Annotated in this window: 48 protein-coding genes and 1 tRNA gene (1 of these 49 running past the window's edge); 15 read left to right on the top strand and 34 right to left on the bottom strand. The window is 62.3% G+C overall.

The genetic code is table 11. The features are described 5' to 3' along the window. Positions 1 to 121 carry the final stretch of a RidA family protein gene (locus tag VBO01S_RS10415; RefSeq protein ID WP_062473709.1) on the top strand. Its footprint begins 269 nt before the window's first position, so 121 of the gene's 390 nt are visible here — the last part of the coding sequence; its start codon lies beyond the left edge, outside the window; it ends in the stop codon at positions 119 to 121. 5 nt (positions 122 to 126) lie between these two features. Here the strand turns inward: VBO01S_RS10415 and VBO01S_RS10410 are convergent, their stop codons facing one another. Further along, a complete protein-coding gene (locus VBO01S_RS10410; protein ID WP_062473707.1) occupies positions 127 to 747 on the bottom strand; it encodes an ATP-dependent Clp protease proteolytic subunit in 621 nt (206 codons plus the stop codon). A 50-nt stretch (positions 748 to 797) separates the two neighbouring features. Between VBO01S_RS10410 and VBO01S_RS10405 the strand changes: the two genes are divergently transcribed. Together VBO01S_RS10405 and VBO01S_RS10400 are read left to right on the top strand one after the other, a co-directional pair. Next, complete coding sequence (locus VBO01S_RS10405) at positions 798 to 1598, top strand: sigma-70 family RNA polymerase sigma factor (RefSeq protein ID WP_255221092.1); 801 nt, start codon at positions 798 to 800, stop codon at positions 1596 to 1598. After that, the gene (locus tag VBO01S_RS10400; RefSeq protein WP_062473705.1) at positions 1595 to 2149 is read left to right on the top strand and encodes an AAA family ATPase; all 555 of its coding nucleotides are present in this window, start codon (positions 1595 to 1597) and stop codon (positions 2147 to 2149) included. The genes VBO01S_RS10405 and VBO01S_RS10400 overlap by 4 nt, the downstream gene beginning before the upstream one ends. A 3-nt stretch (positions 2150 to 2152) precedes the next feature. Here the strand turns inward: VBO01S_RS10400 and lolD are convergent, their stop codons facing one another. Next, a complete protein-coding gene (gene lolD, locus VBO01S_RS10395; protein WP_062473703.1) occupies positions 2153 to 2830 on the bottom strand; it encodes a lipoprotein-releasing ABC transporter ATP-binding protein LolD in 678 nt (225 codons plus the stop codon). Next, positions 2823 to 4079, bottom strand: coding sequence for a lipoprotein-releasing ABC transporter permease subunit (locus VBO01S_RS10390; protein WP_062473701.1), 1257 nt, complete (start codon positions 4077 to 4079; stop codon positions 2823 to 2825). The genes lolD and VBO01S_RS10390 overlap by 8 nt, the downstream gene beginning before the upstream one ends. Positions 4080 to 4202: 123 nt before the next feature. Here VBO01S_RS10390 and VBO01S_RS10385 point away from each other — a divergent pair, with 123 nt between their 5' ends. From VBO01S_RS10385 to VBO01S_RS10370, 4 genes are all read left to right on the top strand, one after another. After that, a complete protein-coding gene (locus VBO01S_RS10385; RefSeq protein WP_062473699.1) occupies positions 4203 to 5180 on the top strand; it encodes a hypothetical protein in 978 nt (325 codons plus the stop codon). Next, entirely contained in the window at positions 5177 to 6898 is a 1722-nt protein-coding gene (gene recJ / locus VBO01S_RS10380) for a single-stranded-DNA-specific exonuclease RecJ (RefSeq protein ID WP_062473697.1), read from the top strand. The genes VBO01S_RS10385 and recJ overlap by 4 nt, the downstream gene beginning before the upstream one ends. Positions 6899 to 6947: 49 nt before the next feature. Further along, a complete protein-coding gene (locus tag VBO01S_RS10375; RefSeq protein ID WP_062473695.1) occupies positions 6948 to 7541 on the top strand; it encodes a hypothetical protein in 594 nt (197 codons plus the stop codon). Positions 7542 to 7630: 89 nt separating this feature from the next. Then, positions 7631 to 7978, top strand: a complete 348-nt coding sequence (locus tag VBO01S_RS10370; protein ID WP_062473693.1) for a zinc ribbon domain-containing protein YjdM — start codon at positions 7631 to 7633, stop codon at positions 7976 to 7978. A gap of 141 nt (positions 7979 to 8119) precedes the next feature. On the opposite strand, the gene VBO01S_RS10365 is transcribed toward VBO01S_RS10370, so the two are convergent. Beyond that, the gene (locus VBO01S_RS10365; protein ID WP_062473691.1) at positions 8120 to 11269 is read right to left on the bottom strand and encodes an ATP-binding protein; all 3150 of its coding nucleotides are present in this window, start codon (positions 11267 to 11269) and stop codon (positions 8120 to 8122) included. A 141-nt stretch (positions 11270 to 11410) separates the two neighbouring features. Here VBO01S_RS10365 and VBO01S_RS10360 point away from each other — a divergent pair, with 141 nt between their 5' ends. Then, complete coding sequence (locus VBO01S_RS10360; protein ID WP_062473689.1) at positions 11411 to 11800, top strand: cupin domain-containing protein; 390 nt, start codon at positions 11411 to 11413, stop codon at positions 11798 to 11800. Beyond that, positions 11797 to 12612 carry a class I SAM-dependent methyltransferase gene (locus tag VBO01S_RS10355; RefSeq protein WP_062473687.1) on the top strand — a complete coding sequence of 272 codons (816 nt, stop codon included), beginning with the start codon at positions 11797 to 11799 and terminating at the stop codon, positions 12610 to 12612. The genes VBO01S_RS10360 and VBO01S_RS10355 overlap by 4 nt, the downstream gene beginning before the upstream one ends. Positions 12613 to 12717: 105 nt before the next feature. Here the strand turns inward: VBO01S_RS10355 and VBO01S_RS10350 are convergent. The 7 genes from VBO01S_RS10350 to VBO01S_RS10320 all read right to left on the bottom strand — a co-directional run bounded on the left by VBO01S_RS10350 (position 12718) and on the right by VBO01S_RS10320 (position 17984). Beyond that, positions 12718 to 12793 (bottom strand) — tRNA-Thr (locus VBO01S_RS10350). A 59-nt stretch (positions 12794 to 12852) separates the two neighbouring features. Further along, positions 12853 to 13431 carry a ClpXP protease specificity-enhancing factor gene (locus VBO01S_RS10345; protein ID WP_062473685.1) on the bottom strand — a complete coding sequence of 193 codons (579 nt, stop codon included), beginning with the start codon at positions 13429 to 13431 and terminating at the stop codon, positions 12853 to 12855. 41 nt (positions 13432 to 13472) lie between these two features. Continuing rightward, complete coding sequence (locus VBO01S_RS10340) at positions 13473 to 14084, bottom strand: glutathione S-transferase N-terminal domain-containing protein (RefSeq protein WP_062473683.1); 612 nt, start codon at positions 14082 to 14084, stop codon at positions 13473 to 13475. 95 nt (positions 14085 to 14179) lie between these two features. Next, entirely contained in the window at positions 14180 to 14956 is a 777-nt protein-coding gene (locus tag VBO01S_RS10335; RefSeq protein ID WP_062473681.1) for a cytochrome c1, read from the bottom strand. A gap of 37 nt (positions 14957 to 14993) precedes the next feature. Beyond that, on the bottom strand, positions 14994 to 16430 hold the full coding sequence (locus tag VBO01S_RS10330) for a cytochrome b (protein WP_062473679.1): 1437 nt from the start codon (positions 16428 to 16430) through the stop codon (positions 14994 to 14996). A 14-nt stretch (positions 16431 to 16444) separates the two neighbouring features. After that, the gene (gene petA / locus VBO01S_RS10325) at positions 16445 to 17062 is read right to left on the bottom strand and encodes a ubiquinol-cytochrome c reductase iron-sulfur subunit (RefSeq protein WP_062473677.1); all 618 of its coding nucleotides are present in this window, start codon (positions 17060 to 17062) and stop codon (positions 16445 to 16447) included. A 160-nt stretch (positions 17063 to 17222) separates the two neighbouring features. Beyond that, the gene (locus VBO01S_RS10320) at positions 17223 to 17984 is read right to left on the bottom strand and encodes a response regulator transcription factor (protein ID WP_255221091.1); all 762 of its coding nucleotides are present in this window, start codon (positions 17982 to 17984) and stop codon (positions 17223 to 17225) included. 921 nt (positions 17985 to 18905) lie between these two features. On the opposite strand from VBO01S_RS10320, the gene VBO01S_RS10315 reads away from it, so the two are divergent. Further along, a complete protein-coding gene (locus VBO01S_RS10315; RefSeq protein WP_062473675.1) occupies positions 18906 to 19523 on the top strand; it encodes a YjbF family lipoprotein in 618 nt (205 codons plus the stop codon). Further along, positions 19520 to 22576 (top strand): YjbH domain-containing protein, encoded by a 3057-nt coding sequence (locus tag VBO01S_RS10310; protein WP_082818082.1) that lies wholly within the window; start codon positions 19520 to 19522, stop codon positions 22574 to 22576. Before VBO01S_RS10315 ends, VBO01S_RS10310 begins: the two co-directional genes overlap by 4 nt. Before the next feature lie 100 nt (positions 22577 to 22676). On the opposite strand, the gene VBO01S_RS10305 is transcribed toward VBO01S_RS10310, so the two are convergent. Continuing rightward, positions 22677 to 24680, bottom strand: coding sequence for a polysaccharide biosynthesis protein (locus tag VBO01S_RS10305; protein ID WP_082818078.1), 2004 nt, complete (start codon positions 24678 to 24680; stop codon positions 22677 to 22679). Positions 24681 to 25130: 450 nt separating this feature from the next. On the opposite strand from VBO01S_RS10305, the gene VBO01S_RS10300 reads away from it, so the two are divergent. Both VBO01S_RS10300 and VBO01S_RS10295 read left to right on the top strand, forming a co-directional pair. Then, positions 25131 to 25565, top strand: a complete 435-nt coding sequence (locus VBO01S_RS10300) for a low molecular weight protein-tyrosine-phosphatase (RefSeq protein WP_062473671.1) — start codon at positions 25131 to 25133, stop codon at positions 25563 to 25565. After that, positions 25562 to 27814 carry a polysaccharide biosynthesis tyrosine autokinase gene (locus VBO01S_RS10295; RefSeq protein ID WP_062473669.1) on the top strand — a complete coding sequence of 751 codons (2253 nt, stop codon included), beginning with the start codon at positions 25562 to 25564 and terminating at the stop codon, positions 27812 to 27814. Before VBO01S_RS10300 ends, VBO01S_RS10295 begins: the two co-directional genes overlap by 4 nt. Positions 27815 to 28329: 515 nt before the next feature. Here VBO01S_RS10295 and VBO01S_RS32360 read toward each other — a convergent pair. From VBO01S_RS32360 to VBO01S_RS10240, 16 genes are all read right to left on the bottom strand, one after another. Beyond that, the gene (locus tag VBO01S_RS32360) at positions 28330 to 30225 is read right to left on the bottom strand and encodes a putative phage tail protein (protein ID WP_157627337.1); all 1896 of its coding nucleotides are present in this window, start codon (positions 30223 to 30225) and stop codon (positions 28330 to 28332) included. A 146-nt stretch (positions 30226 to 30371) separates the two neighbouring features. After that, positions 30372 to 30680 (bottom strand): VanZ family protein, encoded by a 309-nt coding sequence (locus VBO01S_RS31740; RefSeq protein WP_082818081.1) that lies wholly within the window; start codon positions 30678 to 30680, stop codon positions 30372 to 30374. Between the two features lie 59 nt (positions 30681 to 30739). Beyond that, positions 30740 to 31927, bottom strand: coding sequence for a DegT/DnrJ/EryC1/StrS family aminotransferase (locus VBO01S_RS10290; RefSeq protein ID WP_062473667.1), 1188 nt, complete (start codon positions 31925 to 31927; stop codon positions 30740 to 30742). A 6-nt stretch (positions 31928 to 31933) separates the two neighbouring features. Beyond that, on the bottom strand, positions 31934 to 32593 hold the full coding sequence (locus tag VBO01S_RS10285) for an acetyltransferase (protein WP_062473665.1): 660 nt from the start codon (positions 32591 to 32593) through the stop codon (positions 31934 to 31936). Beyond that, a complete protein-coding gene (locus VBO01S_RS10280) occupies positions 32590 to 33198 on the bottom strand; it encodes a sugar transferase (protein WP_062473663.1) in 609 nt (202 codons plus the stop codon). Before VBO01S_RS10280 ends, VBO01S_RS10285 begins: the two co-directional genes overlap by 4 nt. Before the next feature lie 3 nt (positions 33199 to 33201). Beyond that, on the bottom strand, positions 33202 to 34236 hold the full coding sequence (gene galE / locus VBO01S_RS10275; RefSeq protein ID WP_062473661.1) for a UDP-glucose 4-epimerase GalE: 1035 nt from the start codon (positions 34234 to 34236) through the stop codon (positions 33202 to 33204). Then, the gene (locus VBO01S_RS10270; RefSeq protein ID WP_218005392.1) at positions 34233 to 35396 is read right to left on the bottom strand and encodes a glycosyltransferase family 4 protein; all 1164 of its coding nucleotides are present in this window, start codon (positions 35394 to 35396) and stop codon (positions 34233 to 34235) included. Before VBO01S_RS10270 ends, galE begins: the two co-directional genes overlap by 4 nt. Before the next feature lie 26 nt (positions 35397 to 35422). Beyond that, a complete protein-coding gene (locus VBO01S_RS31735) occupies positions 35423 to 36307 on the bottom strand; it encodes a glycosyltransferase family 2 protein (protein WP_082818077.1) in 885 nt (294 codons plus the stop codon). A gap of 15 nt (positions 36308 to 36322) precedes the next feature. Then, positions 36323 to 37417: a glycosyltransferase gene (locus tag VBO01S_RS31730; RefSeq protein ID WP_082818076.1), complete on the bottom strand. Its 1095-nt coding sequence runs from the start codon at positions 37415 to 37417 to the stop codon at positions 36323 to 36325. Continuing rightward, a complete protein-coding gene (locus VBO01S_RS32355) occupies positions 37417 to 38643 on the bottom strand; it encodes a hypothetical protein (protein ID WP_157627336.1) in 1227 nt (408 codons plus the stop codon). Before VBO01S_RS32355 ends, VBO01S_RS31730 begins: the two co-directional genes overlap by 1 nt. Before the next feature lie 63 nt (positions 38644 to 38706). Beyond that, on the bottom strand, positions 38707 to 40062 hold the full coding sequence (locus VBO01S_RS10265; protein WP_082818074.1) for a lipopolysaccharide biosynthesis protein: 1356 nt from the start codon (positions 40060 to 40062) through the stop codon (positions 38707 to 38709). A gap of 111 nt (positions 40063 to 40173) precedes the next feature. Continuing rightward, on the bottom strand, positions 40174 to 41265 hold the full coding sequence (locus tag VBO01S_RS10260) for a DegT/DnrJ/EryC1/StrS family aminotransferase (RefSeq protein ID WP_062473659.1): 1092 nt from the start codon (positions 41263 to 41265) through the stop codon (positions 40174 to 40176). Continuing rightward, on the bottom strand, positions 41262 to 41852 hold the full coding sequence (locus tag VBO01S_RS10255; RefSeq protein WP_062473657.1) for an acyltransferase: 591 nt from the start codon (positions 41850 to 41852) through the stop codon (positions 41262 to 41264). Before VBO01S_RS10255 ends, VBO01S_RS10260 begins: the two co-directional genes overlap by 4 nt. Positions 41853 to 41869: 17 nt before the next feature. Beyond that, positions 41870 to 42817, bottom strand: a complete 948-nt coding sequence (locus VBO01S_RS10250; protein ID WP_062473655.1) for a Gfo/Idh/MocA family protein — start codon at positions 42815 to 42817, stop codon at positions 41870 to 41872. A gap of 24 nt (positions 42818 to 42841) precedes the next feature. Then, on the bottom strand, positions 42842 to 44143 hold the full coding sequence (tviB, locus tag VBO01S_RS10245) for a Vi polysaccharide biosynthesis UDP-N-acetylglucosamine C-6 dehydrogenase TviB (protein WP_062473653.1): 1302 nt from the start codon (positions 44141 to 44143) through the stop codon (positions 42842 to 42844). A 139-nt stretch (positions 44144 to 44282) separates the two neighbouring features. After that, positions 44283 to 45356, bottom strand: a complete 1074-nt coding sequence (locus VBO01S_RS10240; RefSeq protein WP_082818073.1) for a polysaccharide biosynthesis/export family protein — start codon at positions 45354 to 45356, stop codon at positions 44283 to 44285. A 751-nt stretch (positions 45357 to 46107) separates the two neighbouring features. Here VBO01S_RS10240 and mscL point away from each other — a divergent pair. Then, positions 46108 to 46539 (top strand): large conductance mechanosensitive channel protein MscL, encoded by a 432-nt coding sequence (gene mscL, locus VBO01S_RS10235; protein WP_062473649.1) that lies wholly within the window; start codon positions 46108 to 46110, stop codon positions 46537 to 46539. 22 nt (positions 46540 to 46561) lie between these two features. Here the strand turns inward: mscL and pdxA are convergent, their stop codons facing one another. Genes pdxA through VBO01S_RS10220 form a run of 3 tightly spaced genes read right to left on the bottom strand, consistent with a single transcriptional unit; the run spans position 46562 to position 49721 of the window. Further along, positions 46562 to 47602: a 4-hydroxythreonine-4-phosphate dehydrogenase PdxA gene (gene pdxA / locus VBO01S_RS10230; RefSeq protein ID WP_062473647.1), complete on the bottom strand. Its 1041-nt coding sequence runs from the start codon at positions 47600 to 47602 to the stop codon at positions 46562 to 46564. Then, positions 47599 to 48372: a Nif3-like dinuclear metal center hexameric protein gene (locus tag VBO01S_RS10225; protein ID WP_062473645.1), complete on the bottom strand. Its 774-nt coding sequence runs from the start codon at positions 48370 to 48372 to the stop codon at positions 47599 to 47601. Before VBO01S_RS10225 ends, pdxA begins: the two co-directional genes overlap by 4 nt. Then, positions 48369 to 49721, bottom strand: coding sequence for an MFS transporter (locus VBO01S_RS10220; RefSeq protein ID WP_062473643.1), 1353 nt, complete (start codon positions 49719 to 49721; stop codon positions 48369 to 48371). The genes VBO01S_RS10225 and VBO01S_RS10220 overlap by 4 nt, the downstream gene beginning before the upstream one ends. Before the next feature lie 291 nt (positions 49722 to 50012). Between VBO01S_RS10220 and VBO01S_RS10215 the strand changes: the two genes are divergently transcribed. Continuing rightward, positions 50013 to 51173: a S1C family serine protease gene (locus VBO01S_RS10215; protein ID WP_062473641.1), complete on the top strand. Its 1161-nt coding sequence runs from the start codon at positions 50013 to 50015 to the stop codon at positions 51171 to 51173. 166 nt (positions 51174 to 51339) lie between these two features. Here the strand turns inward: VBO01S_RS10215 and VBO01S_RS10210 are convergent, their stop codons facing one another. From VBO01S_RS10210 to VBO01S_RS10200, 3 genes are all read right to left on the bottom strand, one after another. Continuing rightward, on the bottom strand, positions 51340 to 52692 hold the full coding sequence (locus tag VBO01S_RS10210) for an HlyD family type I secretion periplasmic adaptor subunit (RefSeq protein WP_255221090.1): 1353 nt from the start codon (positions 52690 to 52692) through the stop codon (positions 51340 to 51342). Beyond that, on the bottom strand, positions 52689 to 54401 hold the full coding sequence (locus VBO01S_RS10205; RefSeq protein WP_062473637.1) for a type I secretion system permease/ATPase: 1713 nt from the start codon (positions 54399 to 54401) through the stop codon (positions 52689 to 52691). The genes VBO01S_RS10210 and VBO01S_RS10205 overlap by 4 nt, the downstream gene beginning before the upstream one ends. A gap of 52 nt (positions 54402 to 54453) precedes the next feature. Continuing rightward, positions 54454 to 57671 (bottom strand): beta strand repeat-containing protein (locus VBO01S_RS10200; protein ID WP_169805040.1); only part of this gene is annotated, 3218 nt, incomplete at its 5' end.

Below are 57671 nucleotides of genomic sequence, written 5' to 3'. Positions count from 1 at the left end.
CAACCGCGTCTACATGAGCTACTTCGGTGAAAACAAGCCGGCGCGCTCGACCACCGAGGCACGCCTCATGGTCGATGCGAAAGTCGAGATCGACGTCGTCGCCTACAAGCCGAAGGCCTGATCAGGTCAGCTCGGTCGCAACTCGGTCTTGCGCTGCACGATGCGCGAGACCAGCCCGTACTCCACGGCCTCCGTGGCCGACAGCCAGCGGTCGCGCTCGATGTCGGCCAGCACCACATCGATGGGCTTGCCGGTTTCGCGCGCGATCTCGTGCGCGATGCGCTGGCGGGCCTTGATGATTTCCTGCGCCTGGATCGCGATGTCGGTCGCCTGCCCGCCCGCGCCGCCGCTGGGCTGGTGGATCAGAAAGCGCGTGTTGGGCAGGCACACGCGGCGCTCGCGCGGCGCCGCCAAAAACAGGTGCGTGGCCGCGCTGCCCACCCAGCCGGTGCCGATCATGTGCACCGGTGCGCTGATGAAGCGCACCACGTCATGGATGGCGTCGCCCGACTCCAGGTGCCCGCCGGGCGAGCTCACGAGGATGTCGATGGGTTTCTCGCCGCTGTCGGCATCGAGCGCGATGAGCCGGCGCGTGACGTCGGCGGCCACGCTGTCGGTGATGCTGCCGAAGATCAGCAGCGTGCGCGACTTGAACGCCTTTTCCTCGAGGTAGGAATTGCGCGGCTCGGCCGTCGCCGCGGGCGGCGTGTCGTCGTCGGTTTCCAGTGTTGAAAACATGGGCTGCATGAAGAAAGCTCCTGTGGTTGAACTGTCTTGACGAACAAGCCCACAGTTTCGTGACATTGCGCCTGCTGTGGCAAGCTGCGCCGATGCTCGACGAACGCTATCTCTCGCAATTGCCTGCGCTGCGAAGCCGGCTGGTTCGCACCGCGGCGCGGCTGCTGGGCACGCACGCCGAGGCCGAGGACGTGGTGCAGGACACCTACCTGCGCGCGCTCGAAGCCGGCGATGCCGCGCCTCCCGCGTCGACCCAGGCGTGGCTGACCACGGTGATGCGCCACCTGGCCATCGACCGGCTGCGGCGCGAGGACTGGATGCGGCGCTGGCTGCGCGATGCGGGCGAGGCGCATGCCCCCGAAGCGCCGTCGGCGCAGGCCGATGCGATGCAGGCCGAGTCGGTCGAACGTGCGCTGCGGCTGCTCGCTTCGACGCTGTCGCCCGCTGACGGTGCCGCGCTGCTGTTGCACGAGGTCTTCGAGGCCAGCTTCAAGGAGATCGCACGGGCCAGCGGCAAGACCGAGGCGGCCTGCCGGCAGCAGGTGCATCGCGCGCTGTTGCGGCTGCGGCAGGACAGGCCGGCCGACGAAGAGCGCGAGCGCCCCGCATCGGCCGCGCATTTCCAGGCGTACCGGCAGGCGCTCCTGCAGTGCGAAGCCGCGCCGCTGCTGGCCCTGCTGCGCGCACCACCGACGCGCGCCGTCTCTGCGTCGGCTCCAGCGACCACGGCATCGACGCCGCGCACCGTCTGCCAGCTCGTGCACCTCGGCGGCCAGCTCGGCCTCGTGCTCACGCTGGGCGGCAAGGTGCTGTGCGTGCTGCCCCTGGAGGCGGCGCAGCCCGAAGAGGTCGCGCAGTGAGCCGGGTCGTCATCGTCTCCGGGCCGCCGGGCTCGGGGAAGACCTCGGTGTCGGCGCTGCTGGCCAAGGCCGATCCGCGCGGCCTGCACCTGCCCTCCGACCTGTTCTACGACTTTCCGGCGCACCCCGTGCCGCCCTACCGCGCCGGTGCCGACGCGCAGAACACGGCCGTGATCCGGGCCGTGTGCCGCGCAGCCGCATCGTTCGCGGCGGACGGCTACCGGGTGTGCCTGGACGGCGTGTTCGGTCCGTGGTTTCTGCCGCTGGTCGCGCGCGAATTCGAGGCAACGGGCACGCAGGTCGCGTACGCGCTGCTCGAGGTCGATCTCGAGGAAGCGCTGGCGCGCGTGCGGCAGCGTTCGGGGCCGGAGATGGACACGATGGTGCGCACGATGCACTCCGCGTTCCAGCAACCCGCGCCCGGGCTCGACGGCCACCGCATCGCGACGATGGCGCGCACGCCCGAAGCGATCGCGCAGGCCATCGCGCACCAGCTCGCCAGCGACGCGCTGCGCCTCGACCTGCGGTCGTGGGCGCTCGCCGACCGCTGAGGCTCAGCCCGCCAGCCGCCCCGCCACCAGCTGCAGCACGCGGTCGCAACGCTTGGCCAGGTCCTGGTCGTGTGTGACCATCACGAAGGCCGTGCGGTGCCGGTGCGCGAGGTCGAGCATCAGCGCGAACACGGCGTCGGCCGTGCTGCGGTCGAGGTTGCCGGTGGGCTCGTCGGCCAGCACGCAGGCCGGCTTCGTGACCAGCGCACGCGCAATGGCCACACGCTGGCGCTCGCCGCCTGACAGCTCGGCCGGCCGGTGGTGCAGGCGTTCGCCCAGGCCCACGCTGGCGAGGATCTTGGCCGCGGCCTGCGACGCTTCGCCGGCCTCGACGCGGCGGATCTTCAGCGGCATCGCGACGTTGTCGAGCGCGCTGAACTCGGGCAGCAGGTGATGGAACTGGTAGACGAAGCCCAGGTGATGGTTGCGCAAGCGGCCCTGCTCGGCGGGGTCGGCATGCGCGATGTCCTTGCCGAGCAGTTCGACCTTGCCCGCGGTGGGTGCGTCGAGCCCGCCCATCAGGTGCAGCAGCGTGCTCTTGCCGGAGCCGGACGCGCCGACGATGGCCAGCGTTTCGCCGGCATGCACGTCTAGGTCGACACCGTGCAGCACGGTGAGGTCGATGCGGCCTTCGTGAAAACGCTTGGTGAGGCCGCGGGCCTTCAGGACGACATCACTCATAGCGCAGGGCCTCGGCAGGATTGACGCGGCTGGCGCGCCAGCTCGGATACAGCGTGGCCAGGAAGGCCAGGATGAGGGAAATGATCGCGATCGGCATGATGTCGCTTTGCTGCGGATCGCTCGGCATCTTGCTGATCAGGTAGATGTCCTTGGGCAGGAAGCTGGCGTGGAAGAGCTGCTCCAGGAAGGGCACGATCACGTCGATGTTGTAGGCAATGCCCAGGCCCAGCAGCAGGCCGCCCACGGTGCCGATCACGCCCACCATGGCGCCCTGCACCACGAAGATGGCCATGATGCTGCGCGGCGAGCTGCCCAGCGTGCGCAGGATGGCGATGTCGGCGCGCTTGTCGGTCACGGTCATCACCAGCGTCGAGACGAGGTTGAAGGCCGCCACCGCGACGATCAGCGTGAGGATGATGAACATCATGCGTTTCTCGACCTGCACGGCCGCGAACCAGGTCTTGTTCTGGCGCGTCCAGTCGCGGATGAGGAACTGGCCCGGCAGCGTGACGGCGAGCTGGTCGGCCACCTCGCGCGCCTCGTGCAGGTCTTTCAGCTTGAGGCGGATGCCGGTCGGGCCTTCGAGGCGGAACACCTTGGCCGCGTCTTTCTCGTGCACCATCGCCAGCGCCGAGTCGTACTCGTAGTGGCCCGAGTCGAACACGCCGACCACGGTGAACTGCTTCAGGCGCGGCACCACGCCGGCCGGCGTGACCTGGCCGCCCGGCGCCACCAGCGTGACCTGGTCGCCGGGCTGCACGAACATCGAGCGCGCCAGCTCGATGCCCAGCACGATGCCGAACTCGCCCGGCACCAGCTTGTCGAAGGTGCCGCCCTTGGCGATGCCGCCGGTGTCGGTGACCTCAGGCTCGAGCGCGGGGTCGATGCCGCGCACGATCGCGCCCTTCATGTCTTCGCCGCGCGCGATCAGCGCCTGCGTGTTGATGAACGGCGCCGCGCCGATCACCTCGGGGTTCTTGCGGGCGTCGGCCATGATGGCGTCGATGTCCTGCAGGGCCTGGCCGTCGCGCGAGAAGATCTCGATGTGCGACACCACGCTGAGCATGCGGTCGCGCACTTCCTTCTGGAAACCATTCATCACGCTGAGCACGATGATCAGCGCCGCCACGCCCAGCGCGATGCCGAGCATCGACACGCCGGAGATGAAGGAGATGAAGCCGTTGCGTCGCGTGGCACGGCCTGCGCGCGTGTAGCGCCAGCCGAGCTGCAGTTCGTAGGGGAATCGCATCAGCGGCCTCGCCCCGTGGCCTCAAGGGGCATGGGCGCACCCGCGGGGGGCGGCAAATACTCGGGGTGAGGAGCGAGGGGGTAGGTCATACGGTGGAATTGTGGCATCCCGGACAATAGGGAAATGGCCGAACCCCTCCCACGTCATCTGTTGATTCCCTTTGCCGGCCGCGGTTCCCCGGCTTGCCGCGCGGCGCTTGCGACCCTGCGGCTGCCGAACCTCGAAACCCTGCTGCTGCGCCTGACGCTCGCCGACACCGACACGCAGGACGACAGCACCCGCTCCCCGCCGCACGAACGCGCCCTGGCGCGCGCGCTCGGCCTGCCCCCCGCCGACGACGGCTGCATTCCCTGGGCCGCGCTCGAAGCCCGCAAGACCGGCCTGGCCGCGCCCGGCGACCACGAGGCCTGGGGCCAGGTGACGCTGTGCAACTGGCAGGTCGGCATCGACGACGTGGCGCTGGGCGACCCGAGCGCCATCGAGATCGACGCCGCCGAGTCGATGGCCCTGCTGACCGTTGCTGACCCGTTCTTCGAGGAAGACGGCATCGCGCTGTACCCCTCCGACACACCGGGCCGCTGGCTCGCCCGCGCGCCCATCTTCGACGGGCTGGCCACGGCCTCCATCGACCGCGCGGTGGGGTACCCCATTTCGCAATGGTCGCCGCTGGGCGATGTCTCGCGGCCGCTGCGCCGGCTGCAGAACGAGATGCAGATGCTGCTGTACACGCAGCGCGTGAACGACGAGCGCACCGCGCGCGGCGTGCCGCCGATCAATTCGTTCTGGCTCAGCGGCACCGGCGTCCTGAAGGACGGCGCCCTGCCCTCGCCACCCCTGTCGCGCACGCCGGTCGTCGAACTCGCGCTGCGCGATGCCGCGTTGCGCGACGACGGCCTGGCCTGGGCTGCTGCCTGGCAGGCCTTGGATGCGGGCGCCGTCGCCGGCCTGCTCGCTGAGCTGACGCGCGGCGCCGACGTGGCGCTCTCGCTGTGCGGCGACCGGGGCGCACAGCTTTTCACCGTGCAGCCGCGCGGCCTCGCCCGCTGGGCCAAGGGCCTGTTCGACCGCAACCGCGCCACCCAGGTGCTGGAGTCCCTATGAAGATCATTGCCCGGGACATCCCGCCGCGCACCGTCTGGGCGCTGGAACAGGCCGGCGTGCACCCGCTGCTGGCGCGCCTCTTTGCCGCGCGTGGCGTGCGCGGCAAGGACGAGCTCGACGACGGCCTCGCGCGCCTGCTGCCGCCCGACACGCTGCGCGGCACGCGCGAAGCCGCCGTGCTGCTGGCCGATGCCATCGCGCAGGACAAGCGCCTGTGCATCGTGGCCGACTACGACTGCGACGGCGCCACCGCCTGCGCGGTCGGCGTGCGCGGCCTGCGCCTGCTGGGCGGCAAGCACGTGAGCTACCTCGTGCCCGACCGCGTGGTGGACGGCTACGGCCTGACGCCGCCCATCGCCGAGCGCGTGGCCGCTGCCGGCGCCGACATGCTGATCACCGTCGACAACGGCATCGCCAGCGTCGAGGGCGTGGCCGCCGCCAAGGCGCGCGGCCTGCAGGTGCTGGTGACCGACCATCACCTGCCCGGCCCCGAGCTGCCCCTGGCCGACGTGATGGTCAACCCGAACCAGCCCGGCTGCGAGTTCGAAAGCAAGAGCATCGCCGGCGTCGGCGTGATGTTCTACGTGCTGCTCGCGCTGCGCTCCGAACTGCGCACGCGCGGCGTGTTCGACACCGCCACCCAGCCCAAGCTCGATGCGCTGTTGCCGCTGGTGGCGCTGGGCACCGTGGCCGACGTGGTGAAGCTCGACGCCAACAACCGCCGCCTCGTGGCGCAGGGCCTGCGCCGCATCCGCGCGGGCGCAATGCCGGCCGGCGTGGCGGCGCTGTTCAAGGCGGCGGGGCGCACCGCCTCGGCCGCGACCACCTTCGATTTCGGCTTTGCGCTCGGCCCACGCATCAACGCGGCCGGCCGGCTGGCCGACATGACGCTGGGCATCGAATGCCTGCTGACCGACGACGCCGGCCGCGCCGACGAACTCGCGCGCATGCTCGACGGCATCAACCGCGAGCGGCGCGACATCGAGGGCGGCATGCGCGACCAGGCGCTGCTGCTGGCCGAGTCGCTGTTCGCGGCCGACGGCGAAGGCGTGGAAGCGCCGCCGCCGGCCATCAGCGTGTTCGGCGCGGACTTTCACGAAGGCGTGGTGGGCATCGTGGCCTCGCGCATCAAGGACCGCTTCCATCGCCCGACCTTCGTGTTCGCGGCCAGCGCGGCGCCGGGCAAGGAGCAGGAGCTGAAGGGCTCGGGCCGCTCGATCCCGGGCTTTCACCTGCGCGACGCACTCGACCTCGTGGCCAAGCGCCACCCCGGCGTGCTGCTGCGCTTCGGCGGCCACGCGATGGCCGCGGGCTGCACCGTGGCGCGCGAGCACTTTCCCGTCTTCGAGCGCGCCCTGGCCCAGGTCGCCGGCGAATGGCTGGCCGAGGCCGCGCTCACGCGCCAGATCGAGACCGACGGGCCCATCGCGCGCGAGTACATGCGCATCGACCTGGTCGACACGCTGCACCGCGAGGTCTGGGGCCAGGGCTTTGCGCCGCCCACCTTCAGCGAAGAGGTCGAGGTGGTGTCGCAGCGGCTGGTGGGCGAGAAGCACCTGGCGCTCAAGCTCAAGCACCAGGGCCAGCCCATCGACGCGATCTGGTTCAGCCACACCGAGCCGCTGCCGCCGCGCGTGAAGCTGGCGTTCCGGCTGGATGCGGACGAGTGGCAAGGGGTGCGACGGTTGCGCTTTCTGGTCGAAGGCGCGGAGGTGTGACGCAGGCGGCCTAGACTGGAGGCCCATCCATTCGACCGGGCACTCTCGCATGCAGCAAGAAGCCATCTCGGCCCACGACATCTTTCCGCACATCCGCGTCGTGATGGGCATGGTCATCGGACTGGGCGTCACCCGGCTGTTGTCGGGCGTCGCGCGCATCGTGCAGCACCCGACGCAGTACCGGCTCTACGCCGTGCACCTGGCCTGGGTCGCCTCGGTGCTGCTGGCCCTGGTGCATTTCTGGTGGTGGGAGTTCGGCCTGTACCAGATCGACAGCTGGACCTTCGGCACCTACGCCTTCATCGTCAGCTACGCGATCCTGCTGTTCCTGCTGTGCGCGCTGCTCTTTCCCGACAGCATGCAGGACTACGCGAGCTACCGCGACTACTTCTACGCCCGCCGCGCGTGGTTCTTCGGCTTGCTGGCCGCCACCTACCTGCTCGACGTGGTCGACACGCTGATCAAGGGCGAGGCGCACTTCGCCCGCTTTGCGATGGAGTACCTCATCCGCACGCCCATCCTCGTGGGCCTGTGCATCGCGGCGGCCCGCTCCGCCAACCCACGCTTTCACACGGCCTTCGTCGCGGGCACGCTGGCTTACCAGCTGTCGTGGATCTTCCGGCTCTTCGACACCTTGGATTGAGCCGCTGCGGCCAACAGGAACAGGACCTGCGTCCATGAGGGCAGGCTAGTATCCACGTCCTTCAACCGATACGGACCCTACCTACCGCCGTGAGCACCCTGCCCCCTTGCCCCCAATGCCATTCGGAATTCACCTACGAAGATGGCCTCAACCTTGTCTGCCCCGAATGCGCTCACGAATGGTCCGCCTCGGGCGAAGCCGCCGAAAGCGCGGCCGATGAGGGGCGGGTCATCAAGGATTCGGTCGGCAACGTGCTGAGCGACGGCGACACCGTCACCGTCATCAAGGACCTCAAGGTCAAGGGCTCGTCGCTGGTCGTGAAGGTCGGCACCAAGGCGAAGAACATCCGCCTGATCGATGGCGATCACGACATCGATTGCAAGATCGATGGCATTGGCGCGATGAAGCTGAAGTCGGAATTCGTGCGCAAGGCGTGAGACCGGCCTGGCTCAGGCGGCGCAGCGTCTCTCTGATGTTTGCGCCCCCGCTGAAAGGCACCTGACAGCGGTATTGAGGGGCGTCGCCGGGCCATCTGCCAGGGCATCCGCCGCTCGTCACGCCGGTGCCGCGCGGACTTCCTAGCTGGCCAACTCCCGGCAGCGCGCGGCGTCCAGCGCATGGCCGCAGGCGTGGAACTCCCGCGCCGCCGCGGCGAAGCCTTCGCGCGCAGCAGCGACACGGCCCGAGGCCCGTTCGATGTGGGCCTGCGCCTCGTGCAGCGACGCGTACCAGGCCGGCAGCTTCATCACCACGTTGGCCAGGTATTCGGATTGCTGTTGGTGGCTGGCCGCCAGGTCCAGTTCGTGCGCTCTCGCGGCCGCGATGGTGGCCGGGATGGCGAAGGTGATGCGGCAGCCGGGGCAGCTTTCCAACGGGCCGCGCACGTTGGCCTCGGCCTCCTCCAGCACGCCCAGCGCGGCGTCGGGCTGCGTGGCCATTGCGATGCGGGTGCCGTAGATACGGTCCAGCAGGTGGAAGCCGACGTCGGACTGGCGCGCGACGTCGAGCGCTTCGTCGAGCAGGCCGCGCGCCCGGTCCATCTGCCCGCGGTAGATCGCCAGTTCCGAGCGGCGCTGCAGCGACAGTGCTTCGCCCGTCGCGCCGCCGATCGCGCGGTGCATGCGCCCGCCGGCCACGAGGTCCTGCTCGGCGGCGTCGAGCTGGCCGCTGAGCAGCCAGGCCTCGCCGCGCAGCGTGACCGCGAACGCATGCCCGCGCGCCGCGCCCAGCCGCTGCGCTTCCGTGGCCAGCGCATCGGCGAATGCGATGACCTCGGCGTACGGCCGCGAGCCGTACAGGAAGCGCTGCGTGATGCACAGATGGCCGTCGAACACGCGCACCGCCAGCTGCGGCAGGTGGCTCGTCTCCTTGAGGTCGGCCCACACGCTGCCGTGCAGGTCGCCGCGCGCGTGCGCCGCCGCCGCCTGCGACCAGGAGGCGATCACGAGCGTGCCTTCGTCACCGGTCTCCAAGGCGATCCGGCGCACTTCGGCCGACCGGCGCGTGCCTTCGGCGGGGTCCCCGAAGCCCAGGGCCGCCGCGCCGCTGTACGCCAGCGCTTCGGCGAGGCGCCCCGCCACCGTGGTGGGGTGCACATCCTTCAGGTACTGCAGGGCTCCGGGCGGGTCGCTCATCTTCACTTGCGCCAGGGCCCGCTTGGCGCGCAGTTCGTGGGACAGCGCCTCCGGAGCAACGGCGGCGGCCGCATCGTAGGCGGCCAACGTGCCGGGCCGGCCCAGCGCGTCCAGGGACTCCGCACGCAGCGCCAAAGCTTCCGGCTGCGCCGCCCGGTGCGCGAGCAGCGGCTCGACATGGCGCAACACGTCCTCGTAGGCGCCGAGGCGAAAGGCCTGGCGCGCAGCCGCCAGCGCACACGGCATCGCCCGCTCGGCATCGCCCGCGGCAAGCCAGTGATGGCCCACCAGGCCCGGTGCCGCACCGCCCTGCGCGAGCCGCGCCGCCACGTCGCGATGCCACAGCACACGCCGGTGCGGCGGGATGCCTTCGACCAGCGCGTCCCGCACGAGTGCGTGGCGGAAGCGGTAGCGGCCATCGGCCACCACCAGCACGCCCGCGGCCAGCGCCTGGTCGAGCCGCGCCAACGCGTCGTGGCCTTCGTCGGCGGCCAGGGCCACGGCCGTGGCCACGTCGAAATCTTCGGCCGACAGCGCCAACCGGCGCACGGCCTCCGTCGTGCCGGGGTCCAGGTCGCACAGGCGTTCGGCCAGGGCCGACGACAGGCTGCGGGACATCACCGCCGTGGCGCCGTCTGAGGTGGCCGCACCGCGCGCGAGCTCGACCACCGCAAACGGCAGGCCTTCGGCACGACGGGCGATGGCGGTGGCGGCCTCGCCTGTCATCGGTGCGTCGGCCGAACGGGCCGCGAGCAGCGCCGCTTCTTCCTCGGACAGCGGTCCCAGTTCAAGGGCTTCCAGCTGGCCGGCACGCTGCAGGCGCGAGGTGTTCCGATCCAGCAGCGGCGGCAGCGCGTGCCGGCATGCGAGCAGCACGAACACCGGGGGGCCGCTCGCCGCCAGTTGCGTCAGCGCCTGGGCGCTCGCATCGTCCGCCGCGTGCGCATCGTCGACGATGAGCAGCACCGGCTTTTGCGCGGCGGTGGCCAGCAGCAGCCGGCGCACGGCGCCCACCATCTGGTGGCGCCCGAGCGGCAGGGCCAGCGGCTTCACGTCGCCCGGGGTGGTCATCTGCGCCAGCACGGCCTGGGCGTGCGCACCGATGGCCTGCGCCGCGTCGGGCAGTTCGCCAAGCAAGGGCTCCACCAGGTCGGCCGCGATGCCGTAGGGCCGGGTCCAGTCGCCGGCCTGCAACGAGCGCACCTGCCAGCCCAGGCCCCGCGCTTCTTCGGCGACGCGGCGGCAGAACGCGGTCTTGCCCATGCCCGCCGGCGCGCGCACCACCGCGCCCCCCGGCCGGCCCGCGAGGCTGGCGCGCAGCCACCCCAGGACGCGCACCAGCTCCATGGCACGGCCGACGAAACGCGGCGCGGCGCCTTCCAGGCCCGCCACGCATTCGCGGTACAGCGCCTCGGCCGACGGGCCGGGGCGCATGCCCAGGGTCTGCTGCAGATGGTCGCGCAGGTGGCCGTACCAGCGCAGCGCCGAAGAGCGTCGCCCGGCCGCCAGTTCCTCGCGCATCAGCTGGACATGGGCCGCCTCGTCGGTGGGGTCTTCGCGCACCAGCCGTTCCAGGTCGCCGGTCTGGCGCAGCAGCCGCAGGAACTTGTCGCGCAACCGCTGGCGCGGCGCCTCGGTCCAGGCTTCGTAGCGGGCGTCCGGCAGGAGGTCGCCACCGTAGAGCTGTGCGGCCGCCTTGCAGGCCTGCGGATCGCCGCTGCGCAGGGCCTCGTCCGCTGCGCGTTCGAACTGCTCGGCGTCGCACGCCACCGCATGGTCGGGCAGCAGGAAGACCCGGCCGCCTCGCAGCACCAGGGCGTCGGGCTGGCCGATGAACTGGCGCGCGTGGTGTGCGGCCTTGCGCAGGTTGGCGCTGCCCGCGTCGGGGTCCAGGTGCGGCCACAGGGCCTCCACCACCTGCTCGTTCGCCAAGCTACGTCCGGGCTGCAGCGCCAGCAGCTGCAGCAGCTCGGCGGCGCGCCGGGTCAGCGGCACTGGTGGAATCTGCGGGTCGTCGCCGGCCACGCTCAGGTGGAACGGGCCCAGCAGCCGGATGGACACGGCTTCGGACGACGGAGTCGGTGGGGGCGACATCGCGATTCCTTTCCACCGGCACGGGCCGGGAACGTTTCAGGAACGCCAAGCGTGGAGCATCAGTATGCCGTCTATCGAATCTGGCGGGTGCAACGAATAGACGCATCACCCTCGCGCCCGCGGACCCTCAAGGAGTACCTCATGCATATCGCAAAAGACGCAGTCGACGTGAAGATGGAAATTCCCGGTGCCCTGATCCGGCAGCGTCTGAATTTCGGCGACGCGACCGGCTACAGCAAGATCAGCGGCGAGTACTTCACGCTATCGGCGGGCGTCGACACGACGCCGCTCTTCCAGGGCCTGAACAACCACAACTCCTGCCAGTGCCCGCACTGGGGGTTCGTGCTCAAGGGCCAGATCACCACCACCGACGACGCCGGGGAGCAGGAGACCGTCCAGACCAACGACCTGTTCTATTGGCCGCCTGGCCACAACGTCAAGGTCGACGCCGACGCGGAGATCGTGATGTTCAGCCCGCAACACGAGCACACGCACGTGATCGACCACATGATCGAGAAGGTGAAGTCATGAACCCGAACAAGGCCCTCTGGGAGAAAGGCGACTTCACCCGCATCGCCGAGAGCATGCGCGAGAGCGGTGAAGACGTCGTGCGGCACGCGCACATCACGCCCGGCATGAAGGTGCTGGACCTCGGCTGCGGCGACGGCAACACCGCCATCCCGGCCGCCAAGCTCGGCGCGCAGGTGCTGGGCGTGGACATCGCCGCCAACCTGGTCGCCGCGGGCAACCGGCGGGCGGCCCAGGCCGGGCTGTCGGCCAGCTGCCGGTTCGAGGAAGGGGACGCCTGCGAGCTGCGGCTGGAGAACAAGTCCTTCGACCTCGTCATCAGCATGTTCGGCGCCATGTTCGCGCCCAAGCCCTTCGACGTGGCACGGGAGATGGTGCGAGTCACGCGCCCGGGCGGCCGCATCCTCATGGGCAACTGGATCCCGAACGACCCCACGCTGGTGGCGCAGATCCTGAAGATCAGCTCGTCGTATGCGCCCCCGCCGCCCGAGGGTTTCGTGAGCCCGATGGGCTGGGGCTCGACCCCGAACATCATCGAGCGCTTTGGCGCGGCGGGCGTTGCTTCGGAGGCCATCAGCTGGGAACGCGACAGCTACATCTTCGACTTCAAGGGTTCACCGGCAGAGTTCGTCGACACCTTTCGGCAGTTCTACGGCCCGACCATGAACGCATTCGACGCGGCAGCCCAGGCGGGGCGCACCGACGACCTGCGTGCGGAACTGGTGACGCTGTTCCAGAGCCAGAACCAGAGCCAGTACCCCAACACCTGCCTGATCGCCGCGACGTTCCTGCGGGTGACGGTGGAGGTGGGCTGATCCGCGGCGTTCCGTCGGCTTCTGCGGCCGGTCCGGACCGCCGGACAGGTCGACGGAGACAAAGAAAAAGCCCGGCAACGCAGGACGTTGTCGGGCTTTTTTGATTGGTGCCGCTTGTCGGAATCGAACTGACGACCTTCCGCTTACAAGGCGGGTGCTCTACCAATTGAGCTAAAGCGGCTGAAAGAAAGCAGTGCTGGCGACGATTCTAAGCGGCCGGCTTTGGAGCCGACCGCGTCGTCACTTGACGCGCTTGAGCGACGGCCGGGCGCCGCCACCGGCCGGCGGGCGCGGTGGCTCGTCGGTCGGGTCGGAAGGCGCCGAGCCGGCGTCGACCGTCTCGTCGCCCTCTTCGCCCGTCACCAGGTGGAACACCTTGCTGGCGTCGCCCTCGGTGCCGCGCGAGGCATCGCGCAGCGGCATGCGCGGCGCGCTGTTCGGCGAAGCCGCGGCCGTGGTGGCGTCATCGCCATCGTCGGACGTGGTGGCGGTCGGCACGGGGGCCGGGAACGCCATGCCCTGTCCGTTCTCACGGGCGTAGATCGCGATCACGCGGCCGACCGGCACGCTGATCTCGCGCGCCGTGCCGGCGAAGCGGGCCTTGAACTCGATGAAGTCATTGCCCAGCTTCAGCGAGCTGGTCGCGTCGAAGCTGATGTTCAGCACGATCTCGCCGTTCTTCACGTACTCGCGCGGCACCTGGACGGTGTCGTCGACCAGCACCGCGACATAGGGCGTGAACCCGTTGTCGGTGCACCACTCGTACAGCGCCCGGATGAGGTACGGGCGGGTGGAAGAGGACTCGAGCGCGTTGATCATGAAAGGCGGCGAAAAACGAAGGAAGCAAGCACGCAGCTTACTTACTTTCGCATGACCTTTTCGGAAGGCGTCAGTGCTTCGATGTAGGCCGGGCGCGAGAAGATGCGCTCGGCGTACTTCAGCAGCGGTGCCGCGTTCTTGCTCAGGTCGATGCCGTAGTAGTCGAGGCGCCAGAGCAGCGGTGCGATGGCCACGTCGAGCATCGAGAAGTTGTCGCCCAGCATGTACTTGTTCTTGAGGAACACGGGCGCGAGTTGCGTGAGGCGGTCGCGGATGTGCGAGCGGGCCTTTTCGAGCGCCTTCTCGTTGCCCTTGGCGGTGCGGTTCTCGAGCGTGGCGACGTGCACGAACAGTTCCTTCTCGAAGTTGAGCAGGAACAGGCGCACGCGGGCGCGGTCAACCGGGTCGCCGGGCATCAGCTGCGGATGCGGGAAGCGCTCGTCGATGTACTCGTTGATGATGTTCGACTCGTACAGGATCAGGTCGCGCTCGACCAGGATCGGCACCTGGCCGTACGGATTCATCACGCTGATGTCTTCGGGCTTGTTATAGAGATCGACGTCGCGGATCTCGAAGTCCATGCCCTTTTCGAACAACACGAAGCGGCAGCGGTGGGAGAAGGGGCAGGTCGTTCCTGAATACAAGACCATCATGGCGAGAGACTCCTAAAAATCAAAAAGAGTGGGTCGCCTGGGCAACCCACTCTGTGGGACCGGACGCACGAGGCGCCCGGTCGGCGTGAACGGAATTACTTGACGTCTTTCCAGTACGAGGCGTTCAGTCGCCATACGAAAACCACCGACATGGCCAGGAACAGCAGCACCCAGACGCCGATGCGCACGCGGGTGTTCTGTGCCGGCTCGGCCATCCACTGCAGGTAGCCGACGAGGTCGCCCACTGCGCTGTCGAACTGCACCGGGGTCAGCGTGCCGGGGGTCACTTGCTCCCACTTGCCCGTGAACACGTCGGTGGCATGACCATGCTGCTCGACCTTGGCGTGCACCGGCAGGCGCTCGCCCTGCAGTTCCCACAGCGGGTTCGGCATGGCGACGCTCGGGAACAGCAGGTTGTTCCAGCCGGTGGCCTTGGTGTCGTCGCGGTAGAAGCTGCGCAGGAAGGTGTACAGGTAGTCGGGGCCCGTGCCGCCGTGGCCGGCGCGCGAACGTGCGACCAGCGTCAGGTCGGGCGGCGTGGTGCCGAACCATTCCTTGGCCTGGCGCGCGTCGATGTTGGCCTTCATGGTTTCACCGACCTTGTCGGTCGTGAACAGAAGGTTGTCCTTGATCTGCTGCTCGCTGATGCCGATGTCCTGCAGGCGGTTGTAGCGCATGAAGGCGGCCGAGTGGCAGTTCAGGCAGTAGTTGACGAACAGCTTGGCGCCGTTCTGCAGGGCCGCCACGTCGGTGGTCTTGTTGGGCGACTTGTCCCACGCCAGACCGCCCGATTCGGCGGATGCGGCCGCGGAGAAGGTCAGGCCCAGTGCCAGACCCATGACAGCGAGCCAGCCGGAAATTCTTTTCTTCATCGTGTTTCTCTCAAGCTCTCTTGCACTTGCGCGCGCATCAATGGGCGGCGAAGACCACGCGCTCGGGCACGGTCTTGAATTCGCCCTTGCGGCTCCACCACGGCATCAGCAGGAAGAAGCCGAAGTAGAAGAGCGTGCCGATCTGCGAGATGGTCTGGGCGATGTCCAGGGCGAACGAGCCGATGACCAGGTTGCCCCAGACGCCGGGCGCCTGGATGCCCAAGTAGCCCAGGATCAGGAAGAAGAACACGAACACGCCGTAGACATACTTGTGCCAGCTCGGACGGTAGCGGATCGACTTGACTTCGCTGTGGTCGAGCCACGGCAGGAAGAACAGGATGATGACCGAGCCGCCCATGATGACCACGCCCCAGAACTTGGCGTCGAAGGTCTTGAGCAGGAAGATCACGACGGCGGCCACGACCACGGCGGCAACCTTGAGGCCCATGCCCGACTTGCCCTTGATGAAGTTCCAGACGGCGGCGGCCGCGATGATCAGCGCGAACACGTTGACCATGTCGTCGGTGGTGGCGCGCAGCATCGAATAGAACGGCGTGAAGTACCAGACCGGAGCGATGTGGTTCGGCGTCTTCAGCGAGTCGGCTGGGATGAAGTTGTTGTACTCCAGGAAGTACCCACCGGCTTCAGGCGCGAAGAAGATCACTGCCGAGAAGATCGTGAGGAACACCACCACGCCGAAGATGTCGTGCACCGTGTAGTACGGGTGCGACGGGATGCCGTCGAGCGGATGGCCGTCGGGACCGCGCTTGGCCTTGATCTCGATGCCGTCGGGGTTGTTCGAACCCACTTCGTGCAGCGCGATCAGGTGGGCCACCACGAGGCCGAGCAGCACCAGCGGCACGGCGATGACGTGGAAGCTGAAGAAGCGGTTCAGCGTGGCGTCGCTCACGACGTAGTCGCCGCGGATCAGCAGGGCCAGGTCAGGACCGATGAAGGGGATGGCAGCGAACAGGTTCACGATCACCTGGGCGCCCCAGTAGGACATCTGGCCCCAGGGCAGCAGGTAGCCCATGAAGGCTTCGGCCATCAGGCACAGGAAGATCGCGCAGCCGAACACCCAGATCAGCTCGCGCGGCTTGCGGTAGCTGCCGTACATGAGGCCGCGGAACATGTGCAGGTACACCACGATGAAGAACGCCGAGGCGCCCGTCGAGTGGATGTAGCGGATGAGCCAGCCCCAGGGCACGTCGCGCATGATGTACTCGACCGATGCGAACGCCTGGTTCGCGTCGGGCTTGTAGTGCATGACGAGGAAGATGCCGGTCACGATCTGGATCACGAGGACCAGCATCGCGAGCGAGCCGAAGATGTACCAGAAGTTGAAATTCTTCGGTGCGTAGTACTTGCCCCACTGGTCGTTCCAGAGCTTGGTCAGCGGGAAACGGTTGTCGACCCAGTTGAGCAGCTTCTCGCCGGCGGGGGCGTTGGGGGAAACTTCGTGAAATTCAGCCATGTTCGTGGTCTCCCTCAGGCCTTCTTGCTGTCGTCGCCGATGAGCAGGCGCGTGTCGGACAGGTACATGTGCGGAGGCACAGGGAGGTTGTCAGGAGCGGGCTTGTTCTTGAAGACGCGACCGGCGAGGTCGAACGTGGAACCGTGGCAGGGGCAGAGGAAGCCGCCCTCCCAGTCGTTCGGCAGCGAGGGTTGCGGGCCGGCCTGCAGGCGGTCGACCGGCGAGCAGCCGAGGTGGGTGCAGATGCCGACCACGACCAGCACATCGGGCTTGATCGAACGATGGCCGTTCTGTGCGTACTTGGGCGTGAATTCGTCGGGGTGCCGCTTGGAGAGCGGGTCGGCGAGCTGGCCATCGAGCTTGGCGAGTTCGGCGACCTGGTCAGGGCTGCGCTTGAGGATCCAGACCGGCTTGCCGCGCCATTCGACGGTGATCTTTTCGCCGACCTTGAGGGCCGAGATGTCCACTTCGACCGCGGCGCCCGCGGCCTTGGCCTTTTCGGACGGCTGGAATGTGCTCACAAAAGGGATTGCGGTGGCCACGCCGCCCGCTACGCCGGCACAGCTGGATGCGATCAACCACGTCCGCTTGCTTGTGTCGATCCGGGGCGAGCCGGAGGTCATGTCACTCATGGGGATCCTCTAAGTCTTCTTCGCTGGAGCAGGGGCTGACCTTCGCCGCAGCAAGGTCAACCCGAGATTGTAGCGGGGCGCAAAAGGGTTTTTCAATGATTGCCGCGCGTGCGCACGGCGCCGCAGCACGTGCGCGACAGCACGCGACGGCCCTCGGCGCTCAGCTCAGCAGCCCGTACTGGGTTGCCTGCCGAACGGCCTGGGTGCGCGACTTGACGGCCAGCTTGCGGTAGATCCGCTTGGCGTGGAACTCGACCGTGTTGATCGAGAGGCAGATCGCTTCGGCAATCTGCCGATTGCTCCAGCCTTGCGCGATCAGGCGCAGCACATTGAGCTCCCGAGGTGACAGCAGCCCGGGAGCAGGCATCGGGGGCGAGACCGTGTCGCCGTCGCGCAGCGCGGACTCGACACCCTCCGGTTTCGCGGACGCCGCAATCAGGCCGAGAACACGACGCGCGACGCGTGCGTCCATCGGCGAACCGCCGCGCTCGATCGAGCGCAGCAAGAAAGAGAGCTCGACATCGTCGGCGCTCGTCAGCAGGTAGCCGGATGCTCCTGACGAAATCGCGGCTTCAACCAGCAGGCGGTCGTCGTCCTTCGACATGGCGATGGCGTCGATCTGCGGATATGCACGCCGCAGGTGCGACAGGAGCGCGACACCGCCATCATCAGTCAAGTGCATGTCGACCAGCACCAGGTCGTAGGGCAACGCGGCCAGCAGACGGATCGCTTCCGCTTGCGTGGAGGCGATCACGACGCGGCGACCCGGGGCCAGATCGCAAAGAAGGCGTCGCATGCGATCGGCCAGGGCCAGGTCGCCCTCGACGATCAGGGCACCGAAGAAGGCACAGCCCAGGGCGGCGTAGCGCCCGGCGAGTGCTGGCGCCGAATGTGCGCTGCAGGCGGACAGGTGATTCATCATGAGCAGACGCCTCCGATCACGCCGTCGGCCACGGGCCCGCACACTCGCACACCCTTCGCTATCCCACCTTCAGACAATCGAACCACGCATATCCCCTTGTTGTGCCCCGCGGCCTACCTTGAATGTCAACTTTCGTTTCGGGGTACTGCAGGAACGATGCCTGAGAGTCGGCCATGCGACCCATCACAACAATGGCTCGGCCAGTGCGTTGATTTCATTGAAGAAATGCGGAGGCAACGCCGGTTGCCCCGCGGACAGAGGTACGCGCCAGTCGCCGTCGTTACGGTCGTCGCAGGCGGAACGTTACGTAGCATTGAGATACACATGCCCCCCGTCACACTCACCCGCGAAAATCGAGGCAATACACGGTTACAAGGATGCCGTGGCAAACGCCTCATCCTCCAGGCCAAATTAGTTGCGGCACACTTCTGATGCTGCTAACCTCAAGTCAAGAGCATAAAAACCCTTTGAGAGGATCACTGTGAAGACGAACAAACTGGTTGCTACCGTCGCCCTTGCCACCCTGGCAATCTCGTCGGCTTTTGCCCAAACGCAGGTTACCCCTGCACCCGCAAGCAACAATCGCGCATTTACACCGGGCCCCGCTGGCGCTCCGAGTGCAACCGCTGCTGGCCTTGGCGGCCTGACCCCCGTTCAATGGGGCGCTGTTGCAGGCACCGGCGCACTGATGCTGACCCTCGGCAGCAGCAACAACGGCAACGGCGGCGGCGGCTTCTTCGTCCCTGGCACCGGCACCACCGGCACGGGCACCACCGGCACGCGTTAATGCTGGTTGCCCTCCTGAAAGGAGGGCATTCGCTGAAAAGTCCGCGCGTTGCTTCCGCCACGCGACTCTTAGAACGTTGCCTTTTGGCAACGTTTTTCTTGGGCGTTGGCGGTTGCTCCTCCGGAACTTCAGCCATGCTGGATTCAGCTCGCCTGTTGTATCGCGGCGAGTCTGCAGCAACCCAGCCCAATTTCAATCCCAGCTATCGGTACCTGCGGGCCACCGTCGATGGGCGCGTCCTGTATATGGTGCTCGGCTATATCGATCAGCGCGCCGACGGGCCCGTCGAGGTTTGGTACAGCGGCACGGGCGAAGTCGTCCGACTTCTGAATGGTCAACTGGTCGGCACGACCGGGCTGTCCATCGACTGGCGCGACGTTCGACTTGCCAACCCACCCGCCTGGCAAGCCCACGCCGCCAACACCCCGCAGGCCTACTCGCGCGAACGCGACCTGATGCCAGGCTATCGCTTCGGCATCCGCGACGATATCGCGCGCACATCGATCGCGCCGCCCACCGACAGCGCGCTCGCCGGCGCGCGCGCGAGCGCCTTGCGTTGGTATGAAGAGCGCAGCGTCTCCCGTCCTGCGGCAGCCTCCATTCCTCCCGCGCGTTTCGGCGTTTCATTTGCTTCTGGTGCCCCTCAGGTCGTGTATTCGGAGCAATGTATTTCCCGCGACCTCTGCATGAGCTTCGAACAGTGGACACCCCCCGCACCAGCAGCCGGCACCGCGGCGCGCGCTGGTACATGAGCCCCCTCCTCCTGCGAGCCATCAGCCCCCCGCATTGGCCCCGTCGAACGGCCCTTGCCTGCGCGCTGATGGCAAGTCTCGGCGCCGCGGCGGAGCCATCACAGAACGCGGCGACCGTTGAACCTGCAAGCGATGCCGAAGTGCGACCCGGCGAACGACTGAGCACCTGGCTGCTGCGTCAACCAGAAGGCACTGCAACGCCCGGGCTGGCGTGGCGCGTGCCGCAGGAGCGGCTTGCACAGCAGTTTCTGAAGAACACCCTGCTCGTGCGCCTCGAGGCGGCCAGCAGGCGCGCACCGCGGTCCGAGCAACTCGATCGGCTGAAGCTCATCACGTGGCTGCAGAACCTGCCGGTCACCGGCCGCGTGGCGCTTGGCATCGTGGACCCCCGCTGGCTGCAGGCACACCCGGATCAAGACCCGGTACTGTCGGCCGGCCAGCAACTCGTTGTGCCCTCCCCGCAATTGAAAACCATCGCGGTTGTCCGCCCCAATGGCGAGTTGTGCCACGTAGCACACGAAGCCGGACGGACCGCCTGGGACTACGTCATCGCCTGCGCGCCCAACAGTACCCACGACTGGGCATGGGTTGCGCAACCCGACGGCCGAACATCGCGCGTGGGCATCGCCCCCTGGAACGGCCACCCCTCCGATGAGCCGGCGCCCGGTGCATGGATCTGGGCAGCGCCGCGCGGCATGACCGAACTGGTCGACGCATCGGAAGGCATCATCAAGTTCCTGGCGACCCAAGGCCCGTCGCCGCAGACAGCAGCGCTGGGCGCCACCACCGCCGCGCTTGCAGCAGCCAAGCCGGCCGCAGCAATCAATACGTCCATCCCGGTGTCAGTTCCGCCGGAAAGCGTCATCTCCGTGCGCCCCGACGCATCGGCCCCGCAATACAAAGCACCTCGCACAAGCAGCAACGACTGGGGCGAAACCGGCCTGCTCCAGACGCCGACGGCACGCATGGGCGAGGCCGGTGATTTCCGCACGTCGATCAGCCACGTGTCGCCCTATACGCGACTGAACGTGATGTTCCAGCCGCTGGACTGGATGGAGGCCGGCTTTCGTTACACCTCCATCAGCAACCGTGCGTACGCCGCCAGCACCACTGGCCAGAGCAACAAGGACAAGAGCATCGACGTGAAGCTGCGACTGCTGCGCGAATCCGCGTATGTGCCTCAGGTTGCATTGGGCTTTCGCGACCTTGGCGGCACCGGCCTCTTTTCGGCCGAATACCTGGTCGCCAACAAGCGCTACGGCGATCTCGACTTCAGCCTCGGCATCGGCTGGGGATACCTGGGCAACAGCGGCAACATCCGCAACCCCTTGCTGGCACTGAGCAATCGCTTCAGAACGCGTACGGTGAGTTCCGCAACGGGCGGTGAAGCGAACTTCAAGGCTTTCTTCCGAGGTCCAGCCTCCTTGTTCGGCGGCGTCGAATGGCGCACGCCCTGGGATCCCCTGACCGTCAAGCTCGAGTACGAAGGCAACAACTACAAGAACGAGCCCCAGCAGAACAACCAGGTTCAGCGCTCACCCTTCAACATCGGACTGGAATATCGCTACTCACCCGGCGTGGCCTTCACCGCGGGCCTGGAGCGCGGCAACAAAGTAATGGTGGGCCTGACCCTGTCCACCAACATGGCGAGCATGCGGGCCAGCAAGCCCGCAGATCCGCCGCCGCCCCGCTTCACGCCGGAGGCGCCGGCCAATCCACCCGGATGGGCCGCCACCGCTGCGGAGATTCAGGCACGCACCGAATGGACCGTGCAGCGCATTGCGGCGCAAGGCGACAGCGCGCACGTATGGATCACCGAAAGCCACACGGTGTACCGCGAGGCCCGTGTGCAGCAGGTCATTGCCGTCATGCATCGCGATGCCCCGGCATCGATCAAGCACTTCATCCTTCACTACAACGAGCGTGGACTGGCACTGCACACGCAGGTTGTCGATCGCAGCGAGTGGGTGACGGTGCATTACCAGGCGCAGACGCCCGCAGAACTGCGCGCCACGGACCAGCGTGACTACGCCCCGCCGCGCGGCCGGACCGAAGATGGGCTCTATGTGCCGGCGTCGCCGCAGCGCACCCCCACCGACCCAACAGCCACCGCCACCGCATCGCCCAGCGACACGCCGGCCATGACTCCTTGGGAGCGGCGCACAGAAAGACTCACCTTCGGCCTGACCCCGAGCTTCTCGCAGATCCTCGGCGGCCCCGATGCCTTCCTGCTCTACCAACTCGGCGTTTCGGCCACTGCGGAATACCGTTTCACACCGAGCACCTGGGTCAACGCCGCGCTGAACTGGCGCCTGATCGACAACTTCGACAAGTTCACCTACACGGCGCCCAGCAACCTTCCCCGCGTGCGAACCTACCAGCGCGAGTACGCAACGACCAAGCGGTTGACCATGCCGGTGTTTCAGCTGACCCACGTGGGCCGGCTGAACGAAGACCAGTACTACAGCGTCTACGGCGGCGCGCTCGAGTCGATGTTTGCCGGCGTCGGCGCCGAGTGGCTCTACCGCCCGTGGCGCAGCAAGTTCGCTTTTGGCATCGACGTCAACCATGTGCGTCAGCGAGACTTCGCTCAGGATTTGGGCCTGCGCGATTACAAGGTCAACACCGGCCACGCCACGCTCTATTGGGACACCGGTTGGAACGGCGTGCAGGCCAGGATCAGCGCTGGTCAATATCTTGCAGGCGACCGTGGCGTCACGCTCGACATCAGCCGTCGCTTCGACAACGGCGTGACGATCGGCGCCTGGGCGACCAAGACCAACGTCTCTGCGGCACAGTTCGGCGAAGGCAGTTTCGACAAGGGCATCTACGTCTCCATCCCCTTCGACGCACTGTTGCCGCGCTCGAGCAAGTTCACTGCGAACTTTGCTTGGGCGCCACTGATACGTGACGGCGGCGCCAAACTGGGGCGGATCAATCCGCTGTTCGAGATGACGTCGATACGGGATCCGAAGGCCTTCAGCTTCTCGCCGCCCGATGACAAAGCACCCAAGGCAGGGGACAACATCCTCGACTTCAAGCGGGCGCAATAGGCGCCACAGGCTGAAAACAAAAGAGCCCCGACCCGGGGCTCTTGGTTTCAGCATCACCCCAGTGAGTCGGGGCGGGAAAAAATGAAGCAGTTCTATCGAATCAGATTGCCACGGCAATCCGATTCGGCGCGGATGGCTGGTTGGCCTCACCCACCTGCGCAGCACCGACTGCCGCCGCGATCGGCAGAGCACGGTCACGCACACGGTGACGCTCCATATGCACCCAGTCCACCACCTCCGCGTGGGGTCGATAACCGGGAAGCATCTGCGTCAGCGTCCGCTTCAGCATCGGCACATCGCTGCTCTCGAGTGCCGTATTCAGCGTCTCGAACTGGCGCCAGAGCTCGCTCCAAGGCAGGCAGGGCTCGTGCGCCTTCATGACACGAGGATGCGCTGTAGGCATCGCACTGTCACCAATCAGGAGCTCTTCGTAGAGCTTCTCGCCGGGCCGCAATCCGGTCACCTGGAGTTCGATATCGCCATCCGGCGAATGCTCGTCACGAACCGTACGCCCCGAAAGCTCCACCAGCCGACGAGCGAGGTCAATGATCCTCACCGGCTCCCCCATGTCGAGCACGAAGACGTCACCGCCTTGCGCCATCGCACCCGCCTGAATCACCAACTGGGCAGCCTCGGGAATGGTCATGAAATAGCGCGTGATGTCCGCATGCGTCAGCGTGATCGGGCCACCCGCCTCGATCTGCTTTCGAAACAACGGCACCACAGAACCGCTCGAGCCCAGCACGTTCCCGAAGCGGACCATCGAGAAGCAGGTGTCCGAACTCTGCTGCGCCAGCCCCTGCAACGCCATTTCGGCGACGCGCTTGCTGGCCCCCATGATGTTCGTCGGCCGCACTGCCTTGTCGGTGCTGATGAGGACAAAGTTGGGAACCTTGCACTCCATGGCGATCCGCGCGGTCGTGAGAGTGCCCATCGCGTTGTTTCGCACACCCTCTGCCGGGTTGTGCTCGACGAGCGGCACATGCTTGTATGCCGCCGCGTGGTAGACCGTGTCAGGGCGCCAGGCGCGCATCACTTCACGCAGCCGTGCCGCATCGCACACCGAAGCGAGCAGCGGGATGACACGTACGGTCGGTGCCAGTTGCTCCAACTCCTGGTGGATGCCATAGAGCGCGTACTCGCTCAGCTCCACGAGCAGCAGCGTGGAAGGCGACAGCTGAACAATCTGCCGGCACAGCTCACTGCCGATGGAGCCACCGGCACCCGTCACCAGCACCACTTGGCCTTGGATGTGCTTGTGCAGCAGGTCTGCCACCGGCTCGACTGGATCCCGTCCTAGCAGGTCCTCGATGTCGACTTCGACCAGATCATTGACCTGGACCTTGCCGTTGGCCAGATCAAGCAGCCCCGGCAGCATGCGTACATGCAGATGCAAAGGCAACAATTGGTTCAGAATTTCGACGCGGCGCCCGCGACTGGCCGAAGGCAACGCCAAGAGAACATCCGTGATGCCCCAGCTGGCGGCGTTGTTGGTGAGCCAATCCGAGGACTGAATGCGCAGACCGTTGATCGTGTTGCCTTGAAGATGTGAGTCATCGTCAACGAAAGCGCGGACGACCATGTCCCGACTTTGAGCCAACGCCGCAGCCAGTTGCAAACCCGCGCTACCGGCACCGTAGATCACAACCTGAGGCAATTGCTTACGTTGCAGAGCGCTCATGTAGAGACCACCTAGCCAATAGCGCGCAAACATGCGCGAGCCGGCGATGGCCAAGAACAAGAGCAATGGCACCAGCAAACCGACCGTGCGCGGCACTCCTCGCACGCCGACCACCGAGAAGATCAACGCATAGCCGAGGCCAAACAATACGCACGCGCGCACGATGGCCATGACTGCAGCCGTGCCTGCATATCGAAAGATGGCTCGGTAGAGCCCAAACACCACAAAGACGGGGAGCGCAAGGGCTACAGCGACCGCGACGGCTGACCACTGAACGCCACGCGGCGTCACCCATTGCTCGAAACGAAAGCTGAATGCCAACCAGACACACAGGACGCAGAGCATTGCATCGACCCCTAGAGCCAGCATGCGCTTCAAAGGGCGCGGCAAGGCAAGCAAGGGCGCAGCCAGACGATTGATCACACTGAAAACTCCTGCGGCGTTGGAGTGCGCCGCGCTGCAACAATTGTCCGTGAAGGGTACCCACCCCTCCCCCCCAATTCAGGGGATTCGCGACACTCATAATGTCATTTTTTGTATCTTTTGCATCGATATGACTTTGGTCATAGACGCGCTGATCAGCACCATGGTCAGTTGTGCCGTTGGCAACCATGACCGATTCGGGCCCAGAACGCCCACGGCTTGGACACATCCGCGAGGCTGTGGCCGCCAATGCCCTGACTACAATGCCACGGGCGTGCCCGACCATCCTTCGGCCCTCTAGTTAGATGGTGCGATCCAATCGCTCAACGAAGAACAAATGGCGAGGACATTTCCGTATGACATGTGATTCATGCGGGAAATGAAGCACACGACACGCACTACGTTGAGTCTGACAACAGGGGCACAAGCCTTCGCAGGGAGCCAAGTCTCATGAAATCTGTTCTAGTCGTATGCATTGGCAACATCTGTCGTAGCCCGATGGGAGAAGCACTGATTGCTGCAGCGTTGCCGCAGATTCAAGTCACCTCAGCGGGAACTGGAGCCTTGGTTGGGCACCAAGCAGATCCGATCGCACGCAAACTCATGGCCGAACGCGGCATCGACATCGAGGCCCACCGGGCCCGCCAACTTACAGCGCAGATGTGCCAGGAAGCTGACCTCATTCTTGCAATGGACGAAGCCCAGCGGATTCACATCGGGCAGCGCCATCCGTTGACCCGGGGCAAGCTGTTTCGCCTGGGCGAAGTCGCGCGCGTTGACATTCCCGACCCGTATCGCATGGGCCGCCCGGCCTTCGAGCACGCCCTGCAACTCATCGCTGCCGGCGCCCAAGCTTGGGCCGAACGCATCCGCAAACTCTCATGACTCCATCTGCTTCCACTTCGCCCCTCTCCGCAGCACTCGCTCGCGACGATAACGACGATGCGATTAATCTGTCCGAGTACCTGGACATCCTGCTCGATCGCAAATGGCTGGTTGCAGGTGTCACCGCTGTTGCCCTCGCGATCGGCACGGCTTACGCGCTCCTGGCCACCCCCATCTACCAATCCAACCTGCTGATTCAGGTTGAAGACTCTGCTCCCGACGCCAAGAATTTTCTTGGCGACACAGCGAATCTTTTCGATGTGAAGACGCCGGCTACGGGCGAAATCCAGATCATCCGTTCACGGATGGTCATCGGGGGCGCGGTCGAGGCAAAGCAGTTGTACATCGATGCGCAACCACGCTATCTACCGATCATCGGCGAATGGCTTTCGAGGCGCGCGAAGGAACTATCGAACCCCGGTTTTTTGGGCATGGGTGGATATGTTTCTGGCACCGAAGTTATCGACATTGCCAAGTTCAACGTGCCCCCCACGCTCGAAGAGCAGAAGCCTTTCACAATTACGGCGCTGGCTGCTGATCAATACACACTGACTCATCCCGATCTTGCCGAATCGCTAACCGGCACTGTAGGCAAGGTACTTAGTCGGCAACTGCCCGACGGCGCTATCACATTGGTCGTTTCTCGGCTTGATGGTAAGCCTGGCGCCGAATTTCTGGTTTCGCGTGCTTCACTACTCGCCACTACCGAAGATCTTCAGAAACGTCTTCAGCTCGCCGAACAGGGCAAGCAATCGAATGTAATCAGCGCTTCGCTCGAAGACAGCGATCGCGATCGCCTCCAGCGCACACTCAATGAGATCGGTGCCCAATACGTGCGCCAGAACGTAGAGCGCAAGGCAGCCGAAGCCGAAAAAACCATTGAATTCCTTGATCGGCAGCTGCCCGAATTCAAGCAGCAACTTGAAGACTCGGAAGATGCTTACGCACGGTTCCGCAATCAGAATGGCACCGTAGCCTTTGATGAAGAGGCCAAGGCAGCACTGACCATGTCAGTGCAATTGCAGACCAAGCTGTTGGAGTCACAGCAACTGCGACGTGAGTTACTGTCGCGGTTCACCGAAAGCAATCCGAAAGTCCGCATGATCGACGGTCAGATTGCGGCCGTTCGCCACGAGATCGAGGGCCTCGAAACGCGCGTCAGTGCGATGCCTGCCATCCAGCGCGATGCCCTACGGCTCGAACGTGATGTTCGCGTCAACGGCGAACTCTACAAGTCGATGCTCAACAGTTCGCTACAGCTGCGCCTTGTGAAGGAAGGAAAGATCGGCAACGTGCGGCTGCTCGACACTGCCGTCGAACCCAGAAGAGCAGTCAAGCCCCAAAAGCCGCTGGTCGTCGCACTGTCTCTGGTGCTGGGGCTGTTGACCGGTGTTGCACTTGCCATCCTCCGCAGCAAGCTCTCGAGCGGCATCCGCAATCCTCAGGAAATCGAGGATCGTCTTGGCCTGAACGTCTATTCCGTCGTACCGCTGGCACTCGAGCAGGAAACGATCTTGGAGCACATTGCAGGTGGCGCGAAGGGCGTTCAATTGCTAGCGGTGACCTCCCCCGAAAGCCTTGCCATCGAGAGCCTGCGCAATCTGCGTGTTTCCCTGCAATTGACGTTGATGGAGAGCGGTAACAACCGCGTGCTCATCACCGGTGCAACACCAGGTGTGGGCAAGAGTTTCGTCTCCGGGAATTTCGCCGTCATCATGGCGCAAGCCGGCAAACGCGTGCTGCTGATTGATGCCGACCTTCGCAAGGGTCACCTTCAAAAGGCCTTTGGGCTGCCACGCAAGGGTGGGTTGGCGGAGGTGCTAGCAGGAGACTTGACGCCCGAGCAGGCAATCCATGTTCAAGTGATTCCGAACCTTGACGTCCTGACGACTGGTGCCTATCCGTTCAATCCCGCGAATATGATGCTGTCGTCCGCGCTAGGTGAGCTGCTGAACGATTTCTCAGAACGCTACGATCTGGTGGTGATCGACAGCCCGCCGGTGCTGGTGGCCGCCGATGCGGCCGCGGTTGCCGCACATGCGGGCGCCGTGCTGCTGGTCGCGCGTGACAACCTCACCCAACTGGGTGAGCTCAGCGAGAGCATCAAGCGGCTTGCGCACGCAGGTCAGCAAGTCAATGGCGTGGTCTTCAACGGTATGGACCTCTCGCGTCGGCACTATGGCAGTTACGGCTACAAGTACGGTGGCTATCGGTACACCGAATACAAGTACAAGGAAGAAGCGGCTTAGAGCCTCCAGGAACTGATCTCGAAGGGCCTATCGCATGCCCCTTGAGCTTGTACCTTTCCCTGAACTAGCGACAATCAGACATCATGGTCGCGCTGCCAGCGAAGCGGCCGGTCTCCGCTGACGTAGGTTGCAAGCGAGCTTGCCGAGCTACATGCTGGAGACCGTGGTCACTACCAGCAAGGAAAGGAGACTGGCCATGCAAGAGATTAGCAAGATCCATGTGGGCTTGGACGTTCACATGAGGCTCCGAAAGGATGATCCACGACTTTTAGAGCGAGGCAGGCCCGCGACGGATCGATGAAGTGCCGGTAACCAATCCGCGGATATGAGCATGATTCATCGTCGCTTGCGCGCTCGGGTCGCATCACCCGATCGATCTCACATGCGAAGAGCTTGAATTCCCTCGTTGACGGCAGCGACCATATGAGCCATTTCGATTGCAGTATGAGAATCGAGCCGTTTCTTCTGATCTCTGCTTGAGGTAGCGAGCGTTTGCGGCGGGCCACGTAATACCATCAAGCTGACGCGTGGTAGAGCGGTCGGTGATAGACGATCCCATTCACACGGACTACCTCGTAGAGCGCCGGCTGCAACGGCAGCGCCGCTGAAGACCCAGAAGGGCCCACCTGGCCAGTGGTCTGTGACAGCTTCGCCGCCACCATTCCCGCGTTGGGAGTGTTGCGCATGTTTCCAGACGTCGCTTGGTGTTGCGCGGCAAAAGGAGCGAAATTCGACACGGGGTTGCGACTCACATCGAACGTGTTGCCCACGATAGCGTTGGAAAAGGCAGCCGGGATGGAAGCATCAAAATAGTATCCGTCCTGAAACCCCACCATTACGCAGCCCAAACCCGCGACGCTGCCGATCGACTGATTCATCCGGATGGACGGCCCCACACTGTCAGTGGCCTTTAGAACATTTGCAGCAACGACCAGGTGACGAGCATGGACAAACTCCATCGACGACGCACGCGACGTAAAGGAATTCGCCGCGGCAATAGCGTCAAATGCTCCAGCGGCAGCCCCTGATGCATATCCGGCGACAGCACTGTTGCGCCGGTTCCCAAAGCACAAAAAACTCTCGCTGATATTGGTGTGGTGATAGGGACGAGTTAAGTTATTCGCAACCCCATTGACATAGCCGCCGACGTGAACATTGCCCGAAGAGCTCACGCTCTTGCAGTTGACGGATTCTTCGAAGTAGCAAATGGGCCCGGACACGTAGTTGTCCCGCGTCACAAGGTTGCCTCCATACGCGGACGCCATGGCGTACATGCCGTTATTAGTCATCGAATCGGGGTTGGAGACAGTCCAAGTCGAATCGACAGTGTTGCCGGTGAACATCGTCAAGCTGTCGCCATTTGCTTGCGACTTCAGCCCCCGCTTGCCCACGTTTCGAAAGCGGCATCGATCCACCCACGCATCGTGCTTGAACGCTCCGACGTTCTGAATTACCACCGCATCGGCATCTTCGACAATCGGCACCCCCTCGGAGCCCACAGTGTGGATGTTCTCGAACAAAGTGCCGCTGTGGACATGCATCATTCCCAGGTGCCTATCGCCAGTAGCGTAAATGGCACGAACCGCGCCTTGCCCGTTTCCCACGCTGCCGTTGCCAAGTGCTGTGATATCCGAGTACGAGCCGCCTTCTACGACCGCGTCGAAGCAGTTCACCATGTTGACGAATCGAGTCGTTGATGCGCTGGTGTTGTGCTGCCGAGTCCCCGATGTTCGCGTAAAGATGACCGAATCGTAGCCGGTGATATGCAGCGCGACGGCTCGCGTCCTGCCCTGGGCTGAGCCCGCGTCGAAAGTAACATCTACAAAGCGTGCTATTTGTCCAGCAGAACCAATGCAGGTCAGACCAGGCGCACCCGAGAAATTAAAAACCAGCCTCGCATTTCCCATCAACCAGATTGAGCCGATCCGCTTCAACCCGCTGGTTAATGTGTATGTCGCACCATCGGCCAATAGCAAGGCACCTGAGATAGTAAGCGCAGCATTGAAAGCTGCGGCATCGTTCGGACCACCGTTCGCACCGAACATCTCAGGACGAAGCGGGCCCGTGAAATCGCGCTTCCAACGGCGCCCCGTCGCGTCCACGATGATCGTGCCGCCGTTGTCAGCTGAGGAAACGTCGGAGGGATCGACGTAGAACGAGCCAGCGATTCCACGGCCCGTGACCCGCACACCTGACGCCCCCCCTGTGTAGTCGCGCAGGGCCCTAAAGTCATGCATCGGCTGCATGCTGTCGAGAACGGTTTGAGCAGTGACGCTGTCATACCCGGCCTGCGTCGCTTCCTTTGCCCTACTGGTCGACTCTCGCTGCATGAGCTCCGAACTGACACGCGCCGAAACACTGCTGTCTGTTGGAGCAAGCAACCCGCCGATTAATACGTTCCTTCGCAGCATCCAAAATCCTTCACTCGGCGTTGCCGAGCCTACAGGGGCCATTTTTCACCGCATCAGCGCCATCGCCGGTACCACGCTCACCCGCCGCGCCGGCCGTACGTATACCGGAGGCCGGCTTTCCTTCGCCTATAGGGCGACCATGATGTCTAGCATGAACGCTCGGGCGCCAGTCCCTGCACCAGTGAGGCAAAAACCGCACCGATCAGTAGTCCCACGCCATCTGCCCACAAGTCACTCCATTCGGCATAGCGAGTAGGTGTCAATGACTGCAACACCTCAATCAAGGCTCCATAGCTAAAGAGTCCCAATAGTCCAATCAGGGCATTCGTAGGTCGCGCCCAATGTGCAAGAAACGCTAGCACAGCAAAGCCTAGTGCGTGATTGCTTTTATCCCAGCCAGTGCTCGGTACTGAAATAGATGCAGGAAACAAACTGATCACCAGAAGCGTCAGCATGGCGATCGCCAGCAGCCAACGCCATAAGGTCACATGGACCGCAAGGCAGCCCCAACTCCTCACGCAGACGCCCCTGCCAACACTTGTGCGATCACCTGACAACTTGTGTTCATCTCGATCGAAGTCAGAGTCGGGTGAACCAAGAACATCAGGCTGGTATCTCCCAACTCGCGCGCGACCGACAATCGATCAGCCGGCCGCCACCCAGTGTCATCAAATGCACGCTCTAGATACACCTCGGAACACGAGCCTTGGTAGCAAGGCACGCCCTGCGCTTGAATGGTTTCGACAATTCGATCTCGGCTCCAACCAACAGCCAACTTCTTGGGCTGCACATAGACATAGCATTTGTAGTGCGCATGAACACTGCCAACCGCTTCGTGGTCCGTAAAAACAGGCACACGAGCCGCAGCATGAGGTCGCGCAGCTTCCCACACGGCCTGCGCATGACGCGTGCGCGCGGCAGTCCAATCAGTCATGCGACGTAATTGAATGCGGCCGATGACGGCCTGCAACTCCAGCATTCGCCAGTTGGTGCCAAAACTCTCGTGCACCCAGCGAAAGCCCGGCGGATGTTCTCGCTCGTATACGGCTTCGTAGCTCTTTCCATGGTCCTTGTATTGCCACATGGCGCGCCACAACTCTTCGTCATCGGTGGTTACCATGCCGCCTTCACCGCCCGTAGTCATGATCTTGTCTTGGCAGAAGGACCACGCGCCCGCATGACCAATTGATCCGACTGACCTACCCTTATAGCGGGCACCGTGCGCCTGCGCACAGTCTTCAATGACCTTGAAGCCGTGCCTGGCGGCGAGCGCCATGATCGGATCCATGTCGCAGGGCCACCCACCGAGGTGCACGCAGATCACAGCCTTAGTCCGCGGTGTTATCACGCGCTCGATGGTCTCTGCCGACAAATTGCCGCTCTCGATATCGACGTCCGCGAACACAGGCGTTGCCCCAGCATTCACGACGCACGAGACGCTGGCGATGAAAGTGCGCGGCGTGACGATCACTTCGTCACCAGGGCCGATGTCCATGCATTTGAGAATTAAATCTAATGCTAACGTCCCATTGGCCAATGCGACGGCGCGCACGGTACCGACCCAATCCGCAAATTCCTTTTCGAATTCGCGGCATTCCGAGCCAGTCCAGTAGTTGACTTTGTTGGACAACAATACGCGTTGCACAGCTGCAGCCTCTTCAGAGGTAAAGCTAGGCCACGGGGAAAAAGGAGTGTTCAACACAATAGATCAACCTCTCAGAAGTGCTTTAGCGGGATTACCGACAACGGTAGTACCCGGCGGAACGTCACGGACGACCACGGCTCCCATGCCGATTACCGAGTTTCGACCAATTCGAAGGGGCTTGCCTGGCCTACCCTGCTTGATAACGGCGCCAGCACCAATGTAGACATGCTCTTCAATCAGTACGTTGCCATTGCATTTTACGCCCGGTGCGAAAGTGACAAAATCCCCAATCACACAGTCATGCTCGATGTAGCTAAAAAGATTGGCGTGGAAATACCGGCCTATTCGAATGTTAGAAGTTAGAACGACGAAAGGACTAAGAACGGCTCCCTCACCCAAAATCACATCATCCATGAGAACACTGTTTTCCGCCCTCACCGTCCATGGCTTCACTCCATCGAAAGCACAACGCGCTGCAAGTTTCTCGCGAACTGCACTGTCAGCGATGGCTAATACGACATGACGCTCAGTAGCGTCCTTCTGCAGAAACTCGGTATAACTAAGCACCTGATGGCCATTCACTAAGCGGATTTCAGGCCGATCATCCACAAAAACCAGCCGATCTAACGAAATTCCTCTCTGTTGCAGTTCTTTTCGAGCAAGCGGAAGAATGCCGCGCCCGCAGCCACTCGCTCCGTAAACACCATACAGCGAAGACATCATGGCTCTCTCCTCGTAACGTTCGAACCCGTAAAACGAGGCATCGTAGCTTCGCCAGCGGCATTGATGCCATCACGTGCCAGAACTTTTCGCACTGTTAACCACAGAATTTTCATATCAAGCCACAGCGTCCGGTTGTCGACATACCAGACATCGAGTTTGAATTTCTCCTCCCAACTCAATGCATTGCGCCCGTTAACTTGCGCCCAACCTGTAACGCCCGGCCTCACATCATGTCGACGCGCCTGCTCTGGCGTGTAAAGAGCCAGATACTCTACTAGCAATGGGCGAGGTCCTACTAGACTCAAATCACCTCTAATTACATTCCATAAGCCCGGAAGCTCATCCAAACTGCTAGATCGAAGAAAAGCACCAAAAGGGGTAAGGCGCTGAGAATCTGGCAGCAGACGGCCGGACGAGTCACGATCATCCGTCATCGTTTTGAACTTTACAATCTCAATTATCTCCCCCTTAAGTCCAGGACGAGCTTGCCGAAACAAAACTGGGCCGCCAATTTTTCTTCGTATTTGCACCGCAACTATCAACATTGGGATCGCAAACAACAAAACGGCAAGCGCAGCCAGCAAAAAATCAATTAGTCGCTTCATCGATTAAAACTGCGCACAACTTCCGTATCCATGGGGGTTATTAGATTGCCAGCGCCAAGCATCCGCAACCATTTCCAAAAGACTGCATTCCGCCTTCCAATCCAACTCTCGCAGAGCCTTATCAGGATTCGACCAACACTCCGCTATATCCCCATCCCGACGGCCAACCACTTCAAACGCTATATCCTTCCCACTTACCTTCTCAAATGCGCGAATAATTTGAAGAACGCTATATCCATGCCCCGTTCCGAGATTCCAAATATTTAATCCCGAACGATTGCCAATATGGGCGAGCGCTTTTAAATGACCAACCGCCAAATCTTGGACATGAATATAATCCCTTATACCCGTTCCATCGGGCGTGGGATAGTCATTACCAAAAACGCGAACAACATCAAGCTTCCCCACCGCCACCTGAGCAATGTAAGGCAATAAATTATTCGGAATTCCATTTGGATCCTCCCCAATTAATCCACTCGGGTGCGCTCCTATAGGATTGAAATATCGCAGAACCCCGATTTTCCAGTCTTTACTAGACCTTGCCAAATCGGAAAGAATCTTTTCGGAAATCATTTTCGAATTTCCATATGGATTCGTTGGCACCCCGAGGGGCGACTCCTCCGAGATCGGCATACTTGACAAGTTCCCATACACCGTTGCAGAAGAGCTAAATATCAATTTAAAAACACCGGCCCTACCCATGGAGTCACATAGCTGCAAAGTTCCATTCACATTATTTTTATAGTAAGCCAGTGGATCTTCGATGCTCTCACCCACAGACTTCAGTCCCGCAAAATGCAAAACGGCGTCGATGCGGTGCTCAGAAAATATTTTTCCTAAGAGATTGCCGTCGAGAACATCACCTTCCACAAAGCGAAGCCTGCATCCCGCAATAGCCTCTACTCTTTTCAGCGACTCCACGGAGCTATTACTTAAATTATCCAGAACAAAAGCATCGTAGCCGGCCTGCAAAAGCGCCAATGTGGTATGCGACCCTATGTAGCCTGCACCACCGGTAATAAGAACTTTTCTTTTCATCGCACTGACTTTCGGTCAAAGCTGAGGAGTGATTTATAAAAACCCACCATTCGCCCCCAATGATCAAAACGCTCAAAGCGTTCCTGAACTCTCGCACGCGCTCGCTCCCCCATTTTTTTTAAATTGGGGCGAGACATAGACAGAGATTCTTGCATTGCAACATTCAGAGCTTGAGAATCTTTTGCAGGAACCAACCAACCATTGAGTCCTGGCTCAACAATCTCATTGCAACCATTAATATCAGTTGCGATTACGGGAAGAGACATCGCTCCGGCCTGCAAAACCACGTTCGGAAACCCTTCTCGATAACTTGGAAGAACGAGGAGATCAGAGATAAATAATGCTGGGCGGATATCTTCTAAAAAACCAAGCAAGTGAATACGCGGATGAAATTTAATCTCATTCAAAATTCGACCCTCAACAGGAGCAGTCTTATCTAGCGCTCCCACCACGATCAATCGAGCGTTTGGCGGCAAATTCCTAAAAGCAGAAATCAGCTCCCCAATTCCCTTATCCCTATTCAATCGCCCAACAAAACAAAAAACCCTACTGGATTCCGGAATTTTTAATTCCCGGCGAAGCCTCTCCCCCCTCGCAGAGACATCCAACCCCAAGGGGGAAAAATATTCAGTGTCGACTCCAGCTATATTGCCGTACCCTATCACATTCAGGGGCTTAGTTGTTATTCCAAACCTCTCCAGATCTCGTTTTACTCCGTATCCTTCTGGCACGATGTGCGTCGCGCAGGCGCATATCAGACGGTCTACATAAATCAATAACGACCTCTTTAATCCGTACGCCGTCGGGAAAATAAGCCCAGTAAAGGTATGAACACGCCGAGGGGTTCTGCATATCCAACCTGCCAGCATAGAGACCAAGCCCGCCTTGGGAGTATATGAGTGAATTAAGCTAGGGCGAATCCTAAAAATTAACGCTGCCATTCGAAAAATGGAGACAACATCTCGTACAGGATTAATTCCTCTCACCATAGGAACCAGGTAAACGGTCAAATTCTCCTCAGCCGCCACCTCATTCCGCCCGGCTTCTTGACCGCTCACCAGTTCTATATTAAAAAATCTGGAAAGATATTCAGGCTGGCCTTTAAGAATAGTGAGCATTGTTTCGGGAACCGTCGTAACAATTAGAATTTTACCAATCACGGCATTGCCCTCGTTTACACCCGCATTCAAAGACCAGCGACGGGAAAGCTCAGGACACGACGAATCTCTTCTTCAAATTCGGCCAGCATCTGCTTGTCGAGAATCGGTTTATTTCGACGACTCACCATTAAGTCGAGTCTATTGACAAATTTCAATAAGCGAACCGCAGCCGATTTTCCGAAGGATTTAACAAATAGAGCATTAAGCTCTATCGCTGTAAAATACTTGGGCCCGAACTTTTTATAAAGCTCCCTTTGACTCGAATAGGCGGCCAACAATTTTTCGATTGTTGCACTGTTTTCTTCTCGGTAATAATACAGCGGCTCATTGATGATCGAGATTTTAAAATCATCCATAGAAAAAGTGCGCAACCACAACTCGTAATCCTCAGTTCGTCTGAGATTTACATCATAGGGATTTCGTAAAAACCATGCGCGCCTTCCCAACATCGCGGCGTGCACAATTTGATTTCTACCAAGCAGCAAATTTTTTCCGCTAATAGAGGGGGATTTGTCTCCGACACGAAATCCCGCCGGGAAGTTGCTATTTGTTATTGAGCATACGCCTGAAGTAACGAGATCAAAGTTTGGATTTTCGACCAAAAATCTTAACTGCTTCTCAAGGCGCTGAGGAGACATTAAATCATCCGCATCCATTCGAGCCAAATAATCAAATTTGGCCTCTTTGGAAATTTGATTTAGCCGGAATGGAAGGCCTCTATTTAAACCATCGGAAATAATTCGAATTCGCGAATCGCGGATGCCATTTATTATTTCCAACGACCTGTCAGTTGACCCATCGTCAACCAAAATCAGTTCCCAATTTTTATGTGTCTGAGAAAACACTGAACGCACTGCATCTGCAATATATGCCTCCGCGTTGAAAATTGGAATTCCAATAGAAACAAACATTAGTAGCTCACAAGTTTAAATGGAATCCAATGAAAGTATTTTTCTTATTTTTGCCCCAAAATCACAATGCAGGGAGGCATAATTTCTTATTTCGTTTGAATTCACTGGTTTGATATTTTGATACCAGACAAGCAATTTTTCAATATCTAACGCATCATCGGTCAACGGAATTGAATAACGATATGGATATTCTGGAAGAAAATCACAATCAAAGCCGGAAGCGACAAAAGGCAGCCCGACCGCACAATACTCCCGATCTTTCAACGATGATGCGGAAGTTAGCCCTTTTCTGTGAAGTCCCAAGGAGCCAATAGCGACATTTGCGGTGTCATACAGCGCAAATAGTGCACTCCCATCTACTTTTCCCAAGAAGACAACCTCTGATTGGACGTTCAACTCGACGACGAGCTTTTTTAATTCGAGAATTTCCCCTCCCTCTCCGACTATTGAAAAAGTTACCGCAAATTCATCTTTGACATTCTTGCGATAAGCAGCAATTCCTCGGATAACCCTATCGTAACCATGCCAGCTTTCCACATTCGCGACGGCAATCAAATGTACTTTTCTTGAAGAATTCTCAGAATTCATTTTTAAGGGAATTGAGCTCACGTCTATCCCATTTCCCATCAAATAAGTCCTACGCTCGTTCAAAAATGAAAAATAACAAGACTCTTCTGCATATTGAATCACTCGGTTGACCGGCCAGAGGACCCAAGGCCCATCGAGAACGACGGCCAAAAGAGAAAGAATTTTTTTCAGGAAATTCTGATTTCCATTTGCTATCTCAGCGAGCGCCACGGCTCGCGGTGTTGGTACATCAGCGACGATAAAGGAGCCCGATAGTCGAGCAAAAATAATAGGGAGGAAAAGCAAAAATCCCCCATATGCAGGCCATCTAATAATCAAATTAGACTTTCCTGCGACCGCGATTTTTTTTGCAAGCCCCAGAAGACGGCCAATAGCGGACGCCCCCTCAATGTTGGAGAGACTCGCCGCCAACCCGATTTTTTTAGCGACCGAAACAAACCCGAAAATCTTTTTGTGAATTCCTGGGAATTTATTTCTATCGTATATCGCCAGATAAGTCAGATTATTTCTGTAATTTCTCATCAGGCCAACTCACGTGAAACTGCGGGCCTACTCGCCAAGATATAAATCAGCAACATGCCCCAAAAAGACCAAATATAGGAACGACTAAAAACTATATTCATGGTAAGAAAAATCAAGACGGCAAGGAGAATGCTCAGGCTCTCAAATGATTTAAAGGTTTTAAAAACCGCCACAAAATAGACAATGAGGAAATATATTCCAGCAAAAAACCCGAACGATGCAAAAAATGAAATCCAGTTATGAACGTACTCGCCTTTTTCTCCCAGAAATATTTCCTCAAACGGGAAACATCCTAAAATTAAACATTGGTCGAAATAGGGAATGCTGCGCTCTAAAATTTGCTGCCGCCCCTCCTGACTCTCGCCGTACGTTTGGGCACTGAAAACCCGCTCTAATACACTCCCACTCTCTAAAGAAAAATGGTTCAATGAGATAAAGGCGAAGATCACAATCCCAACCGCCATAAAAGCTAAAAGAAGACGCCCTCCGCGCCTCTTTAGCAGCGACAAATAATATCGAGCAGCGAGCAAGGAAACCACACCAAATACAAGCGGCGTTCTTGAGCCTAATAGAAGGGCTCCAATTAATGCCAGCGTCAAAAATAAATAGCAACGCTTTCGAGCTTGACCTATAAAAATCAATGCTAAACAAGTGAAATAGTCTGCAAAAAAATGCATGTCCAGCAGATACAAGTCCTCGGATCTAAAATAGGCGGGTCGAAAAACATCACCCTTTGAAAGGCTTTCAAAATTCGAGTACAAGGCTCCGCCAACAAACACAACAACGGCAACAAACGAACCCAAGTAAAAATATTTACCCCTGGCCCTTGCCAGATAGTATCCAAGCACGGCAAAAAAAACTGGGACGATTAGGGCGGCAAAGAATTTTGCTCCGAATTGTCCACCACCCAATTTTTCAGAGAAGCGCAGGCCAGAAATCAGTGCCAACAAGGTCAAGACCACAAACAGTCCGGCAGCCAAAGCAATATTTGAAGAATTCCCCGCCAAAAAACCACGTGTTCGAGCTATTAAGTAAAAAAGAACGATAAATCCACAAATATAGATTGGGTATCGCGATTGAACCGAATCAGAAAAATAAAGAACAAACGATAAATCGAATAGGAAAATAACAATCACTAAAAAAGAGATCGCTAACTCCATCAATATGGATCTACTTATTTTCATCTTTAGAAACGTTGCTTTACAGCCATACTCGGAGTCATTCAAGAATCAATCCATCCATTCGATGCAAATTTGCGCTTTTGCAATACAAAGAGTCTCGACTCACAACTATTGGAAAATTAACGGCATGCAATAATTAATTAAATGATTAACAGCAAGCCCCATGACTGCCCAGCCAGCCACAATTGATAAATTAGAAAAGAGCCCCTCGCTGAAATGGTGCGAGCGAATTTTGGAGGTGCGACCAATAACCAAAACATAGGCCAGATAAAAGACAAGGCCGGATATTGCATAAAACTCAAATACGAAGTTTTTTAGCCAATAGGCAGCAAGAAGCACACTTCCCACACGAATAAACAGACCGCCTAGTTGAACCCCTAGCGCTAATCGCTGATTTTTAGTGACATGAAGAGCCATCGATAAAGGCGATGACAGGAATTGAAATATAAGCCAAGGCGTCATCCATGCGACCATTTCACCGGCACGCTGCCAATTCTTCCCAAACACTATTGGAAATAGAATAGGCGAAGTTATCCCAATAAAAACCAACGGGCCAACCCCTGTCTTCATTAATCCCGACAACACTTTTGCGGTAAAGGCGCCAAGATTTCCATTTCTCAATTCGTCAGGGGCTTGCGACAAATACACTTGAGACACGGCCCCACCAATTAAAGTCAATGGCGCTGCCATAATCCGACTTGCCAGCATCAGATATCCCGCCTCCCCTGCAATCGAGAGTCCAGCGATTAAAATTATTGGAAGATGAATACCTGCACTATTCGCTAGAGATTCGAAGGTTGAGTATTTTGGAAACCTTTCGTACTCTTTGAAGATCCTCGTTAACTCTCGCTTTCTGATGGCCCTCAGAAGCATTCTGTCGACTTTGTAGGCCTCTCTGGCCAGTCCGAAAATTCCCGCACAGTTGTTTATTAATTGCCCCAATACCAGCCCGAGCGAAGTTAACCCAAGGAGGCCTAAGGCAACTTGTGAGCCAACACCTCCAATGGCCTGAGAAATTCTTGTTCTACTGATGAGACCGAATTTTTTCTTCCGTGTCGCCCAAAATTGCAACGCGGAATACGAACTGCTTAGCCATACACCTACAGGAAGCAGCCAAAGGTAGGCTTCCAGTTGAGGTGAAGAAAAAAAAATTGCTATCTTCTGCGGGAATATCGCTATCGGTAACGCTATTAGTAAGGATATAGTTACAGAAGACCCAAGCGCCAGCGTCAGTAAATTAATCGCATCTCTATCTTTTAACGGAATTGGAATTGCGATTTCAAACCGCAAGCATGCTGCTACCGAGATTATCCCAAGCACGGAGGCATACACGGCCAACATAGAAAAGTCGCTAGGCCCATATAACCGAGTCAATAATGGCAATGCCAAAAGAGACAGCCCTTGAGAAATGGCGGTCCCCCCGACCAAGAGGGAGGCGGAGCGAAGAAAACCTGAGCGAAACATGGAACCCCATTTGGCAAGTTGTATATTGCCAATTAAACAAATCCACACCACGGATTTCGGAATGAAGCCCTACCGCGCTCGGAAGATCGAGGCTGAATCCATGCTTTCGAATTAAACAAAGACGCTCTCGATGGACTTTACAATTCTTATTTGCTCTTCTTGCGTCAAATAAGAGTGCATCGGCAAACTCAGTACTTCTTTCGCAACAGCGTCGCCTATCGGTAATTTGGCCTGTTTGTTCTCAACGGCAGGTTGCTGATTCAACGGAATGGGATAATGCACCATGGTTGGAACTCCAGCCTCCTTGGCTCGCACTTGCAGCGCCTCTCGCTCGGCTACACGCACGGTGTACTGTGCCCACGCACTCTGGTTATGCGGCTCGACGTAGGGAGCGCCAGCAATACCACGCTCTTCCAGTAAGCGCGCGTACTCCACAGCCACTCGCCGCCGGCTGGCAATTTCATCATCGAATATCTCCAGCTTCGCCAGCAGCACCGCAGCCTGCAACGTATCGAGCCGACTATTCACGCCAACCCGAACGTGGTGGTACCGCCGATCCTGCCCATGCCGGGCAATCTGCCGCATCACCTTCGCCAATTCGTCATCGTTGGTGAATATCGCCCCACCATCGCCATAGCAACCCAACGGTTTGCTGGGGAAAAAGCTGGCACACGCGATCGTGCTGAGGTTGCAACTCTTGCGCCCCTTGTAAGTCGCGCCAAAACTCTGCGCCGCGTCCTCAATCACCGGAATTCCGTGTTTTTCGGCAATGGCATTGATCGCGTCGAAATCCGCACACTGCCCATACAAGCTCACCGGAACAATGGCCTTGGTCCGCGGCGTGATTGCAGCCTCCAGCAGCGCCGGGTCCAGGTTGTAGGTGCGCGCATCGATGTCCACGTACACCGGCTTGGCGCCCAGCAGCGCCACCGTCTCGGCAGTGGCGATGTACGTAAAACCCGGTGTGATGACTTCATCGCCCGGCCCGATGCCAAGCGCCATCTGAGCGATCTGCAAAGCATCCGTGCCATTGGCCACGGTGACGCAATGTTTGGCGCCGGTATAGGCCGCCAGCTTCTCTTCCAACTCGGCCACTTCAGGCCCAAGGATGTATTGACCATGCGCCAGCACGCGCTGAATGGCGGCGTCGATCTGGTCCTTGATACGGGCTTGCTGAGTCTTGAGGTCGATGAATTCGATCATGGCGTCTTGGCATCCAACTTGGTCACGGCATTGCCGTCGAGTACGTAGCACGCACCGGTGTGCGCGCAAATGGCTTCGGCTGAGCCTTGCAGCGGCAACGCGAGTTGCTCGCCAAACTCGCTCATCCAGCCGATCTGCCTGGCCGGCACGCCGACCATGAGCGCATAGGCCGGCACGTTCTTGTTGATCACGGCGCCAGCGCCGACAAAGGCGTATTCGCCCACAGTGTTGCCGCAGACGATGGTGCAGTTGGCGCCGAGCGTTGCACCCCGCTTCACCAGGGTGCGGCGGTATTCGTCCTTGCGTGTGACAGCCGACCGCGGGTTGTAGACATTGGTGAAGACCATGCTCGGCCCGCAGAACACGTCGTCTTCCAGGGTGACTGCGTCATAGACGCTGACGTTGTTCTGAATCTTGACGTTGTGGCCGATCGTTACGTCGTTGCCGACGTAAACATTCTGGCCGAGGGAGCAGCCCTCGCCGATGGACGCCTGTGCGCTGACGTGCACCCAGTGCCAGATGCGGGTGCCGTCGCCGATGCGGGCGCCCTCGTCGACGATCGCGGTGGGGTGGGCTTTGTATGCCATGCCGAGTTCGCGGTCCGTTAGGCGAGATGTCGAACGAACGGATGCACTTCGCCATGCTCGCCCTGGACGGGCGTGGCGCTGCGAATCATGTTCACGGTCTCGATGCAGTGGCGCGCATCCTCGAGGCCATAGCCGCGGCCGGCCAGAATTTCCTTGTAGCTCACCGTGTGCAGGTCGGTGAAGCCTTCGGAGAACTCGAGCTTCTCGCCGCTGACGTCGATGTTGCGGAAGGTCGTCTTCTTGCCCTTCACGTCGGCCGGCAGATCGTTGGCGTCGATGGACAGGAACCAGCGCACACGTGCGCGCTCGTATTCGAGGTAGCCCGCCGCCTTGGCCGTGCCGCTGTAGTGCACCACGTTGCGTTGCAGCTTGCCGAAGATGAAATGCAGCATGTCGTAGAAGTGCACGCCGATGTTGGTCGCCACGCCGAACGATTTGCGGTTGTCGCCCTTCCAGCTTTCCATGTACCACTTGCCACGCGAGGTGATGTAGGTCAGCTCGACGTCGAACTTGGTGTCTGCGGGCGCCGCTGCCACCTTGTCGCGCAGCTTCAGGATGGCTTCGTGGTGGCGCAGTTGCAGGATGTTGAAGACACGCTTGCCGGTTTCCTTTTCAACGCGTTGCAGTTCGTCGATGAGATCCGGCGTGGGCACCAGGGGCTTCTCGCAGATCACGTCGCAACCCAGGCGCAGGCCCGCGGCAATGTGCGGATGGTGCAGGTAGTTGGGGCTGCAGATTGCTACGTAGTCCAGCGTGGTCGCGGGGTTGCGCTTGAGTTGCTGCGCGTGCTCGTAGAAGCGTTCGAACTCGGTGAAGAACTCGCTCTGCGGCGAGATGCTGTCGATGATGCCGACCGAATCGTTGATGTCGTAGGCCACCGCCAGATGGTTATCCGTGTCCTTGATGGCACGCATGTGGCGCGGAGCGATGTAACCGGCAGCGCCGATGAGGGCAAAGTTTTTCATGTCGAGAAAGAAACGAGAAATGACTTACAGGCGGAACACGGAGAAGCCACTGTCGCGGGCTTCCTTGGTGTTGAATAGGCTCTTGACGTCGACCAGCACGGGCTGTTCGCCTCGGCACAGGGCGCGCAGCTCGGTCATGGTCGCGCGACGGTATTCGTTGTGGCCCACGGCAACGACGAGCGCATCGACCGGATGATCCGCATCGACTTGACCGAGTTGAAGGTCATATTCGCGGGCCACCTCTTCAGCATCGGCCCATGGGTCTACAACTTCCACAGCAGCGCCCCATGCCTCGAACTCGCGAACCATGTCGACGATCTTGCTGTTGCGGATGTCAGGGCAGTTTTCCTTGAAGGTGATGCCCAGCACACCGATGCGGCAACGCGGCACGTCCATGCCGTTCTTCAACATCAACTTGATCGTGTTGCGAGCCACATAGCGCGCCATGTTGTCGTTGATGCGGCGACCAGCCAATATCACCTGAGGGTGGTAGCCGACCTGCTCCGCCTTGTGCGTGAGGTAGTACGGGTCCACGCCGATGCAATGTCCACCCACGAGTCCCGGACGGAAGGGCAAGAAGTTCCACTTGCTGCCTGCGGCCTCGAGCACGTCGAGCGTGTCGATGCCCAGGCGCTCGAAGATCACCGAAAGCTCATTGACCAGCGCGATGTTCAAGTCGCGCTGCGTGTTCTCGATCACCTTGGCGGCCTCAGCCACCTTGATGCTAGCGGCCTTGTGCGTGCCGGCGGTGATGATCTCGTTGTAGAGCGCATCGACCACATCGGCCACCTCGGGCGTGCTGCCACTGGTGATCTTCTTGATCTTGGTGAGCGTGTTGACCTTGTCGCCAGGATTGATCCGCTCCGGGCTGTATCCGCAGAAGAAATCGACATTGAATTTCTTGCCGCTGAATTTCTCAAGCACGGGAACGCACACTTCTTCTGTCGCGCCGGGATAGACCGTCGATTCGAAGATGACGATTGCTCCCTTCGACATGACCTTACCGACGGTTTCACTGGCCTTGACCAGCGGCGTCAGATCGGGACGGTTCGCATCGTCGATAGGCGTGGGCACAGTCACGATAAAGACAGCGCAGTCCCGCAAGTCATCGGCATGCGAAGTGAATGCCAGCTGCGTTGCCGCCTTCAACTCTTCGCTGGTGGTTTCGAGCGTGTGATCGTGTCCACCCTGCAGCTCTGCGATGCGTTTTGCGTTGATGTCGAAGCCGACCACCCGACGCTTCTTGCCAAATTCCACAGCGAGGGGAAGCCCCACGTAGCCGAGGCCAATGATCGCGATAGGTTGAGTTGATTGAATGACTTGCATATTGAAAGCACTGGAGACGAAAAATTGGCGACAGACTCGATCAAGAGTCATGCCGCCACACCGCATTCGCGGCTGCTGACTTCAAGAGCAGTCAGACCCGTGACGCAAACCTCAAAAACTCGGCCCGGGTCAGACTCAATTAGCGATGTCTGACGTAAACCTCGCTGGCGTTGTTGACCACCTGTGCCGACGGCAGGATCAGACTGACCACGCGGTTCCACTTGACCAGCGGCACCGGGTCGACATACACGACGTCCTGCGACTGCAACCGGAACTGGCTGGCTAGAGCCATCGTCGCCGGGTTCTTGGCGTTCAGATGGAAGATGGCCGGCGCGCCGGTCGCGCCTTGGCGAATCACATAGATCTGGCCGGCGTTGGAGGTGGTCGTCATCGGACCACCCGCCTCGCCCAAGGCCTCGCTGAGGCTCAAACGCCCGTTGCTGCGCATGGACAGAGCGACAGGCGCCATGATTTCGCCCATCACGAAGACCTTGGAGTCTTCCCGGTGCGCCACACGAACGGTATCGCCGTTCTTCAGGGGGATGTTGTTCCCGTCGTAGCCGGCCTCACGCAGCCGGGTCATGTCGATCGGGACTGAGCGGCCATCGCGAATGAGCGTGACGGCCGCGCGATTGGCATTGGCCGTCATGCCACCGGCACGGTTGATTGCCTCGTTCAGCGTCATGGGCACATCAGTGAAGATCTGAGACCCCGGAACGCGCACTTCGCCTTCCACATAAGCGCGACGGCTTCGGAAGGACTGGATACGCACCGTCACCTGCGGATCGCGAACATGCGGCCGCAGCAGCTTTCCGATCAGGTCAGAAGCGTCGCCTTCGCTCAGCCCTGCCACGCGCACGCGACCTATGTAGGGAAAGGCAATCTCACCATCCGCATCGACGATGAAGCCTGGCGCCACCTGCACACCAGTCGGGTCGGCCGACTGCGAAATCACAGCACCCGCATTGGGCAGCAGCTCAGGGTGGTCGTACACGATGACGCCCACGACGTCACCCGACCCGATGGTGTAGCGAGCCCCTTTACCGAATAGCGCCTGCACCTCAGGCGGTACCCCCTTGGGCGACACCTCCGCTAGCGTACGCACCAGCGCCAGCGAGATCGGAGTGATTTCGCCTTCAGGCGCTTCATCGGGAAGGTAGCGGAACTGTGACGGCAGCTCGCCACCCGCTTCGTAAGGCTCCACCGAACCCATGCCGGGCACCACGGCACAGCCTTGGAGCAATACCGCGCCGGCAAGCGCTACCCACGCGAGGGCTTTCGCATCTCTTCTCAATTCAGGTCCCTTGAAAGTCAGTCAGTCGTATCAACAACGAAGCGGCGAAAGAACAGCAATTCCCGGAGGCATGCGAGGCTCGCACATCCGCTCTCTTGTATCGCGCTTCTTTTTCAAACACTTGTGATCGCCGCCACTACGCGGCACCATTTATGTAAAAATTTGAACAGCTATAGTCGCGCTGAAACTGGCAAATTCAGGCAACAAAGGTGCAGAATTCATCGCGGGGTCACGCAAGAATCTGGCGCACCCAGGGCGAATGCGCTCTGACAGACAGAAGTCTTGAAGGTCGATTTCGCGCGGCCGCTCCCCACTGCTCCCCTCTCATCGTACCAGTGCAGTGCACTGTCAATGGGGCTTTGCCTGCGTTCCAGGATGCTTCCGAAATGCCCGTACAGCGCCGTTTTGCCTTCTTTTCGAGAGCAAAACACGACGTATCCGACCGGTTCTACCCATCCCGCGAAATTGGAAACAAGACGTTCCAAAGCGTAGTCGGCAAGGTTTAGCTACGGAGACTGGGTACCCTCCGTCCGTTCCAAGCAGGAGCCGCCAGCGGTCATTCCTGAGTTGCGGTCCCGCATCACCCGAGGCGCCGCCCGTCTTGGCCCCCGCTTCCACAGGCATACTGGCACCCCTTTCAACAGCAGGTCTTCAGCACCCTTTCTGAATCATGAGCATCCTCAGTGAATTCAAGGAGTTTGCCGTCAAGGGCAACGTCATCGACCTCGCCGTCGGCGTGATCATCGGGGCGGCGTTCGGCAAGATCGTCGACTCGCTCGTGGCCGACATCATCATGCCGCTCGTGGGCATGGTGTTCGGGAAGCTCGACTTCTCGAACCTCTACGTGATCCTGGGCACGGTGCCGCCGGGCGTGACGAACACGCTGGCGGAGTTGAAGAAGGCCGGCGTGCCGGTGCTGGCGTATGGCAACTTCATCACGATTGCTGTCAATTTCGTGATCCTCGCCTTCATCATCTTCATCATGGTCAAGCAGATCAACAAGCTGCGCAAGACCGAAGAAGCTGCCCCCGCAGCGCCGGCCGCCACGCCGGAAGACATCACGCTGCTGCGCGAAATCCGCGACAGCCTGAAGCGTCCCTGAGCTTTTCTTTCCGGCCGCGCGCTCAGGCGCCGGCCAGCGTTCGCGCCATGCGCAGCGCCTCGACGAGGCTCGAGGCATCGGCCACGCCCTGGCCCGCAATGTCGAACGCCGTGCCGTGGTCCGGGCTGGTGCGCACCAGCGGCAGCCCGAGCGTCACGTTCACGCCCTTCTCCACCCCAAGGTACTTGACCGGGATCAGGCCCTGGTCGTGGTACATCGCGATCACCACGTCGAACTCGCCGCTGGACGGCACGCCGGCCTTGGCGCGCGCGCGCATGAAGACGGTGTCGGGTGCATGGGGCCCCTGGGCATCGATGCCCTCGGCGCGCGCAGCTTCGATGGCCGGCGCGATGACGGTGCGCTCTTCCGAACCGAACAGGCCGCCCTCGCCCGCGTGCGGGTTGAGCCCGGCCACACCGATGCGCGGCGGCCGGCCGAGCGCATGGGTCAGCGCGCGATGGGTGATGCGCAGCGTGTCCAGCACGCCGTCGAAACGCACGGCCTCGATGGCGTCGCGCAGCGACATGTGGATGCTCACGAGCACGGTGCGCAGCTCGTCGTTGGCCAGCATCATGCGCACGGGCACATCGGCCACAGTGCGGCCCAGATGGGCGGCGGCCTCGGCCTGCAGGAGCTCGGTATGGCCGGGGTACGGAAAGCCGGCCGCGGCCAGCGCTTCCTTGTGCAGCGGCGCGGTGACAAGGGCCGATATCTCGCCGCGCAACGCGGCGCGCGCGGCCCACACCACGCAGTCGCCGGCGGCGCGGCCGGCCTCGGCGCTGATGCGCCCCTGCACGATGCCCTTCGGCGGCGCAATCACCTGCAGCACCGGGATGCACCCCGGCGGCACGGCAGCCGCTTCAGCAACGCTGGAGATCTCCACGACAGGCCACGCCAGCCGCCCCGGCGCCGCGAGCGCCTGCGAGGCTTTTCGCAGCGTGCCGACGTCGCCAGCCACGAACGCCCCGCGCACGGCGTCGGGCGCGTCGTGGAAGGCCTTGGCAATGATCTCGGGGCCGATGCCCGCCGGGTCGCCGAGCGTGATCGCGATCGGCGCCTTCATGCGGGGTTGTCGATGTCGATGAATTCGTGCTTCAGCCCGAGCTGCGCCGCCACATGGGCCGCCACGGCCTGCGCGCCATAGCGCTCGGTCGCGTGGTGCCCGCAGGCCAGGAAGGCCACGCCCAGCTCGCGGGCGTAGTGCGCCTGCGGCTCGGAAATCTCGCCGGTGATGAAGGCGTCGGCGCCGGCCGCGATGGCGGCCTCGAAGTAGCCCTGGGCGCCGCCCGTGCACCATGCGATGTTCTTGATCGGGCGGTGGGCCGTGTCGACCAGCGTGACGGGCCGTTTCAGCACCTTCTCGACATGGGTCGCCAAGGCCTTGGCGCTGGCAAAGTTCTCGCCGTTCTCGCGCGCGCCCAGGAAGCCCAGCTCCTGTTCGCCGAAGCGCCCGGCCGACCCCGGATGCGCAACGAGCCCCAGCTGCAGGCCGAGCTGCGCGTTATTGCCCAGTTCGGGGTGCGCGTCGAGCGGCAGGTGGTAGGCGAAGAGGTTGACGTCATCGCCCAGCAGCAGGCCCAGGCGCTGCTTCATCCAGCCGGTGACGCAGCCGTCCTGGCCGCGCCAGAACAGGCCGTGGTGGACGAAGATGGCATCGGCCTCGGCGTGGATCGCGGCCTCGATCAGCGCGCGGCTGGCGGTCACGCCCGAGACGATCTTGCGGACCACGGTGCGCCCTTCGACCTGCAGGCCGTTGGGTCCGTAATCCTTGAAGCGCCCGGGGGCCAGCAGCAGGTCGAATGCGTGAAGCAGTTCGTGGCGTGTGGTGCTCATCGCGACATTGTCGCGCTCCCTGCGGCCGGCGCGCCATCGCGCATCGGGTGGCCGCGTGCGGCCAGGGGCCACAGGGCGAGCAGGAAGCCCAGCGCCGCCAGCGCGGCGACGTAGTGCGCCGGCGCCATGGGGTCGTGCTGCAGCCAGAGCGTGAGGATCACCGGCGTCAGGCCGCCGAAGACGGCATAAGACATGTTGTAGGCGAAAGAAAGCCCCGTGAAGCGCACCGGCGCCGGAAACGCCCGCACGCCCGCGATCGGCACGGTGGCGATGGTGCCCACGAAGAGACCCACCAGCCCGTAGTGCCAGAACAGCGTGGCCGGCGTGCCGGGCAGCCCGGTGTAGAACAGGTAGGCGGTGGCAAAGAGGCCGCCCCAGCCGATGAGCATCACGGCGCGCGTGCCGATGCGGTCGCTGGCCCAGCCGACGATCACGCAGCCGATGGTCAGGGTCAGCGTGGCGAGCGCGTTGGCCTCGAGCGCCAGCGCCGCCGGAATGTGGTGCACCTTCTGCAGGTAGGTGGGCGTGTACAGCACCACCACGACGATCGCGGCCGACAGCACCCAGGTCTGCAGCCCCACGTACACGCTCGCCAGGCGGTGCTCGCGCAGCACGGTGCGCAGCGGCAGTTCGCGGGCGACCGTCTTGCGACCGGCCAGCTCCTTGAAGACCGGCGTCTCGTGCAAAAAGCGGCGCAGGTAGACCGAGAACAGCCCGAACACGCCGCCCAGGATGAAGGGAATGCGCCAGGCGAAGTCGTTCACCTGCTCCGGCGAGTAATGGCGGTTGATGGCCACAGCCACCAGCGAACCCAGCAGGATGCCGCCGGTGATGCCCGAGGTCAGCGTGCCGATGCCGAAGCCATAGCGCTTGGCCGGCACGTGCTCGCCCACGAACACCCAGGCGCCGGGCATCTCGCCGCCGATGGCCGCGCCCTGCAGCACGCGCATGGCCAGCAGCAACAGGGGCGCCGCGACGCCGATGCTCGCGTAGGTGGGCAGCAGGCCGATCACCAGCGTGGGCGCCGCCATCAGGAAGATCGACAGCGTGAACATGCGCTTGCGCCCCAGCAGGTCGCCGAAGTGCGCAATGACGATGCCGCCCACGGGCCGCGCGAGGTAGCCCGCCGCGAAGATGCCGAAGGTCTGCAGCTGGCGCAGCCAGTCGGGCATGTCGGCGGGAAAGAACAGCGCGCCCAGCACGGTCGCGAAGAAGACGTAGATGACGAAGTCGTAGAACTCGAGCGTGCCGCCGAGTGCGGACAGGGCCAGGGTCTTGTAGTCGCGCGCATCGAGCGTGCGCGCCGGAGCGGGCGTGGCGCCGTCCGTGTAGGTAGCTTCTGAGGTCATGGCAGCAGGGGTATCGTGGCCGCTCGCCTGCCTTGAACCGGATAGGGGCAGAGCGTGGCACGCCGACGAAAGAATCGCCTGGCCGCGTCCGCCGGGTGGGCGACGCGGAAGGCCTGAGGGGGCGATCCGGATCGGATCGCCTGCCGATACTAAGGGTTAGCCCGTATTCACGCCCCGCAGGCCGCGCAATCTCGACCCTGCCGCGCGGTCTATGGCGCCAGGCCGGTTGAGGGACAATTGCAACCGGCGCCGTCTTTCAGCGCTTTTCCAACGCTCTTTCTTCAAGCTTTCATGAAACGCACCTGGCTGCTCTTTGCCCAAGCCGTGACCGTCCTGCTGGCGGCCTACTTCGTCGTCGCGACGCTCAAGCCCGAGTGGATCCACAAGCGCTCGACCTCGCTGGGCGGCGTGGTGTCGATCGTGGAAGCGCCCAGCGGCGCGCCGGCCGTGCCCGCCGCGGGCAGCCTGAGCGCGGCGGCCAAGAAGGCCTCGCCGGCGGTCGTGAGCATCAACACCAGCAAGGCCGCGCAGCGCCACCCGCGCAGCAACGACCCCTGGTTCCGCTTTTTCTTCGGCGACCAGGCCGACCAGCCCCAGGTGGGCCTGGGCAGCGGCGTGATCGTGAGCACCGACGGCTACATCCTCACCAACAACCACGTGGTCGAGGGCGCCGACGAAATCGAGGTCACCCTGAACGACAGCCGCCACGCGCGCGGCAAGGTGATCGGCACCGACCCCGACACCGACCTGGCCGTGCTCAAGATCGAGCTCGACAAGCTGCCGGTGATCGTGCTGGGCAACTCCGACGAGCTGCTGGTGGGCGACCAGGTGCTGGCTATCGGCAACCCCTTCGGCGTCGGCCAGACCGTGACCAGCGGCATCGTCTCGGCGCTGGGCCGCAACCAGCTGGGCATCAACCAGTTCGAGAACTTCATCCAGACCGACGCGGCCATCAACCCCGGCAACTCGGGCGGCGCGCTGATCGACGTCAACGGCAACCTGCAGGGCATCAACACCGCCATCTATTCGCGCTCGGGCGGCAGCATGGGCATCGGCTTCGCCATTCCGGTGTCGATGGCCAAGATCGTGCTCGAGGGCATCGTGAAGGAAGGCCAGGTGCGCCGCGGCTGGATCGGCGTCGAGCCGAGCGACCTGTCGCCCGAACTGGCCGAGACCTTCGGCGTGAAGGCCGACGCGGGCGTGATCATCACCGGCGTGCTGCAGAACGGCCCCGCCGCCAAGGCCGGCATCCGCCCGGGCGACGTGATCACCTCGGTGGGCGAAAAGAAGACCGACAGCGTGCAGGCCCTGCTGACCGCCGTGGCCGGGCTCAAGCCGGGCGACACCGCGCGCTTCGCGCTGCAGCGCGGCACCGACAAGATGGAACTGGACGTGACGCCGGGGCTGCGGCCGAAGAGCCCGATCCGGCAGCAGTTGCCCAACAACGAGTAGGCGAGAGACGCCGGAAGCGGCTCCGGCCGCAGACCTCAGACAGCAAGCGGACTTCTCCCGCTGATGCACACAACCGCCGGGGCTTCGGCCTGTTTGCCGTGCGCTGCTGGCCCGTGCCGACCCGGGCCCGGTTGGACGGCAGGCCCGGCTGAGCGCTCACGGCGCATCAACGCTCGCGCGCGGCGCGGCGCAGCACCTGGGTGATCGGCTCCACCAGGTACTGGAGTGCGGTGCGCTCCTCCCCCTGCAGGTAGATCTCGGCGGGCATGCCGGCGAGCAGCTTCAGGTCTCCCGCCGTCGCGAGCGCAGCCCTATCGGCCTCGACCAGCACCGAGTAGTAGGGCGCGTTGGTCGCACGGTCGATCAGGCGGTCGCCCGACACATAGATCACCTTGCCGTGCACCAGCTGCGTGGTGCGGTACTTGAATGCCGTGAAGCGGATGTCGGCCAGCTGCCCGCGCCGGATCCGGCCGATGTCCTCGGGACGCACGCGCGCATCGGTCACCAGGCGGCTGTCGTCCGGCACGACGTCGGCGATGGTTTCGCGAGGCGGGATCACTGCGCCGGGCGTCGAATACTTCAGATCGATGATCTCGCCGCTGGCCGGCGCCGTGATCACCTGGCGCGCCGAGGCGTCGGCCGACTTGCGCCGCTCCTGCTCGATCTCGGCCAGCCGGGCCGCCGTGACCTTGAGCTGGTCGCTCGCCTGCTGGCGGTAGTCGCTCTCCAGCGAGCGGATGCGCAGATCGGCATCGACCGTGCGCTGCTCGGCGCGCGCCAGCTCCGCGCGCCGCTCCTCGATCTTCACGCCGTAGTCGGCCACGGTGCCTTCGAGCTGCGCGATGCGCGTGGCCGAGACGAAGCCGTCGTTGAGCAGCTTGCGGTTGGTCTCCAGATCGTTCTTCTGGAACTTCATCGACTCGCTCGCCCGCATGATCTGGGCGCGCAGCGCGACGATTTCCTCCGCCACCTTCTCGCGCTGCGAACGCAGCAGCCGCACCTGCCCCACCAGCGCATCGCGCCGCGCCTCGAACAATGCGCGCTCCTTGTCCAGCTGCGCTGCCAGGCGCGGGTCGGTTGCCGCGGTCTCGACCACGTCGGGAGGAAAGGCGATCGCGCGCGCCATGGTCTGCTCCGCATCGAGACGCGCGAGGCTGGCGCGCTCGGTCTTGACGCGGTGGTCCAGCCGGTTGCTGTCGGCATCGACCGAGACGTCGCCCAGCACCAGCAAGGGCTCCCCCTGCCGCACATGCTGGCCGTCGCGCACCAGGACCTCGCGCACGATGCCGCCCTCGGCATGCTGCACCGGGCGGCGGTTCAGGTCCACCTTCACATGGGCCTGCGCCACCACGGCGGACGACAGCGGCGCGAAGCTCAGCCACGCAGCAGCCGGCAGCAATCCGCAGACCAGCACCGCCAGGCCCCAGTGCGTCAGGCGGCGCATTTCGCGCACATGGAGCGCCAGCGGGTCGTTGGCCGCGATCGCATGCGCCGCGTGATTCATGGCACCTGGATTCATGACACCTTCTCCGCAGGGCGCGGCGGCATCATCACCACCTGGGCGCCGCCCGTGTTCTGGCCCGAACGCCTGATCGTCTGCATCACTTCCTCCACCGGTCCGTACTGCTTGACGCGGCCGGCCTCCAGCACCAGCAGCTTGTCCATGTGCTGCACCAGCGCACTGCGGTGCGTGACGACGACCACCGTGACCTGCCCGCGCAGCGCCCTCAAGGCCTCGCCCAGCGCCAGTTCGCCCGCCCCGTCCAGGTTGGAGTTGGGCTCGTCCAGCACCAGCAGCTTCGGGTTGCCATAGAGCGCGCGTGCCAGCGCGATGCGCTGGCGCTGGCCCGGCGACAGCATCACGCCCATGATGTCGACGACGGTGTCGTAGCCCTCGGGCAGTGTCAGGATCAGCGCATGCACGCCGGCACGCTGCGCCGCTTGCACGACCTTGTCCGGGTCGACCTCACCCAGCCGCGCGATGTTGTCGGCGACGGTGCCGGCGAACAGCTCGACATCCTGCGGCACATAGCCGAGCCAGGGGCCGAGTTCTTCGCGCGGCCATTGCGCGAGGTCGACGTCGTCCAGCCGCACGACACCTGCGTGGGGCCGCCACAGGCCGGTCAGCAGGCGCACCAGGGTCGACTTGCCGGCGCCGCTGGGGCCGGTGATGGCCAGCGACTCGCCGGGCTCCAGGCTCAGCGAGACGCCGGCAAGAATCATCCGTTCGCCCTGCGCAGGCCGGAACACGAGGCCCTCCGCGTACAGCCGGCCGCTCGGCGCCGGCAGCGCCATGCGTTGCGGTTGGCGCTCGGCGGCGCCCAGCACTTCGGACAGGCGCGCGAAGGCCAGGCGCCCTTCGGCCAGCACGCGCCAGCTCCCCACCACCTGTTCGACCGGCGCCAGCGCCCGGCCGAGCAGGATGGTGCAGGCCACCAGGATGCCCGGCGTGCCTTCGCCCGTGATGACGAGGTAAGCGCCCAGTGCCTGCAACAGGACCTGCACCGCCTGGCGCGTGGTGCGCGTGAGCGCAGCCATCGCCACCGACTTGCGCGCGGTCGGCCCCTGCAGCGCGGCGACGCCGGCGTTGAGATTCCGCCAGCGCCCGATCACCGCCTCTCCCATTCCGAGCGACTGCGCCAGCTCCGCGTTCTGCATCGAGGCTTCGAGGTAGCGCGTGGCCCTGGCGGCTTCCTTCTGCAGGGCTTCGATATCGCGGCGCGTGATGCGGTCGTTCACCACGGCAAGGACGAGCATCAGCACCGACGCGACGGCCGCGGCCATGCCCAGCATCGGATGCGCCAGCCAGATGACCGCGACATAGACGAATGTCCATGGCACATCGAACAGGGCCAGCAGCCCCTGGGAGGAAAACAGGTTGCGCAGCGCCGCGACGTCGCGCAAGCCTTCGCAGGGCGCGCGCTCGGCGCGGCGCGCCGTGCGGGCCAGCATGACCTTGGCCACCACCGGCGACAGCTGATCGGCGATCAGGTTGCCCGCGACGCCCTGCAGCCGGCTGCGCAGGTAGTCCAGCACCAGCATCAGGCCGAGCGCCACGCCGACGCCGAGCAGCAGCACCAGCAGCGTCTCCTGGCTCTGGCTCGTCAGCACGCGGTCGAAGACCTGCAGCATGAAGAGCGCGGGGGCGAGCAGCAGCAGGTTCACGAAGAACGAGAAGCCCGCGACAAAGAGAAGCGGTCGCTCGAGAAGCTGCAGAAGAGGCTTCATGTCGATTTCTCTCGTGTGCCGCCACCCGCCTCCGCGGGCGGCAAGCGGGATCTCACACGCCGGCCTTGATGTCGTTGCTGTCGAAGGTGTCGGCCGGGTTGCTCAGCGTCAACGTCGCCACCAGCGTGCGGTTGGCGGCGCCGAGGCCGTCGGCGTCGTAGTACAGGTTGCCCGTCGCACTGTCGTAGATCACATGCACGCCCGCCCCCACCGTGTCTCCGGCACCGCCGCCGTTCAAGGACGCGAACTCGGCCGCCGACAGCGTGCTGCCGCTCGCGGTCGTCAGGGCCGTGAACGTGCCGCGCGACAGCTCGATCAGGTCGCCGCTCGCCGCCGATCCCGAAGCATTGAAGTCGGTGACCGAATCCACCGCGTTGGGCGCCGAGTCGAAGACGAAGGTGTCGTTGTCCGCGCCGCCGGTGAGCAGGTCGGCGCCGGTCCCGCCGACGATGCGGTCGTCGCCCGCAAGGCCGTTAATCACGTCGTTGCCGCCACCGCCGCGCAATTGGTCGTTCGACGCCGAACCGGTGATCGTGTCGCCGAAGGCCGTGCCGATGACGCCCTCGAAGTTCTTGTAGCCGTCGGTGCCGAGCCCGGCGGCGCTGGCATTGAAGCTTGTCGTGCTGCTGCTTTGCGTCAGCGTGAAGGTGAGGCCGGCGGTGCCGTCCGAGAAGTCGAGCAGATCACCGGTGCCCCCTGCGCCATCGAGCGTGTCGTTGCCGGCGCCGCCGCGGATGATGTCGTTCGAGGCGCTGCCGGTGAGGGTGTCGGCCAGGCCCGTTCCGATCACGCCTTCGATGTTCTGGTAGGTGTCGTTGTTGCCGAGCCCGGCGGTGCCGTTGACGATGCTGGTCGGTGCGGCACTCTGGACCAACGTGAAATTGACCGCCACCGACCCATCCGAGAAGTCGAGCAGGTCCTCGCTGCCGTCGCCGCCATCCATCGAGTCGTTGCTGCCCAGGCCGCCTCGCAAGACATCGTTGCCGGCGCCGCCCGACAGGGTGTCGTTGCCGTCGCCGCCGATCAGGAGGTCGTTGCCGGAAGCGCCGAGCAGCGTGTCGGCCCCGTTGCCGCTTCCTCCGATGAAGACGTCGCCGCCCACACCGCCGGTCAGGTCGTCGGCGCCGCCGCGGCCGTCGATGAAGGAGGCCTGGTAGGCGCCGGTCGCGCCGAGATCGATCGTGTCGGCGCCGTTGCCGCCGGACACGGCCCTGATGTCGATCGTCGCCGTCGCCGTGGTGGTACCCCCGGCGCCGTCCGACACGGTGTACTGGAAGCTGCCGGCCGTGGCGCCCGCCGTGCTGCCGCTGGTGAAGCTGATCGTGCCGTTGGCGGCGTCCAGGGTCAGGCCGGAAATTCCGACCGCGCCGCCGACGCTGGTGATCGTCAAGGCGAGACCGTCGATGTCGGTGTCGTTGCCGAGCAGCGAGCTCACCGACAGCGTGACGAGCGTGCTGTTCGACACGATGATCCTGTCGGCCACGGCGACCGGGTTGTCGTTCACCGCGATGACGGTGATGCTCGCCGTGTCGGTCGCGCTCGAGAACGCGGAGCTGTTCCCGTTCGTGACTGTGCTCACCGTGGCGCCCGCCGCGCCGCTCGTCTGATCCCAGGCGCGGAAGGTGATGCCATCGCTGACGGTCCCGCTGAAGTTCGAATTCGCCTGGAAGTAGACACGCGTGTTCGCGTCCGCGGCCAGCAGCAGGGCGGACGCGCCCGACACCGCCCCCACCGCCGCCCAGTTGGCGCCGCCGTTGGTGGAATACCACCAGCTTCCGTTGGCGGCATTCACGCCCGTCAACGCGATGCCGGTGATGGCGCCGTTGTCCGCATCGGTCACGTTGTCGAGACCGCCGGCCGGCGGATTCAGATTCACCAGGCTCGATACGAGCGTCCCGACGGCCCCGACCGGTGCGCCGGCATCCTCGTTGACCGACGCCAGAGCGGGTGTCGCGGCAGCACTCAGGACGGGTGCGTCGTTGGTGCCGGCGATGGTCACGGTCACCACCCGGCTGGCAGTCCCGTCGGACGAGACTGCCGTGAAGCTGTCGCTGAGCGATTGACCTGCGGCCAGCTGCTGGATCGCTGCCTGGCCGTTGTTGGCCGTGTAGGTCCAGTTGCCATTGGCCGCCAGCGCGAAGCTGCCGTAGCCGTTGCTGCCGGCGGTGCCGGCCTGGGCTGTGAAGCTGGACTGGCCTGTGTCGACATCGGCAATCGTCAGCGCGCCGCTTGTGCTCAGGTTCGGTGTCGAGGCATCCTCGGTCACCGCGCCGCTGGCGACGCCACCAATCACCGGCACGTCGTTGGTCCCGGTGATGGTCACGGTCACCACCTGGCTGGCTGTCCCGTCGGACGAGACTGCCGTGAAGCTGTCGCTGATCGATTGACCTGCGCCCAGCTGTTGGATTGCCGCCTGGCTGTTGTTGGCCGTGTAGGTCCAGGCGCCATTAGCCGCCAGCGTGAAGCTGCCGTAGCCATTGCCGCCGGCAGTGCTGGCTTGAGGCGCGAAGTTCGACTGACCCGCATCGACATCGGCGATCGTCAGCGCCCCACTGGTTGCGAGGTTGCCACCGGACACTGCAACGTCTTCTTGCGCCGCGCCGCTGGCGGCGCCAGCAATCACCGGCACGTCATTGGTGCCGGTGATGGTCACCGTCACGAGCTGGCTGGCCGTGCCGTCGGAGGACACGGCGGTGAAGCTGTCGATGATCGATTGACCTGCGCCCAGTTGCTGGATCGCCGCCTGGCTGTTGTTGGCCGTGTAGGTCCAGCTGCCGCCGGCCGCCAGCGTGAAGTTGCCGTAGCCGTTGCTGCCGCCGACGCTCGCTTGTGGCGCGAAGTTCGACTGGCCTTGGTCGACATCGGCAATCGTCAACGCACCGCTGGTACTCAGGTTGGGTGTCGAGGCGTCCTCGCTCAGCGCACCGCTGGCCACACCACCGATCACCGGCACATCGTTGGTACCGGTGATGGTCACGGTCACCACCTGGCTGGCCGTCCCGTCGGACGAGACTGCAGTGAAGCTGTCACTGAGCGACTGACCCGCGCCCAGCTGTTGAATCGCCGCCTGGCTGTTGTTGGCCGTATAGGTCCAGCTGCCATCAGCCGCCAGCGTGAAGTTGCCGTAGCCGTTGCCGCCGCCGGTGCTCGCCTGTGGCGCGAAGTTCGACTGGCCTTGGTCGACATCCGCAATCGTCAACGCACCGCTGGTGCTCAGATTCGGCGTCGAGGCATCCTCGCTGACCGCGCCGGTGGCGACGCCGCCGATCA

The organism is Variovorax boronicumulans NBRC 103145 (assembly GCF_001591345.1).
Classification (GTDB): domain Bacteria; phylum Pseudomonadota; class Gammaproteobacteria; order Burkholderiales; family Burkholderiaceae_C; genus Variovorax; species Variovorax boronicumulans.
Note: the sequence above shows the minus strand (reverse complement) of the source record. Positions and strands in the feature narration are given on the sequence as shown.

Coding starts and splice junctions, on each gene's coding strand:
- VBO01S_RS10410 (WP_062473707.1), bottom strand. CDS start 747: ATGCAGCCCATGTTTTCAACACTGGAAACCGACGACGACACGCCGCCC.
- lolD (WP_062473703.1), bottom strand. CDS start 2,830: ATGAGTGATGTCGTCCTGAAGGCCCGCGGCCTCACCAAGCGTTTTCAC.
- VBO01S_RS10390 (WP_062473701.1), bottom strand. CDS start 4,079: ATGCGATTCCCCTACGAACTGCAGCTCGGCTGGCGCTACACGCGCGCA.
- VBO01S_RS10385 (WP_062473699.1), top strand. CDS start 4,203: ATGGCCGAACCCCTCCCACGTCATCTGTTGATTCCCTTTGCCGGCCGC.
- recJ (WP_062473697.1), top strand. CDS start 5,177: ATGAAGATCATTGCCCGGGACATCCCGCCGCGCACCGTCTGGGCGCTG.
- VBO01S_RS10375 (WP_062473695.1), top strand. CDS start 6,948: ATGCAGCAAGAAGCCATCTCGGCCCACGACATCTTTCCGCACATCCGC.
- VBO01S_RS10365 (WP_062473691.1), bottom strand. CDS start 11,269: ATGTCGCCCCCACCGACTCCGTCGTCCGAAGCCGTGTCCATCCGGCTG.
- VBO01S_RS10360 (WP_062473689.1), top strand. CDS start 11,411: ATGCATATCGCAAAAGACGCAGTCGACGTGAAGATGGAAATTCCCGGT.
- VBO01S_RS10355 (WP_062473687.1), top strand. CDS start 11,797: ATGAACCCGAACAAGGCCCTCTGGGAGAAAGGCGACTTCACCCGCATC.
- VBO01S_RS10345 (WP_062473685.1), bottom strand. CDS start 13,431: ATGATCAACGCGCTCGAGTCCTCTTCCACCCGCCCGTACCTCATCCGG.
- VBO01S_RS10340 (WP_062473683.1), bottom strand. CDS start 14,084: ATGATGGTCTTGTATTCAGGAACGACCTGCCCCTTCTCCCACCGCTGC.
- VBO01S_RS10335 (WP_062473681.1), bottom strand. CDS start 14,956: ATGAAGAAAAGAATTTCCGGCTGGCTCGCTGTCATGGGTCTGGCACTG.
- VBO01S_RS10330 (WP_062473679.1), bottom strand. CDS start 16,430: ATGGCTGAATTTCACGAAGTTTCCCCCAACGCCCCCGCCGGCGAGAAG.
- petA (WP_062473677.1), bottom strand. CDS start 17,062: ATGAGTGACATGACCTCCGGCTCGCCCCGGATCGACACAAGCAAGCGG.
- VBO01S_RS10320 (WP_255221091.1), bottom strand. CDS start 17,984: ATGATGAATCACCTGTCCGCCTGCAGCGCACATTCGGCGCCAGCACTC.
- VBO01S_RS10315 (WP_062473675.1), top strand. CDS start 18,906: ATGCTGGATTCAGCTCGCCTGTTGTATCGCGGCGAGTCTGCAGCAACC.
- VBO01S_RS10310 (WP_082818082.1), top strand. CDS start 19,520: ATGAGCCCCCTCCTCCTGCGAGCCATCAGCCCCCCGCATTGGCCCCGT.
- VBO01S_RS10300 (WP_062473671.1), top strand. CDS start 25,131: ATGAAATCTGTTCTAGTCGTATGCATTGGCAACATCTGTCGTAGCCCG.
- VBO01S_RS10295 (WP_062473669.1), top strand. CDS start 25,562: ATGACTCCATCTGCTTCCACTTCGCCCCTCTCCGCAGCACTCGCTCGC.
- VBO01S_RS32360 (WP_157627337.1), bottom strand. CDS start 30,225: ATGCTGCGAAGGAACGTATTAATCGGCGGGTTGCTTGCTCCAACAGAC.
- VBO01S_RS31740 (WP_082818081.1), bottom strand. CDS start 30,680: ATGCTGACGCTTCTGGTGATCAGTTTGTTTCCTGCATCTATTTCAGTA.
- VBO01S_RS10285 (WP_062473665.1), bottom strand. CDS start 32,593: ATGATGTCTTCGCTGTATGGTGTTTACGGAGCGAGTGGCTGCGGGCGC.
- VBO01S_RS10280 (WP_062473663.1), bottom strand. CDS start 33,198: ATGAAGCGACTAATTGATTTTTTGCTGGCTGCGCTTGCCGTTTTGTTG.
- galE (WP_062473661.1), bottom strand. CDS start 34,236: ATGAAAAGAAAAGTTCTTATTACCGGTGGTGCAGGCTACATAGGGTCG.
- VBO01S_RS31735 (WP_082818077.1), bottom strand. CDS start 36,307: ATGTTTGTTTCTATTGGAATTCCAATTTTCAACGCGGAGGCATATATT.
- VBO01S_RS31730 (WP_082818076.1), bottom strand. CDS start 37,417: ATGAGAAATTACAGAAATAATCTGACTTATCTGGCGATATACGATAGA.
- VBO01S_RS10265 (WP_082818074.1), bottom strand. CDS start 40,062: ATGTTTCGCTCAGGTTTTCTTCGCTCCGCCTCCCTCTTGGTCGGGGGG.
- VBO01S_RS10260 (WP_062473659.1), bottom strand. CDS start 41,265: ATGATCGAATTCATCGACCTCAAGACTCAGCAAGCCCGTATCAAGGAC.
- VBO01S_RS10255 (WP_062473657.1), bottom strand. CDS start 41,852: ATGGCATACAAAGCCCACCCCACCGCGATCGTCGACGAGGGCGCCCGC.
- VBO01S_RS10250 (WP_062473655.1), bottom strand. CDS start 42,817: ATGAAAAACTTTGCCCTCATCGGCGCTGCCGGTTACATCGCTCCGCGC.
- tviB (WP_062473653.1), bottom strand. CDS start 44,143: ATGCAAGTCATTCAATCAACTCAACCTATCGCGATCATTGGCCTCGGC.
- VBO01S_RS10240 (WP_082818073.1), bottom strand. CDS start 45,356: ATGGGTTCGGTGGAGCCTTACGAAGCGGGTGGCGAGCTGCCGTCACAG.
- mscL (WP_062473649.1), top strand. CDS start 46,108: ATGAGCATCCTCAGTGAATTCAAGGAGTTTGCCGTCAAGGGCAACGTC.
- pdxA (WP_062473647.1), bottom strand. CDS start 47,602: ATGAAGGCGCCGATCGCGATCACGCTCGGCGACCCGGCGGGCATCGGC.
- VBO01S_RS10225 (WP_062473645.1), bottom strand. CDS start 48,372: ATGAGCACCACACGCCACGAACTGCTTCACGCATTCGACCTGCTGCTG.
- VBO01S_RS10220 (WP_062473643.1), bottom strand. CDS start 49,721: ATGACCTCAGAAGCTACCTACACGGACGGCGCCACGCCCGCTCCGGCG.
- VBO01S_RS10215 (WP_062473641.1), top strand. CDS start 50,013: ATGAAACGCACCTGGCTGCTCTTTGCCCAAGCCGTGACCGTCCTGCTG.
- VBO01S_RS10210 (WP_255221090.1), bottom strand. CDS start 52,692: ATGAATCCAGGTGCCATGAATCACGCGGCGCATGCGATCGCGGCCAAC.
- VBO01S_RS10205 (WP_062473637.1), bottom strand. CDS start 54,401: ATGAAGCCTCTTCTGCAGCTTCTCGAGCGACCGCTTCTCTTTGTCGCG.